The 57,671-nt window shown below is 70.6% G+C and carries 44 protein-coding genes (2 of these 44 running past the window's edge); 13 read left to right on the forward strand and 31 right to left on the reverse strand.

Features of this window, described 5'->3' with window-relative positions:
* Window positions 1–1,028 carry the 5' portion of a GTP-binding protein gene (locus tag K377_RS08420; protein ID WP_111662553.1) on the reverse strand. Its footprint begins 58 nt before the window's first position, so 1,028 of the gene's 1,086 nt are visible here — the first part of the coding sequence; it begins with the start codon at window positions 1,026–1,028; its stop codon lies beyond the left edge, outside the window.
* 321 nt (window positions 1,029–1,349) lie between these two features.
* Between K377_RS08420 and K377_RS08425 the strand changes: the two genes are divergently transcribed.
* Together K377_RS08425 and K377_RS08430 are read left to right on the forward strand one after the other, a co-directional pair.
* Window positions 1,350–1,925, forward strand: a complete 576-nt coding sequence (locus K377_RS08425; RefSeq protein WP_202455629.1) for a DUF6082 family protein — start codon at window positions 1,350–1,352, stop codon at window positions 1,923–1,925.
* 213 nt (window positions 1,926–2,138) lie between these two features.
* Window positions 2,139–2,378, forward strand: a complete 240-nt coding sequence (locus K377_RS08430; RefSeq protein ID WP_258394997.1) for a hypothetical protein — start codon at window positions 2,139–2,141, stop codon at window positions 2,376–2,378.
* 87 nt (window positions 2,379–2,465) lie between these two features.
* On the opposite strand, the gene K377_RS08435 is transcribed toward K377_RS08430, so the two are convergent.
* Window positions 2,466–3,632, reverse strand: a complete 1,167-nt coding sequence (locus K377_RS08435; protein ID WP_111662555.1) for a citrate synthase/methylcitrate synthase — start codon at window positions 3,630–3,632, stop codon at window positions 2,466–2,468.
* A 110-nt stretch (window positions 3,633–3,742) separates the two neighbouring features.
* Here K377_RS08435 and K377_RS08440 point away from each other — a divergent pair, with 110 nt between their 5' ends.
* The 4 genes from K377_RS08440 to K377_RS08455 all read left to right on the forward strand — a co-directional run bounded on the left by K377_RS08440 (window position 3,743) and on the right by K377_RS08455 (window position 8,472).
* Window positions 3,743–5,020 carry a citrate synthase gene (locus tag K377_RS08440; protein WP_111662556.1) on the forward strand — a complete coding sequence of 426 codons (1,278 nt, stop codon included), beginning with the start codon at window positions 3,743–3,745 and terminating at the stop codon, window positions 5,018–5,020.
* 27 nt (window positions 5,021–5,047) lie between these two features.
* Window positions 5,048–5,974 carry a sucrase ferredoxin gene (locus K377_RS08445; RefSeq protein ID WP_111662557.1) on the forward strand — a complete coding sequence of 309 codons (927 nt, stop codon included), beginning with the start codon at window positions 5,048–5,050 and terminating at the stop codon, window positions 5,972–5,974.
* Between the two features lie 99 nt (window positions 5,975–6,073).
* Window positions 6,074–7,741 (forward strand): sensor histidine kinase, encoded by a 1,668-nt coding sequence (locus K377_RS08450; protein ID WP_111662558.1) that lies wholly within the window; start codon window positions 6,074–6,076, stop codon window positions 7,739–7,741.
* A gap of 32 nt (window positions 7,742–7,773) precedes the next feature.
* Window positions 7,774–8,472, forward strand: a complete 699-nt coding sequence (locus K377_RS08455) for a response regulator (RefSeq protein WP_111662681.1) — start codon at window positions 7,774–7,776, stop codon at window positions 8,470–8,472.
* Window positions 8,473–8,547: 75 nt separating this feature from the next.
* On the opposite strand, the gene K377_RS08460 is transcribed toward K377_RS08455, so the two are convergent.
* From K377_RS08460 to K377_RS08485, 6 genes are all read right to left on the reverse strand, one after another.
* The gene (locus tag K377_RS08460; protein ID WP_111662682.1) at window positions 8,548–10,158 is read right to left on the reverse strand and encodes a cation acetate symporter; all 1,611 of its coding nucleotides are present in this window, start codon (window positions 10,156–10,158) and stop codon (window positions 8,548–8,550) included.
* A complete protein-coding gene (locus tag K377_RS08465; protein ID WP_111662559.1) occupies window positions 10,155–10,688 on the reverse strand; it encodes a DUF485 domain-containing protein in 534 nt (177 codons plus the stop codon). Before K377_RS08465 ends, K377_RS08460 begins: the two co-directional genes overlap by 4 nt.
* Window positions 10,689–10,762: 74 nt before the next feature.
* Window positions 10,763–11,503, reverse strand: a complete 741-nt coding sequence (locus K377_RS08470) for a response regulator transcription factor (RefSeq protein WP_181512504.1) — start codon at window positions 11,501–11,503, stop codon at window positions 10,763–10,765.
* Window positions 11,500–12,657: a sensor histidine kinase gene (locus tag K377_RS08475; RefSeq protein WP_111662560.1), complete on the reverse strand. Its 1,158-nt coding sequence runs from the start codon at window positions 12,655–12,657 to the stop codon at window positions 11,500–11,502. Before K377_RS08475 ends, K377_RS08470 begins: the two co-directional genes overlap by 4 nt.
* On the reverse strand, window positions 12,654–13,160 hold the full coding sequence (locus K377_RS08480) for a DUF1453 domain-containing protein (RefSeq protein ID WP_111662561.1): 507 nt from the start codon (window positions 13,158–13,160) through the stop codon (window positions 12,654–12,656). Before K377_RS08480 ends, K377_RS08475 begins: the two co-directional genes overlap by 4 nt.
* 192 nt (window positions 13,161–13,352) lie before the next feature.
* Window positions 13,353–15,476 (reverse strand): type IIA DNA topoisomerase subunit B, encoded by a 2,124-nt coding sequence (locus K377_RS08485; RefSeq protein ID WP_111662562.1) that lies wholly within the window; start codon window positions 15,474–15,476, stop codon window positions 13,353–13,355.
* A 442-nt stretch (window positions 15,477–15,918) separates the two neighbouring features.
* On the opposite strand from K377_RS08485, the gene K377_RS08490 reads away from it, so the two are divergent.
* Window positions 15,919–16,149, forward strand: coding sequence for a hypothetical protein (locus K377_RS08490; RefSeq protein ID WP_111662563.1), 231 nt, complete (start codon window positions 15,919–15,921; stop codon window positions 16,147–16,149).
* Between the two features lie 103 nt (window positions 16,150–16,252).
* On the opposite strand, the gene K377_RS08495 is transcribed toward K377_RS08490, so the two are convergent.
* The 7 genes from K377_RS08495 to K377_RS08525 all read right to left on the reverse strand — a co-directional run bounded on the left by K377_RS08495 (window position 16,253) and on the right by K377_RS08525 (window position 27,299).
* Window positions 16,253–17,083, reverse strand: a complete 831-nt coding sequence (locus K377_RS08495) for a trypsin-like serine protease (protein ID WP_111662564.1) — start codon at window positions 17,081–17,083, stop codon at window positions 16,253–16,255.
* Window positions 17,084–17,245: 162 nt separating this feature from the next.
* On the reverse strand, window positions 17,246–18,781 hold the full coding sequence (locus K377_RS08500) for an RNA polymerase sigma factor (protein ID WP_111662684.1): 1,536 nt from the start codon (window positions 18,779–18,781) through the stop codon (window positions 17,246–17,248).
* Between the two features lie 429 nt (window positions 18,782–19,210).
* Complete coding sequence (locus K377_RS08505) at window positions 19,211–20,095, reverse strand: FadR/GntR family transcriptional regulator (RefSeq protein ID WP_111662565.1); 885 nt, start codon at window positions 20,093–20,095, stop codon at window positions 19,211–19,213.
* Window positions 20,096–20,258: 163 nt separating this feature from the next.
* Window positions 20,259–22,274, reverse strand: coding sequence for an ATP-binding cassette domain-containing protein (locus K377_RS08510; RefSeq protein ID WP_111662566.1), 2,016 nt, complete (start codon window positions 22,272–22,274; stop codon window positions 20,259–20,261).
* Window positions 22,275–22,494: 220 nt separating this feature from the next.
* The gene (locus K377_RS08515; protein WP_111662567.1) at window positions 22,495–23,256 is read right to left on the reverse strand and encodes an NUDIX domain-containing protein; all 762 of its coding nucleotides are present in this window, start codon (window positions 23,254–23,256) and stop codon (window positions 22,495–22,497) included.
* A gap of 105 nt (window positions 23,257–23,361) precedes the next feature.
* Window positions 23,362–25,281, reverse strand: coding sequence for a glycogen debranching N-terminal domain-containing protein (locus K377_RS08520; protein WP_111662568.1), 1,920 nt, complete (start codon window positions 25,279–25,281; stop codon window positions 23,362–23,364).
* Window positions 25,282–25,844: 563 nt separating this feature from the next.
* Complete coding sequence (locus K377_RS08525) at window positions 25,845–27,299, reverse strand: DUF4192 domain-containing protein (protein WP_111662569.1); 1,455 nt, start codon at window positions 27,297–27,299, stop codon at window positions 25,845–25,847.
* Between the two features lie 134 nt (window positions 27,300–27,433).
* On the opposite strand from K377_RS08525, the gene K377_RS08530 reads away from it, so the two are divergent.
* Together K377_RS08530 and K377_RS08535 are read left to right on the forward strand one after the other, a co-directional pair.
* Window positions 27,434–29,596 carry a RecQ family ATP-dependent DNA helicase gene (locus K377_RS08530; protein ID WP_111662685.1) on the forward strand — a complete coding sequence of 721 codons (2,163 nt, stop codon included), beginning with the start codon at window positions 27,434–27,436 and terminating at the stop codon, window positions 29,594–29,596.
* A 224-nt stretch (window positions 29,597–29,820) separates the two neighbouring features.
* Window positions 29,821–30,459, forward strand: coding sequence for a hypothetical protein (locus tag K377_RS08535; protein WP_111662570.1), 639 nt, complete (start codon window positions 29,821–29,823; stop codon window positions 30,457–30,459).
* A gap of 149 nt (window positions 30,460–30,608) precedes the next feature.
* On the opposite strand, the gene K377_RS08540 is transcribed toward K377_RS08535, so the two are convergent.
* From K377_RS08540 to K377_RS08550, 3 genes are all read right to left on the reverse strand, one after another.
* On the reverse strand, window positions 30,609–31,244 hold the full coding sequence (locus K377_RS08540) for a hypothetical protein (protein WP_111662571.1): 636 nt from the start codon (window positions 31,242–31,244) through the stop codon (window positions 30,609–30,611).
* Window positions 31,245–31,312: 68 nt separating this feature from the next.
* The gene (locus tag K377_RS08545; protein WP_111662572.1) at window positions 31,313–32,014 is read right to left on the reverse strand and encodes a ribonuclease HII; all 702 of its coding nucleotides are present in this window, start codon (window positions 32,012–32,014) and stop codon (window positions 31,313–31,315) included.
* Window positions 32,015–32,065: 51 nt separating this feature from the next.
* Window positions 32,066–32,692: a TetR/AcrR family transcriptional regulator gene (locus K377_RS08550; protein ID WP_111662686.1), complete on the reverse strand. Its 627-nt coding sequence runs from the start codon at window positions 32,690–32,692 to the stop codon at window positions 32,066–32,068.
* A gap of 461 nt (window positions 32,693–33,153) precedes the next feature.
* Here K377_RS08550 and K377_RS08555 point away from each other — a divergent pair, with 461 nt between their 5' ends.
* Window positions 33,154–34,674 carry an MFS transporter gene (locus K377_RS08555; RefSeq protein ID WP_111662573.1) on the forward strand — a complete coding sequence of 507 codons (1,521 nt, stop codon included), beginning with the start codon at window positions 33,154–33,156 and terminating at the stop codon, window positions 34,672–34,674.
* A gap of 129 nt (window positions 34,675–34,803) precedes the next feature.
* Here K377_RS08555 and K377_RS08560 read toward each other — a convergent pair whose 3' ends face one another.
* The 3 genes from K377_RS08560 to K377_RS08570 all read right to left on the reverse strand — a co-directional run bounded on the left by K377_RS08560 (window position 34,804) and on the right by K377_RS08570 (window position 37,094).
* Complete coding sequence (locus K377_RS08560; RefSeq protein ID WP_111662574.1) at window positions 34,804–35,718, reverse strand: ADP-ribosylglycohydrolase family protein; 915 nt, start codon at window positions 35,716–35,718, stop codon at window positions 34,804–34,806.
* 12 nt (window positions 35,719–35,730) lie between these two features.
* Entirely contained in the window at window positions 35,731–36,390 is a 660-nt protein-coding gene (locus K377_RS08565; RefSeq protein WP_111662575.1) for a histidine phosphatase family protein, read from the reverse strand.
* A gap of 98 nt (window positions 36,391–36,488) precedes the next feature.
* Window positions 36,489–37,094 carry a YdbC family protein gene (locus K377_RS08570; RefSeq protein ID WP_111662687.1) on the reverse strand — a complete coding sequence of 202 codons (606 nt, stop codon included), beginning with the start codon at window positions 37,092–37,094 and terminating at the stop codon, window positions 36,489–36,491.
* A gap of 255 nt (window positions 37,095–37,349) precedes the next feature.
* Here K377_RS08570 and K377_RS08575 point away from each other — a divergent pair, with 255 nt between their 5' ends.
* Window positions 37,350–37,886, forward strand: coding sequence for a TerD family protein (locus K377_RS08575; protein WP_111662576.1), 537 nt, complete (start codon window positions 37,350–37,352; stop codon window positions 37,884–37,886).
* 105 nt (window positions 37,887–37,991) lie between these two features.
* On the opposite strand, the gene K377_RS08580 is transcribed toward K377_RS08575, so the two are convergent.
* Both K377_RS08580 and nrdR read right to left on the reverse strand, forming a co-directional pair.
* The gene (locus K377_RS08580) at window positions 37,992–40,886 is read right to left on the reverse strand and encodes a vitamin B12-dependent ribonucleotide reductase (protein WP_111662688.1); all 2,895 of its coding nucleotides are present in this window, start codon (window positions 40,884–40,886) and stop codon (window positions 37,992–37,994) included.
* Between the two features lie 135 nt (window positions 40,887–41,021).
* Window positions 41,022–41,579, reverse strand: a complete 558-nt coding sequence (nrdR, locus tag K377_RS08585) for a transcriptional regulator NrdR (protein ID WP_111662577.1) — start codon at window positions 41,577–41,579, stop codon at window positions 41,022–41,024.
* Window positions 41,580–42,093: 514 nt separating this feature from the next.
* Between nrdR and lexA the strand changes: the two genes are divergently transcribed.
* The gene (gene lexA, locus K377_RS08590; protein WP_111662578.1) at window positions 42,094–42,879 is read left to right on the forward strand and encodes a transcriptional repressor LexA; all 786 of its coding nucleotides are present in this window, start codon (window positions 42,094–42,096) and stop codon (window positions 42,877–42,879) included.
* Between the two features lie 82 nt (window positions 42,880–42,961).
* Here the strand turns inward: lexA and K377_RS08595 are convergent, their stop codons facing one another.
* From K377_RS08595 to K377_RS08615, 5 genes are all read right to left on the reverse strand, one after another.
* Window positions 42,962–44,935: an ATP-dependent DNA helicase gene (locus K377_RS08595; protein WP_111662579.1), complete on the reverse strand. Its 1,974-nt coding sequence runs from the start codon at window positions 44,933–44,935 to the stop codon at window positions 42,962–42,964.
* 40 nt (window positions 44,936–44,975) lie between these two features.
* On the reverse strand, window positions 44,976–46,895 hold the full coding sequence (locus K377_RS08600; RefSeq protein WP_111662580.1) for an IucA/IucC family siderophore biosynthesis protein: 1,920 nt from the start codon (window positions 46,893–46,895) through the stop codon (window positions 44,976–44,978).
* Between the two features lie 40 nt (window positions 46,896–46,935).
* Entirely contained in the window at window positions 46,936–47,841 is a 906-nt protein-coding gene (locus K377_RS08605) for a GNAT family N-acetyltransferase (protein ID WP_111662581.1), read from the reverse strand.
* A gap of 54 nt (window positions 47,842–47,895) precedes the next feature.
* Complete coding sequence (locus K377_RS08610) at window positions 47,896–49,944, reverse strand: IucA/IucC family siderophore biosynthesis protein (protein ID WP_111662582.1); 2,049 nt, start codon at window positions 49,942–49,944, stop codon at window positions 47,896–47,898.
* Between the two features lie 550 nt (window positions 49,945–50,494).
* Window positions 50,495–51,961: a diaminobutyrate--2-oxoglutarate transaminase family protein gene (locus K377_RS08615; protein ID WP_111662583.1), complete on the reverse strand. Its 1,467-nt coding sequence runs from the start codon at window positions 51,959–51,961 to the stop codon at window positions 50,495–50,497.
* A gap of 465 nt (window positions 51,962–52,426) precedes the next feature.
* On the opposite strand from K377_RS08615, the gene K377_RS08620 reads away from it, so the two are divergent.
* A complete protein-coding gene (locus K377_RS08620) occupies window positions 52,427–53,650 on the forward strand; it encodes a serine protease (RefSeq protein WP_111662584.1) in 1,224 nt (407 codons plus the stop codon).
* Window positions 53,651–53,737: 87 nt separating this feature from the next.
* On the opposite strand, the gene hflX is transcribed toward K377_RS08620, so the two are convergent.
* The 3 genes from hflX to K377_RS08635 all read right to left on the reverse strand — a co-directional run.
* On the reverse strand, window positions 53,738–55,234 hold the full coding sequence (hflX, locus tag K377_RS08625) for a GTPase HflX (RefSeq protein WP_111662585.1): 1,497 nt from the start codon (window positions 55,232–55,234) through the stop codon (window positions 53,738–53,740).
* Between the two features lie 198 nt (window positions 55,235–55,432).
* Window positions 55,433–56,911 (reverse strand): M1 family metallopeptidase, encoded by a 1,479-nt coding sequence (locus K377_RS08630; protein ID WP_111662586.1) that lies wholly within the window; start codon window positions 56,909–56,911, stop codon window positions 55,433–55,435.
* A 71-nt stretch (window positions 56,912–56,982) separates the two neighbouring features.
* Window positions 56,983–57,671 carry the final stretch of a bifunctional (p)ppGpp synthetase/guanosine-3',5'-bis(diphosphate) 3'-pyrophosphohydrolase gene (locus K377_RS08635; RefSeq protein WP_111662587.1) on the reverse strand. It continues 1,435 nt past the right edge of the window, so the window shows 689 of its 2,124 coding nt (coding positions 1,436–2,124); the start codon falls outside the window, past its right edge; the stop codon is at window positions 56,983–56,985.

The raw sequence follows: 57,671 nt of genomic DNA on the forward strand, positions 1-57,671 counted from the left end.
CACATGCTGTGCTCGTCGGCAGTGTGCGGGGCGTCGCTCGTGCAGGCGGCGAGTGCGCGCTCCAGCGCCTCCGTGTCGGCACCCGCGCCGATGAGGACGAGCTGGGTCAGCGGCGGGGCGCCGCCGCCCGGCCACGGTTCCGGATAGAAGCGCAGGAACCGGCCGACGGCGTGGACCGCGTACCTGTTGCGCGGATCGGCGGCGCCGAAGTCGACGTACCCCTTGATGCGGTAGAGCCCCTCGGGCCGGCTGTCCAGGAAGCCCATCAGCCGGCGTGGGTCCATGGGCACGTCGGAGGTGAAGGCGACGCTCTCGTAGGCGTCGTGCAGATGCCCTTCGTGCGACCCGTCCTCGCCGTGACCGTGCCGGTGCAGATCGTCGAACGACAGCTGTCCGATGCGCTCCTCGCTCGGCCGGCAGTCGAAGAGCATCTCCGGGTCGACACGCCCGTACGACGCGGTGACCACGGCCGCGCTCTGCGCCGCCGCCCTCACAGCACCGAGCACCCGCTCCCGCTCGGCGGCGTCCACCCGGTCGCCCTTGTTCACGACGACGAGATCCGCGAGGCCCAGGTGCCGGTTCACCTCGGGGTGCTTCTCGCAGGTCGCGTCGAACTCGGCGGCGTCGACGACCTCGACCAGACCGCCGTAGACGATCCGCGGATTCTCACTGGCGAGCACCATGCGCACCAGCTCCTGCGGTTCCGCGATCCCGCTGGCCTCGATCACGATGACGTCGATGGCGTGCACGTCATTGACGGGACGAGTCAACTTGTCCAGATAGACGTCAAGTTCACTCGCGTCCACGGCGCAGCACAGACATCCGTTGCCCAGCGACACCGTCGAGTCGCCGAGCTGCCCGGCGACGGCCATCGCGTCGATCTCGATGGACCCGAAGTCGTTGACGATCGCGCCGATACGAGTCCCTCCGCTGCGGTGGAGCAGATGGTTCAGCAGCGTGGTCTTCCCCGACCCCAGGAAGCCCGCCAGGACGACGACAGGGATCTGCGACGGGTTCGCCTTGCTCAACGCGCGACCTCTCTCACACCGGGGCGCGACCGGGTCGGTGGCGGCCGGGTCTCGTACGAAGGATGAATGCCGCTCCAAGGATACGAGCGCGTAGAAAGGTGGCGGTGTGAACGATTGCTAACGCCGCTCCCGGGGCAGATGTCTGGACATGGCGCCGGTTTGCCCAAGTACCCTTCCGCGCGCCTCCTCTCCGCCTCCCTGCCGATCAGAGCCGCTCGGCATCCTGGGAGGGGCAAGCGCACCGCCTACTGCTCGCCGGTTCTCCACTACGTCGACCACCACCCGACGACCGGCGGACGGTCGCCTGAATCGGGGGTTGACATGGCCACACTCGCAAGCGGTAGGCGCTGGTGGGAGCGCGCCACCGAAGTGAGCGTCACGGCGGTGGCGGCGGGAGCCTGCGCCGCCCTCCTGGCACGACGCCACCGACCGGGCCCATGTCACGCACATGCCGACCGGCTGCGGCAGAGCGACATGACACGGCATCACCTCAATCTGGCCCACCAGCAGCGCCTGCACTGGGAGTTGCTGAAGAAGGCGATCGACGACCCCGACCTCGCCCAGGTCCTGGATGTCTTCGATCCGCCGCCGCCCGCGGACAAGCTCCGCCAGTACCTCTTCGCCAACGCCCTGTACACCAACGCGCTGTTCTACCACCGCATCGGCAACATCAGCCGCAGCGAACTGTTCGGGTACATGCGCGGGCTCCTCCAGAACCAGACGGTCAGGGAGTACTGGATCGCGACCCGGGGACAGCGGGCCACGCTGCGGCACGGATCGGACGAGGCCGAGATCGGGCACATGATCGACGACTTGCTGCAGGAGTTGGAGGACGCCGACAGCGATGAATGGTGGGTGGTCGGGACACCGCCGGAAAGCGGCGAATCACCCGAGTGATCACCCGACTGACTCGTTCTGGCGGGCCCTGACCCATTACGGATCCGGTACTCTCCGCGTTATCCAGGCGCCGAAGGCGCCGACCTGCAAGCCACCAGCTTCGGGCGGTTCCAAGGTCTACCACTGTTGCCGCCGGTTGCCGAGCGCGCTCACAAAGCCTCACGCTCGCCTTGACGCCACGGTGCTCCGTCCTAGAAATCAAGGGAAACAAGAGTGAGCCAGATCATCCGCCGGATCGGGGTGCCTCCCCACGCCCGAGGCAGCGTGGGAGGCGGGAACTGTCCGGACATCTTCGAACTGTCCGACGGGAACTTCGCCGTCATCGGCACCGAGGCCACAGCGGCTCTCCGCGGCGACCTTCCCGCCGATGCCGGGGTCGCCGACTACGAGCGGATCGTCATCGTCAGCCGCGAGACCCTCGTCAAGGCGAAGAAGGACATTCCGAACCTCTGACTCCGGGCGGCGGTGCACCAAAGAGACCTTGCCCGGCAGCATCGCCCAAGGCCGACCGTCACCGGGCAAGGTTCAGCAAGTACGTCGTCACACGACCGGCACCGCCACCGGCGGCTCCACCCCCACATAGCGCGCCGCAGGCCTGATGATCTTCGAGTCCTGAGCCTGCTCCAGGATGTTGGCGCTCCAGCCGACGACCCGCGCCGCGGCGAACGTCGGCGTGAACATCGCGCGCGGCAAGCCGCACAGCTCCATGACCACGCCCGCGTAGAACTCCACGTTCGTGTGCAGTTCCCGGCCCGGCTTCAGTTCGGCGAGGATCGCCTCGACATGGCGTTCGACCTCGACCGCGAACTCCACCAGCGGCCCGCCGAACCCCTCCGCGATCCCGCGCAGCATCCGTGAACGCGGGTCCTCCGTGCGGTAGACGGGGTGCCCGAAGCCCATGATCCGGTCACCGGCCAGCACCCGTTCCCGGATCCAGGGATCGATACGGTCCGGGGTGCCGATCGCGTCCAGGGTGTCGAGCGCACGGCTGGGCGCGCCGCCGTGCAGCGGCCCGGACAGCGCCCCGATCGCGCCGACCAGACAGGCTGCGACATCCGCGCCGGTCGACGTGATGACACGCGCCGTGAATGTTGACGCATTGAAACCGTGGTCAATGGTGGAGATGAGGTACTTCTCCACGGCTCGCGCGTGCGCGGGGTCCGGCTCCGAACCCGTCAGCATGTAGAGGTAGTTGGCCGCGTAGGAGAGATCCGCGCGCGGCTCCACCGGCTCGAGCCCCTCGCCGAGCCGGTGCAGAGCGGTGAGCATCGTGGGGACCACGGCGGCCGCGGCGAGGGTGTCCTCACGGCGCCGGTCGGCGTCGATGTCGTAGACGGGCCGGAGGCCGCGGGAGGCCCCGAAGAGCGACAGGGCCGTACGGAGCCCGGCCAGCGGCCCCGACAGCGCGCCGGCCCGGGCGATGGCGGGCAGCGCCGCGCGCACCTCGTCGGGAAGGGTGCGCAGCGCGGCGGTCTCACGGGCGAAGGCGGCCGACCGCTCGGCGTCGGGCAGCTCGCCGTGGATCATCAGGTGCCAGACGTCCTCGAAGCTGCGGCTCTGCGCGAGTTCGACGGCGGAGTACTGGCGGTAGTGGTAGAAGCCCTCGCGCCCTCTGACGTCCCCGAGCGCGGTGTCGGTGACGACGACACCGGCGAGCCCGCGCGGTACGTCGACGACAGAGGTGGCCGTGGTCCCGTTGATCAGCATGTTTCCTCCCTTTACTTGATTCGACTGTCCATGCTTGACTTATCTTCTGTCAATATTGACTGAATCAACCTAAGCAATCAATCTGTCGTCCTCCGGATACGGTGACGCACATGAGGGATCAAGAACCGGGGCCACCGGCCGCCGCCCGTCAGGCTCGTCGACTGAGCACCCGGGAGACCGCGGAGCTGCTCGGCGTGAAGCCCGAGACCGTGTACGCGTACGTGAGCCGGGGCCAGCTCACGAGCCGACGGGGCGAGGGCAGGCGCGGCAGCACCTTCGACGCCACCGAGGTCGAGGCCCTGGCCCGGCGCAACAAGCGCGAGAGCACGACGAGTTCGACGGCGAACGAGCTGACGGTGCGCACCCGGCTCACCCTCATCGACGCGGACCGTTACTTCTTCCGGGGGGTCGATGCCGTGGAGCTGGCGAAGCGCCACTCCTACGAGGAAGTGGCGGAGTGGCTGTGGACCGGGACCCTGCGCCCCGGTGCCCGGTTCACCGCGCCGCAGGAGTCACGCGCGGCGGCCGCGCGCGCGGTCGCGGCGCTGCCCGAATTCACCAGCCCCGTGGACCGGTTGCGGGTCGCGGCCGTCGCCGCCGCCACCGCCGACCCGCTGCGCTACGACCTGTCCGAGGAGTCCGTCCTCGGCGCCGCGCGCTCCCTCATCCCGACGCTCGCGACCGCTCTGCCCCTGGTGAGGTCCACGTACGCGGACGGCGAACCGATCGCTCGACGGCTGTGGGGCCGGCTGTCCCACAAGATGCCCGACGAGGCGTCCCTGCGCGTTCTCGACATGGCCCTCGCGCTGCTCGCCGACCACGACCTCGCCGCCTCGACGCTCGCCGTCCGTGTGGCGGCGTCGGCCCGCGCGCACGCGTACGCGGCCGTCTCCGCGGGTCTGGGCGTCCTGGAGGGTCCGCTGCACGGCGCGGCGAGCGGCCTGGCCCACCGGATGCTCCTGGACGTCCTGGACCGCGGTGGCGCGGGACCGGTCGTCTCCGACGAACTGCGCGCGGGGCGCCGCGTCCCCGGGCTCGGGCACCGCCTCTACCAGGGCGAGGACCCGCGCGCGCAGGCGCTGTTCGCGGCGCTGGAGGAGTTGCCCGAGGCGCGGCCCGCGCTGGCCGCGGCCCGTGACGTGGTGGCGACGACGGCCCGCCACACCGACCTGCACGCCAATGTGGACCTCGCGCTCGCCGTGTTCACCGCCTCCTTCGGGATGCCGGCCGAGGCGGGCGAGACGGTGTTCGCCGTCGCGCGTACGGCGGGCTGGATCGCCCACGCTCTGGAGGAGTACGGGGAACGGCCCCTGCGGATGCGGCCCTCGGGCCACTACGTAGGCGCGCGTCCGCCGCAGCCACTGCCGGTACCACCAGGGCAGGAATGATCGCCGGAGCGGATTAGGCTGCCCTGTGTGAGTACGTGCACGACCGCATCGCGGGATCTCGACGAGCCCCTCGCCGGGACCGCGGCCACCGCCCGGACCTGGCTGCTGATTGAGCAGTCGGGTCCCTGGGGCGCCAAGGCCCTGACCTCCAGCCATCTGGACCCCGCCGTGGGCCGCGCCCTGGAGAGGGCCGCCGAAGGCACCGGCGTGCGCGTCGCACTGGTGCGCCGGCCGGGTCGGCACGCGGACCGTCACGGACAGCCCAGGCGCCAGGTGTACGTGGCCCATACCGCTCCCGGTGACGCCTGGCTGCGCAGCGCCACGATCACGGCTCCCGAGGAACTGCTCACGCTCGATTTCGCCGCTCTGGGGGCGGGCGCTCACGGCGGCTTCGGCACACCTCACGAGGGCGCTCCGCTCGCGCTCGTCTGCACGAACGGAAAGCGGGACCACTGCTGCGCCGTCCTGGGCCGGCCGCTCGCCTCCGAACTCGCGCTCTCCGGCGAGGAGGGCGTGTGGGAGGTCACCCACCTCGGCGGCCACCGCTTCTCCCCCACCCTCCTGGTGCTGCCGTACGGCTACGCCTACGGACGGTCCACGGCCGCGGAGGTGAAGGAGATCCTTGAGGCGGTCCGTACGGGCCGCGTCGTCACCGATGGGTGCCGTGGCAGCTCTGCCTGGGACCGCCCGGGCCAGGCGGCTGAGCTCGCGGTGCGCCGGGCCGCCCGCGAGGACGCCGCCGATGCCCTGACGGTCGTACGTACGCAGGCCGTCGAGGGCGAATCCCCGTGCTGGGAGGTGACGCTCGCGCACGTCGACGGGCGCCGGTGGCAGGTCGCGGTGGCTCAGGGGACGTCCGCGCCGCCGCGCCCCGAGAGCTGCGGTGCCGCCCTCGGATCACCGGCCCGCATGGATGTCGTGGGGCTGCGGGAGATGCCCGCGCCTCTCGGCTGACGGGAGTATCTGCCTCTACGGGGCGCGGTTCCGGCCTCGTACGAGATCCGCGCCACAAGGTCTTCGACGGGGACGCACGGGCCCGTACCGTTCGTCATCATGAGCACGACTCCCCCTGCCCGCCGCCTGCGTCTCGGCCTGCCCAGGCGCATGTTCGCGCAGGTGCTGGTCATGCAGCTGGCGATCGCGGCCGGTGTCGCCGTGCTCGCGACCGGGCTGTTCCTGGCGCCCCTGAGCGACCAGTTGGACGACCAGGCGATGCGGCGGGCCCTGGCCATCGCGCAGACCACGGCGGCCCAGCCGCGGATCGCCGACGATCTGCGGTCCACCCGGCCCACGGTCGGCGGGCCCGTGCAGGCCGCGGCGGAGCGGATCCGGCGGGCCAGCGGCGCCGAGTACGTCGTGATCATGAACAAGAAGGGTGTGCGCTGGTCGCACACCGACGTCGCACAGATCGGCAAGGTCGTCTCGACGGACCCCAGCGAGGCGCTGGAGGGCCACGACGTGATGCAGATCGACGACGGGACCCTGGGCCGCTCCGCGCGCGGCAAAGTGCCCCTCAGGGGCCGTGACGGCACCATCGTGGGCGCGGTGTCGGTCGGGATCGAGTACGACAGCGTCCGGGCCCGCCTTGTCCACGCGATCCCCGGCCTGTTCGCGTACGCGGGCGGGGCGCTGGCCGTCGGGGCGCTGGCCGCCTATCTGATCTCCCGCCGGGTGCAGCGGCAGACGCGCGACCTGGCCTTCTCGGACATCGCCGCGCTCCTCGCCGAGCGCGAGGCGATGCTGCACGGCATCCGGGAGGGCGTCGTCGCCCTGGACAGCGGCGGCCGCATCCGGCTGCTGAACGACGAGGCGCAGCGACTGCTCGGCCTCGACGCGGCGTCGATCGGACAGCCGTTGGAGGCCGCGCTCGGCCCCGGGCGGACGACCGACGTGCTCGGCGGGCGGGTCGCCGGCACCGATCTGCTGACCGTGCGCGGGCAGCGCGTGCTCGTCGCCAACCGGATGCCCACCCACGACGGGGGCGCCGTCGCCACCCTGCGCGACCGGACCGAGCTGGAGCAGCTCGGCCGCGAACTCGACTCCACGCGCGGCCTGATCGACGCCCTGCGCGCCCAGGACCACGAGCACGCCAACCGGATGCACACCCTGCTGGGGCTGCTGGACCTCGAGATGTACGAGGACGCCGCGGAGTTCGTGGGCGAGGTGGTCGGTGACCACAGGGCGACGTCGGAGCAGGTCACCGAGAGGATCCATGATCCGCTGCTGGCCGCGCTGCTCGTCGGCAAGGCGTCCGTGGCGGCGGAACGGGGCGTGGCCCTGGTGCTGTCCGACCGCACGCTGCTGCCCGACCGGCTGATCGATCCGCGCGGTCTGGTGACCGCGGTGGGCAATCTGGTCGACAACGCGCTGGACGCCGTCGCGGGCACTGCGCACGCGCGCGTGGAGGTCGAATTGCGGGCGGAAGGGACGACGGCGGTCGTGCGCGTGCGGGACACCGGGCCCGGAATCCCGCGGGACAAGCGGGAGTTGGTCTTCACCGAGGGCTGGTCCACGAAGAAGCCTCCCGTGCACGGCAAGCGCGGGATCGGTCTGGCCCTGGTGCGCCGGCTCGCGGAGCGGCAGGGCGGCCGCGCCACGGTCACGGAGGCCGACGGCGGCGGAGCCCTGTTCACGATCGTGCTGCCCGACGCCCTCACCGAACCAGCCTCCGGTGCCGCGCACGACGGCGCGGGCGCCCTGGCGACGGAGGAGTCGCGATGAACCACGTATCGGCCGACGCACCGACCGACGCACTGATCGACGTCCTGGTCGTGGACGACGACACCCGAGTGGCGCGGGTCAATGCCGCGTACGTGGCGAAGGTCGCGGGATTCCGGGTCGCGGGCGAGGCGCACAACGCGGCCGACGCGCTCCGGATGGTGGAGGAGCGGCCCGGGCCCGATCTGGTGCTCCTGGACCACTATCTGCCCGACGGGACGGGGCTCGATCTGGTGCGCGAGATGCGCCGGCGCGGCCACCAGACCGATGTGATCATGGTGACCGCGGCCCGTGACGTGGCCACGGTGCAGGCGGCGATGCGTCAGGGTGCGCTGCAGTACCTGGTCAAGCCGTTCGCGTTCGCCGGTCTGCGCGCCAAGCTGGAGGCGTACGCGGCACTGCGGCACACCTTCGCGGGCGGCGGTGAGGCCGAACAGGCCCAGGTGGACCGGATCTTCGGCGCACTCTCCGCGACCGGGGCGCAGCCCGAGCTGCCCAAGGGGCACTCGTCGAGCACGGCGGAGCTGGTCCGCAGGACGCTGGTCGACGCCGAACGGGCGCTGTCCGCCCAGGAGATCGCCGATCTGACGGGCTTGAGCCGGCAGACCGCGCAGCGCTACCTGAAGCTGCTGGAGCGCACCGGCAGCGCGAAACTCACTCTGAAATACGGCGACGCGGGCCGCCCGGAGCATCTCTACGTCTGGGCGAACCCGCGCCGGGTGTCCGGAGCCTGACCCGGCCCCCACGGTCACCCGAGAACGGCCCCGACGGTCCACCTGCGGCTGGCGCGGTCCGTCGGGGCCGTGGGCTCACACGGCGCCCGCGCCGGTGAGCGCCCGCACCTCGGTCTCGGCGTGCTTGGCGTCGTCCGGCGGCTCGTGGGAGGTCACGGTGCCCAGCCAGCCCGCGAGGAAGCCCAGCGGGATGGAGACGAGGCCGGGGTTCTCCAGCGGGAAGTACTGGAAGTCGACGCCCGGGAACAGCGAGGTCGGGCTGCCCGAGACCACCGGCGACAGCACGACGAGCAGCAGCGCGGGCACCAGCCCGCCGTACACCGACCACACCGCGCCGCGGGTCGTGAAGTTCCGCCAGAACAGCGAGTACAGGAGCACCGGAAGGTTGGCCGACGCGGCCACGGCGAAGGCCAGACCGACCAGGAACGCCACGTTCAGATCGCGTGCGAGCAGGCCGAGAGCGATGGCGAGCACACCGATGCCGGCCGCGGCGACCCGTGCCACCGCGACCTCGCTGCGCTGCTTGCCCACCGGCTTCCCGGTCCGGTCACGGCGCCGCAGGGAGGCGTACAGGTCGTGCGCGACGGAGGCGGAGGACGCCAGCGTGATCCCGGCGACGACGGCGAGGATCGTGGCGAAGGCGACCGCCGCGACGACCGCGAACAGCACAGTGCCACCCGTGGAGTTGGCACCGCCGCCGAGGTCGAGGGCGAGCAGCGGAACCGCCGTGTTCCCCGCCGGGTTCGACTCCCGGACCGCGCTCGATCCCACGATGGCGGCCGCGCCGAACCCGAGCACGATCGTCATCAGGTAGAAGCTGCCGATGAGCCCGATGGACCAGACGACGGAACGGCGTGCGGCCCGTGCGGTCGGCACCGTGTAGAAGCGCGAAAGGATGTGCGGAAGACCGGCCGTGCCGAGCACCAGCGCGAGTCCCAGGCTGATGAAGTCGAAGCGCGCGGTCCAGCTTCCGCCGTACTTCAGACCGGGCACGAGGAAGTCGGAACCGTGCCCGCTGCGTGCCGCGGCGGTGTGGAGCAGCTGATTGAAGTCTCCGTGGAATCGCGCCAGGACGAGCACCGTCAGGGCGATCGTGCCGCCCATGAGCAGCACGGCCTTCACGATCTGGATCCAGGTGGTGGCCCGCATCCCTCCCATCGACACATAGATCACCATGAGCGCGCCGACACCGACGACGGTCCAGGCCTGCGCGCCCCCGCTCTCCCCGCCGAGCAACAGGGCGACGAGGCTGCCCGCACCCACCATCTGTGCCACCAGATAGAGAACGGACACGGTGACCGAGGAAGTTCCCGCGGCGATGCGCACCGGGCGCTCCCGCATCCGCGCCGCGACCACGTCGGCGAGGGTGAACCGGCCGCAGTTGCGGACCAGTTCGGCCACCAGGAAGAGGACGACGAGCCAGGCCACGAGGAAGCCCACGGAATAGAGCAGCCCGTCGTACCCGAAGAGCGCGATCACTCCCGAGATGCCGAGGAACGACGCCGCCGACATGTAGTCACCGGCAATGGCGAAGCCGTTCTCCATGGGAGAGAAGAGCCGGCCGCCGGCGTAGAACTCCTCCGCCGACCCGTGGCGGTTGCGACTCACCCATGTCGTGATCCCCAGCGTCACCGCCACGAAGGCGCTGAACAGCACCAATGCCAGGGTCTGATGCGTCCCGGTCACCACTGACCACCCTCGTCGTGAGCCGAACCGTTCTTCCTCGCGGAGTTCGCGATGCCGCGTGTCATCTCCTGTGTGTCCCAGCGCAGTTCGAGCGCGGGACGGTCACGGCGCAGCCGCGCGTGACGCACGTACAGCCACGTCAGCAGGAACGTGCTGGCGAACTGACCGAGTCCCGCCACCATCGCGACGTTCACCGCGCCCGTGACCTGCTGGGCCATCAGGCCCGGCGCGGTCGTGGCAGCCACCACGTACGCCACGTACCAGATGAAGAAAACAACGCACGCGGGGACGACGAACCTCCGATAGCGCCTGCGTACTTCTTGGAAGGCGTCGCTGCGCTGCACTTCCAGATAGATGCCCGCCGCACTCCGCTGCCCCGGCACGGGCTGGGCGGGAACGGCGGGCGCCGGCGCGCCCGTGGCGTCCACATCGCCCCACCCCGAGGCCAGCGCGTCGTACCAGGGATCGCTCACTCCACCGCGATCACCGGCCCGGGGCTGCGCCGTCTCGCACCCGTCTTGCTTCTCCACCGAACTCTCCTTGTCCGCGGCCCACTGCGGCCGCGTGCCAAGGATGGACAGATCGGGAAGATCCTGGACTCAGCTCACAAGTCTGTCACCCCATTAGGTGATGGCAAAGTACGGTTAGTTTCCGGTGGGTTCGCAAGCCCGTGCCGATATGCGTAACGCACCGCCTGCGCACGGTCCTTGAGGCCGGTTTTCGCGAACAAATTATTAATGTGCGTTTTCACCGTCGCGGTGGAGACATGGAGCGCCCGGGCGATCTCCTGGTTCGTCAGTCCGTCGGCGATGAGGCCGATGACTTCCGCTTCCCGCGCCGTGAGCCCGTCCGGCGGCTCCGTCGGCCCGGGCACCGCCACGGGCTCGGGACGCGCCAGCCTCTCCAGGAGCCTCCGCTGGATTCCCGGGGAGAGTCCGGCGTCACCGGACAGCACATTCTCGACGGCCTTGACGATCTCGTCGCCCCCGGCGTCCTTGGTGAGATATCCCCGTGCTCCGGCCGTGAGCGCGGGGAACAGCGAATCGTCGTCGGCGTAGGTGGTCAGAATGACGACCTGGGTCCCCGGATATCCGGCCCTGATCCGCCGGGTCGCCTCCACTCCGTCGCAGCGGGGCATGCGCAGATCCATCAGGACGACGTCCGGCGCCAACTCGGCCACCAGCGCCAGCGCCTCCTCGCCGTCGCCCCCGGAGCCGACCACCTCGATCCCGGGCAGCAGCCCGAGGAGCATCACAATGCCTTCGCGCACCACCGTCTGATCGTCGATCACCAGCACGCGGGCCGACGGCCTGCCCACGCGCTCCCCCGCATTCGCCCCGCTCACAGGGGCACCCTCAACGTGACCACGAAACCCTCCCCGTACGGCCCTGCCTCCAGCGTCCCGCCCAGCAGCTCGGCACGCTCCCTCATCCCCAACAGACCGTAACCGGCACCACTGACAGTGAGCTCCTCGCTCGGCCGACTCGCCCCCGAGTCCCTGACTTCCAGGGCTACTTCGCGCGCCTCGTACGTCAGCCGCATCGCCGCCTTGGCCCCAGGAGCGTGCTTGCGTACGTTCGTCAGGGCTTCCTGGGCGACTCTGCGTACCGCCTGCGAGGACTCGGCGGGGAGCTTGGGGCGCTCACCCTCCACCACGAGCGTGACGCCGTCCTCCGCGGCGACCAGTCCTTCGAGGAACTCCTCCAGCGGTGTCATCTCGCCGCGCAGCGCCGACAGCGCCTGCCGGGTCTCGGTGAGACCGTCGCGGGCCATGCCCCGTGCCGCCACGACCCGGTCCAGGATCTGCTCCCGGTCGGCGCCGCGCTCGATGAGGAGGCGCGCCGCCTCCAGGTGGACGAGCTGCGCGGAGAGGCTGTGCGCGAGCACGTCGTGGATCTCCCGGGCGATCCGTGCCCGCTCGGCGAGGGCCGCCGATTCGGCCTCGGCGGCCCGGGCCGCCCGCTCCTGCACCAGGAGGCGCTGTGCGCTGCCTCTGGCCTCGGCGTCCAAGCGCACGACGTAACCGGACAGGCACAGCCCCGCCATGATCGCCGCGGTGGTCAGCCACGGGTCCCGATTGACGACGGCGAAGCCGGCGAGCGAGGCGCCGGTGGCCGGGATCGCGGCCAGCAGTGGCATGCGCTGCAGAGCGTAGACAGCACAGCCGCACCACAGGAGGGTGGACGGCCCGAGGAAGCCGATGCGGTGCGCCGCCATCGCCGCGAGGAGAAGCAGCGCGAGCAGGCCGAGCGAGGGCCACAGCCGGTGAGCCAGCGTCGTCCAGTAGAAGCCCCAGGTGGCCGCCGCACAGGCAATCAGCCCCACGGGAGCGGCGGCGACCGCCCACGGGCCGACGTCGCGCTGGGCCACCGCGGTCCACAGCAGAGTGCCCACCAGGGCGATCCGCACCGCCCAGGAGAGCCAGCGCCGGGAGCGCGTCCGCCCCACGCGGGAGAGCGCCTCCCGCGTGGGCCACGTCGTCCAGAGACCGGGATTCACCTGCGGACCTCCCCCACCGGCTGCGGGACTGCACCAACGTACGCCGCCTGCTCATGACCGGCCCGCCACATCAGGACACCGGTACGGGCCAGGAGCGAGAGGGCGAAGCCCAGCATGAACGAAGAGCTGCCCAGGTGGACGCCCATCGCGAGGCCGACCCCGACGACGGCCGCCCGGGCGGCTATGCCCCCGACCCAGGTGCCGGCGGTGGCCGCCGTGCCCCTGGTCCAGACGTCCCCCTCCTCATCGGCCCAGATCCGGGTGGTGAACGCCCAGCCGATCCCGATGCCGATGCTGACCACCACCTCGACAGCGAGCAGGACCACCGACGCGGCGGTGTGCCGCGGGTCCATCAGGGAACCGTCCCTGACCGCCACGAATCCGAGGATCAGAGGCAGCAGCCACCACTTGCGGCCCATCGCCAGGCGCTCGGTCCTGAACTGGCGCACGACGACGAACGCGACGACGGCGACGATCACGAGAACTTCGGTCGGCCCGGACATGACTGCCTCCGTGGAGCGGTCGGAGCGGAGTGGTTCAACACCGTCGACGCTACGGAAGAGTGCAGGTCAGGAGATCGGAGCCGGGGTGGATCGTGGGTGGATCCTGCGCCTCCACCCACGGGTGGAGGCGCAGGACACGCGAAAGGGGCGCGCCGTTCGGCGCGCCCCCGGTGTCGCTCGGTGCCGCTCTGGTCAGGCGTCGATGCGCGAGCGGTCGAGGGTCGCGGCGGAGCTGCTGATGAACTCCTTGCGCGGCGCCACGTCGTTGCCCATCAACAGATCGAAGACCTGCTCCGCGGCCTCCAGCTCGCCGATGTTGATCCGGCGGAGCGTGCGGTGGCGCGGGTCCATCGTGGTCTCGGCCAGCTGGTCGGCGTCCATCTCACCCAGGCCCTTGTAGCGCTGGATGGAGTCCTTGTACCGGACGCCCTTGCGCTGGTACTCGAGCAGCGTCTCGCGCAGCTCGCGGTCCGAGTACGTGTAGACGTACTTGTCCTGGCCCTTCTTCGGCTGGACCAGTTCGATGCGGTGCAGCGGCGGCACGGCGGCGAAGACGCGGCCGGCCTCGATCATGGGCCGCATGTAGCGCTGGAACAGCGTCAGGAGCAGCGTACGGATGTGGGCGCCGTCGACGTCGGCGTCGACGAGCAGGATGATCTTTCCGTACCGCGCCGCGTCGATGTCGAAGGTCCGGCCCGACCCGGCTCCTATGACCTGGATGATCGCGCCGCACTCGACGTTCTTCAGCATGTCCGAGACGGACGACTTCTGAACGTTGAGGATCTTGCCGCGGATCGGCAGCAGCGCCTGGAACTCGGAGTTCCGCGCCAGCTTGGCGGTGCCGAGCGCCGAGTCGCCCTCGACGATGAACAGCTCGCTGCGCTCCACGTCGTCACTGCGGCAGTCCGCGAGCTTCGCGGGCAGCGACGACGACTCCAGGGCCGTCTTGCGACGCTGCGCGTCCTTGTGCTGACGGGCGGCGATACGCGTCCGGGCGGCAGCGACGGCCTTCTCCATGACGGAGCGGGCCTGGGCCTTGGCGTCACGCTTGGTGGACGTCAGGAACGCCTTGAGTTCCTTGGCGATCACATTGGCGACGATCCGGTTCGCCGCCGAGGTACCGAGGACCTCCTTGGTCTGCCCCTCGAACTGCGGCTCCGCGAGGCGCACCGTGACGACCGCCGTCAGACCTTCCAGGGCGTCGTCCTTGACGATGTCGTCCTCGGCGACACGCAGCAGCTTCTGGGCGCGCAGCACCTCGTTCATCGTCTTGGTGAGCGAGCGCTCGAAGCCGCTGACGTGGGTGCCGCCCTTGGGGGTGGCGATGATGTTCACGAACGACCTGATGGTCGTGTCGTAGCCGGTGCCCCAGCGCAGCGCCACGTCGACGGCGAGATCGCGCTGGACCTCGGTCGGCGTCATCTGGCCGTGCTCGTCAAGCACGGGGACGGTCTCCTTGAAGGTGCCCTGCCCGGTCAAGCGGAGGACGTCGCACACCGGCTTGTCCTGGGCCAGGTACTCGCAGAACTCGCTGATGCCGCCGTCGAAGCGGAAGGATTCCTCGCCCTTGCTGCCGCCCTCGCCGAGACCGAACTCGTCCCGTACGACGATGGTGAGTCCCGGCACCAGGAAGGCGGTCTGACGGGCGCGCTGGTGCAGGTTCTCCAGGGAGAGCTTGGCGTCCTTCAGGAAGATCTGGCGGTCCGCCCAGTAACGGATGCGCGTGCCCTGGCGGGCCTTGGGGACTCTCTTGGTCTTGCTCAGCCGCGCCGCAGGGTCGAACGGAGCTTCGGGGCCGGTCTTGGAGAAGGCACCGGGGACGCCGCGCCGGAAGCTGATGGCGTGCGTGTTCCCGCCGCGGTCGACCTCGACGTCGAGACGCGCCGACAGTGCGTTCACCACCGAGGCGCCCACGCCGTGCAGACCGCCGGAGGCGGCGTAGGAGCCACCGCCGAACTTGCCGCCCGCGTGGAGCTTGGTCATGACGACCTCGACTCCGGAAAGGCCGGTCTTGGGCTCCACGTCCACGGGGATGCCGCGGCCGTTGTCCCGCACCTCGACGGAGCCGTCGTCGTGCAGGATCACGTCGATGCGGTCGCAGTAGCCACCGAGAGCCTCGTCGACGGAGTTGTCGATGATCTCCCAGAGGCAGTGCATGAGACCGCGGCTGTCGGTCGAGCCGATGTACATGCCCGGACGCTTGCGTACGGCCTCGAGCCCCTCGAGGACGAGGAGGTGCCGCGCGGTGTAGTTGGAACCGTCCCGGTCTGCTCCGGTCAGCAGCGCTGTGGACGGCACGGACGTTTCGGCGGTCACGCGGTTCGCTCCTCGCTGAATTTCAGATGGGGCCCTTGTGGGTACAGGGCCGGCGTCGGTCGACGCTCAGAGGGTACCGAGGCCTGGTAGAGCCGTTGTCACGCCACCCTCACCTCCCGCCCAGACTAATCCAATGTCGCATGCATGTTCGATCCCTCGATGGAGTGAAGCACACATCACGTTCCCTTCCAGGCATGAACCATTTAGGCTCCGGGCACGTCCTCATGAACAACCGGCAAGCCGGCCGGGGAGGACCGACCTGACAGAACGCGCGAACCCGTAAGACTCGTAAGAGACGCAATACGGCACATTCGCCGCCACCCGGCAGCACCTGGCCGGCCTCGGAGAAAATTTTCGAGGAAAAGCCGCGAGCGGGAACGTTTTCGGCCTGGTTGGATGTTGACCCTGGTACGACAGCTCGTCGAGCTAGAGAAGAGGCGACGTGACTACTGTTCTGACCCCCGCGAGCCCGCTGACGGCCGCTGACCGCTGTGACCGTTGCGGCGCCCAGGCATATCTGCGCGTCGTTCTCATCAGCGGTGGTGAACTGCTCTTCTGCGCCCACCACGGTCGCAAGTTCGAGCCGGAACTCAAGAAGATCGCCGCTGAGATACAGGACGAGACGGAGCGACTCACCGCCGCTCCGGCAAGCGCCGACACCGAGGAACGCTGACGCCTCGCATCCACGACGAGCCAGCTACGGCACCAGGCCGGTAAACGGGCGGCCACCCCTGCACCCAGGGGTGGCCGCCCGTCCTCATGTCCGCGCGAGGGCGTCAGGAGTGCTTCCGCAGCACGCGCAGCACGTCCGAGACCCGCGTGTAGACACCAGGGCTCCCAGCGCGCCCACAGCCGCTGCCCCAGGACACGAGGCCGATCAGCTTCCCCCGGGCGACCAGCGGGCCCCCGCTGTCCCCCTGACAGGCGTCCTTGCCGCCGCGCGACTCGCCCGCGCACAGCATCGAGGCGGGCAGGTAGGTGCCGTCCGCGTTGCCCGGGTACGCCTCCTGGCACACCGAGTCCGGCAGCACGTGGACACGCGCCGCGTGCAGGGTGCGCGCGTAGTCGCCCGCGCCCGTCGTGTCACCCCACCCGTAGACCTCGGCCGCCGTGCCGGGCTCGTAGGCGGGGTCGCCCTCGTCCGCCATCGGGAGCACATATCCCTCGGGCAGCGGAGTGGCCAGTGTGAGGACCGCCACGTCTCCGGAGTTGGTGGAGCCGTCGTAGTCCGGGTTGACCCACGCCTCCCGGACGGGGATCTCCGCGCCCTCGTCGGCGCGCAGGTCGTCGCGCCCGGCGATCGCCTTCAGATCGCGCACCTCGCTGCGCGCCACCCCGAGCACGCTCCGGCTCATGCAGTGCGCCGCGGTGAGGACCGTGGTCCGTGCGACGACCACGCCCCCGCAGAACTGTCCCGCGCGCGTACCCCCGAACCGGTCACGACTGGAGAGGGCCACCACCCACGGGCTGTCGGACACCTGAACCTGGCGGCCGCCGATGATCCCGCCGTCGGCGACCGCGGGCGCCGCCGAGGACACGGGCAGCACGGCCGCGGCGGCCAGCACGGTCAGCGACGCGGTCAGCGCTCTCGCGAAGGGACGACTCATACGGTCTCCTCACTCTGAGTTGCAGTGGAACACCCAGAGTGATTCACCGGAGGGTCGCACGCATCGCGAGGATCGACCCACAGCCGCGCACGCAGAAGGCCCGGCACTCTCCCCTCGCGAGGGGAGCGCCGGGCCTTCTGATGGCCGTACAGGAGCTTGTGACTAGTCGAGGTAGTCGCGCAGGACCTGCGAACGCGACGGGTGACGCAGCTTCGACATCGTCTTGGACTCGATCTGACGGATGCGCTCACGCGTGACGCCGTACACCTTGCCGATCTCGTCGAGGGTCTTCGGCTGACCGTCGGTGAGACCGAAGCGCATCGAGACGACGCCCGCCTCGCGCTCGGAGAGGGTGTCGAGCACGGAGTGCAGCTGCTCCTGGAGGAGCGTGAAGCTGACCGCGTCGGCCGGGACCACGGCCTCGGAGTCCTCGATGAGGTCACCGAACTCGCTGTCGCCGTCCTCACCCAGGGGGGTGTGGAGGGAGATCGGCTCACGGCCGTACTTCTGGACCTCGATGACCTTCTCGGGGGTCATGTCGAGTTCCTTGGCCAGCTCCTCCGGGGTGGGCTCGCGGCCCAGGTCCTGGAGCATCTGGCGCTGCACACGCGCGAGCTTGTTGATGACCTCGACCATGTGCACCGGGATACGGATGGTGCGGGCCTGGTCGGCCATGGCGCGGGTGATCGCCTGACGGATCCACCAGGTGGCGTACGTGGAGAACTTGTAGCCCTTGGTGTAGTCGAACTTCTCGACCGCGCGGATCAGACCGAGGTTGCCCTCCTGGATGAGGTCCAGGAAGAGCATGCCGCGGCCGGTGTAGCGCTTGGCCAGGGAGACCACCAGACGGAGGTTGGCCTCCAGGAGGTGGTTCTTGGCGCGGCGGCCGTCCTCGGCGATGATCTCCAGCTCGCGCTTGAGCTTCGGGGCGAGCTTGTCGGCATTGGCCAGCTTGTCCTCGGCGAACAGGCCGGCCTCGATGCGCTTGGCGAGCTCGACCTCCTGCTCGGCGTTGAGCAGCGGGACCTTACCGATCTGCTTCAGGTAGTCCTTGACGGGGTCGGCGGTGGCGCCGGCGGCGGCGACCTGCTGGGCAGGCGCGTCGTCCTCGTCCTCGTCCGACAGGACGAAGCCCTGGCCCTCGGGGGTCTCCTCGCCCTCGCCCTTGGCGGCCGCGGGGGTCTCCTCGGTCGCCTCGTCCTCGAGAAGCTCGTCGTCCTTCTTGCCGCCCGTCTTCTTGGCGGCGGTCTTCTTGGCGACCGTCTTCTTGGCGGTGGCCTTCTTCGCCGTGGTCTTCTTCGCCACGGCCTTCTTCGCGGGGGCGGCTTCCTCGGCAGCGGCCTCGGTGGCCGTCGACTCGGGAGCGGTGGTCGCGGCGACCCTCTTGGCGGTGACCGTCTTCGCCGCGACAGTCTTGGTGGCGGTGCGCTTGACCGGACTCTTGGCTGCGACGCTCTTTCGGGGACGCTTGGGCTCAGCGGCACTGACCATCAGCGTCACACCCTCTTCCTCGAGGATCTGGTTGAGGCTGCGCAGAACGTTCTTCCACTGAGTGGCCGGAATCTGGTCGGCTTCGAACGCACGGCGCACGTCGTCGCCGGCGATCTGGCCATCAGCCTTTCCCCGCTCAATGAGCGCCATGACAGAGACGGACTCGGCGATCTCCGGCGGGAGCGTACGGGATGTGCTGGCCGACACGAACAACCTCTCGGAACGTTGGAAAACGGCTTCCGGCCCCGTCCTGTGTGGACCGGAGCCGACGACCGCCGGCTTGGGGATGGGCCGACGGCGTGGGCGGGGACCGGGGAGATAGTCAGCGCCGCAAGCGGCTGCCGTATTCCCTCCTCGGCTGTCACCTCTTAGGTCATCGCGCTGCCCCGAGGAGCGTTACGCCCAATCTGCGTGGCCCGAGTCACACCCCGTAAGCGGTCAAAAACTGACGGATACGGGCAGATGCGGTCACCCCTGCGAGCTCCCGCAGTCACTCGACGAACCCGGCACCAAGGCCCGGCGAATCCCTCAACGACCGAGTCGCCGGATCGCGCCCGCCTGCACATGCTCGGGGCACGTGGTGGGCCGTCCGGCGACACCTGGTCGCGACTTCTCTTCTTGAGGCGCTCCGCGCGCTCAGTGCTCGCGCGGGGCCGGGACCACGCGCTCCCCCTCGGGGTGAACGGTGAGCAGGTGGCGCATCGCGGCCTCGGCACCGGTGCCGTCCCCGGCGGCGAGCGCGTCGACGATGCGCGCGTGGTGGCCGATCGCCGTCTCGTTCGGGCGGTCGCAGCCGGTGACGGGGCCGCCGGAGACATGGAGAGCCGCCGAGACGATGCCGGAGAGGTGCTCCAGCATCCGGTTGCCGGCGAGCTGGATCAGCAGCGAGTGGAACTCGGCATCGGCCCGGGAGAACGTGATCGCGTCCCCCTGCCCCAGGGCGTGCCCCATGATCTCGACCATGTCGGCAAGGCGCTGCTGCACGTCCTCACGGCCGTGACCGGCGGCGAGTCGCGCGGCGAGCGGCTCGATCGTCCAGCGCAGCTCGTTCAGCTCGCGGCGCTGATCGTCGCGCTGCGGACCGAAGGCACGCCACTCGATGATGTCCGGGTCCAGCAGGTTCCAGTCGCTGACCGGACGCACGCGCGTGCCGACGTTCGGCCGGGCGCTGACCAGGCCCTTGGCCTCGAGGACGCGAAGGGACTCGCGGACGACGGTACGGGACACCTCAAAACGCTGGCCGATCTCCTCGGGCACCAGCGGGCGGTCGGCGCCCAGGTCGCCGGAGACGATCATCTGCCCCAGCTGCTGGACGAGTTGACCGTGCAGACCGCGGCCCCGGTTGCCCGTGGCACGCCGGCCGACGCGGCCCAGTTCATGGTCCGTGCTGTCCCAGGCGGAGGCGCCGACTCTGTCGGCGGCCGACTCCGGGAAGGGGTAGCGGTCGAGTTCGCCCGGTCCGGCGAGGCCGGAGTCGGCGGAGCGGGCGGCGGTCATCATGGTGTGCGCAAGGGTACTCACGGAATCTGTTGTCGGCGCTGTTCCCAACTCCCTTGAGGTCTTTGGTGAAAAGCACACGAAAGGGTGATCGCCGTCCTCGCTGCAATTGACGCCTTATCGGAAAGAAATGGGCGTTCCAGAAGGAGTTGCGAACAGAGGACCGCCGGAAGGCTCCGGACGGTCGTCATCGCACCTTGGGGCGCAGCACGGTGAGCAGATAAGCGCAGAGCAGCGCGGTCAGCGACAACGTCAGCGCGCCGCCCACAGGTTGGGCGACCATGCGCACCCCGGCCGCGACGAATCGCTCCGCGCCGAAGGGCCAGTGCAGCAATGCGAGTTCCTGAAGCCGCCCCGGCAGCCCTGCCGCCGTTCGCACGGATGGACCCTCAAGCGCCTTTTGTACGAGTGGCACGATGACGATCGGAACGGCCACCACGGCGGCGAGACCGGCGGCGGTCGAGCGGAAGACTCCGGACGCCAGAACCCCCGCCCACGCGCACGCCACGACCAGGGCGATCCAACTCGCACTCAGCGACAGCCAGTCGGCGGGAACCTGGGTGAGCTCCTGTCCGTATACGAGGTGGAGCAGCGCGGCGTCGCAGCCGATGACGAGGACGGCCATGAGGACGGCTGTCGCCGCGCCGATGATCAGTTTGGCCGCGAGAAGCCCCAGGCGGTGCGGGACGGTGCCACGGTCGGCGGCGAGGGCGGGGTGGCGGAACTCGTCGCCGAAGGCGAAGGCGCCGAGGAGTCCCGCTCCCACGGCGGCCGGCGGCAGGGGCAGCGCCTGGGGCCATGCGGCCAGGAGCAGCGGCTGCGGAGTGTGTCCCGCGCGGGCGAGCAGGACGGCGATGAGCCCGGAGACGGCGACGACGAGCGCCACGGTGACATAGCCGGTGGCGATGCCGGTGGCTCGGCGCAGCTCGTAGCGCAGCGGGCGCAAGGGACCGCGTGCGGGACGGATCGTGATGGGGGGCGGCAGCGAGGGCAGCGCCGCGGCGGACATTCGCGGGCTGCCTGCGGCTTCTTCCCCGGGTTCGCTGGCGGTCTCGGTGCTCGGGGACGACGATGTCGTGCCGACGAGCGGCACGAAGGTGCTGCCGGCTCCTGAGGCGTCGAGAGACGGCTCGGTCGCGGGAGAGAGGGGACGGGCGTGGGCGGGGGTGCGGGCCGGGGCGTTGCCCTCGGTCTCGGCCTCCTGGCCGAAGGAGGTGGTCAAGGTCCGGTGCGCCGGGCCGCCGACGGCAGGGCCGGACCCGGCTTCGGCTTCGGCTTCGGCTTCGGCTTCGGCTTCGGCTTCGGCAAGGGGAGACAGCGCCACCAGGGGGCCCGCGTCGCCGGTCTCGTCGGCGAGTTGATGTACGAGGATGTTGTGCCGGAACGCGGTCTCGCCCACGTCCGCGCAGCTGCTGCCGTAGACCGACAGCCGGTTGCCGTCCTCGGTGACGACCTCGACGGAGCGTTTCGCGGTGCGGGCCTCCTTCGCCAGCAGGACGCCGAGCCGCGCGGCGTGCGGGCTGCGGACGGCGACCCGGGGGCGAAGTCTGGTGCGGGCGAAGGCCGCGACGTCCTGGTCCGCGATCACTCGGCCGCCGTCGAGAGTCACGACTCGGTCGGCGGTCCGCGCCGCCTCCTTGGCGTCGTCGGTGGTGAACAGCACCGTGCCGCCGACGGTCGCGTGCGCCCGCAGGATCCCGTGCAGCCATTTGCCCTCGCGGATCGACAGACCGTCCGCCGGGCCGTCGAGGACCAATGTGTGCGGATCGGCGAGGAGCGCGCAGGCCAGGCCGAGACGTCGGTCCATGCCGCGCGACAAGGTGCCGAGCCGTAGATCGCGCAGGCTGACGAGCCCCACGACCTCCAGCACCTCGTCCGCGCGCTGGACCGGAACACCGGCCGCCGAGCAGAGCATGCGCAGTTGACCGCGGACAGTACGGGCCGGATGCCCCGGCACATCGCCGAGAAGTACACCCACTTCGCGTGCCGGATGGGTGATGCGATGCAGGGGGCGGCCTCTGAAGTAGGTGATGCCACGGCCGTGTTGGAGTTCGAGCATCAGCCGCACCACGGTCGTCTTGCCCGCCCCTCGGGCCCCGAGCAGAGCTGTCACACGGCCCGTGACGGCCTCGAAGGACACGTCGTCGACCGTGGGCGGACTTTCCTTGCGGGCGGTACTGGTCAGTCCGATGGCCTGGATCATCGCTTCTCTCGCAGGATGGGCGACCGCTCGGCGGCCGGGGCCCGTCCGCCGGTTCCCTGGCAGGCGAACCCCGTGGGTACCACAGCAAGATAACGCGACATTTCTGTCATTTAGGGCAGGGTGACGGCTCGGATGCCCGAAAAAACACGGCCCGAAATCCCGCTCCCACCCTCAGGGCGGGAAGCCTGCGTCGAACGAGGTTGCCGCGTCCGCGAGTTGGTCAGACCTCGGGTCGCAGCATCGGCGGATTGAGCAGCGTGGCCCCGCCCGCGCGGAAGAGCTGGGCGGGGCGACCGCCCTGGCGCGTCGTCGTACCGCCGGTGGGCACCAGGAACCCGGGCGTCCCGGTCACCTTGCGGTGGAAGTTGCGCGGGTCGAGCGCGACTCCCCATACCGCTTCATAGACCCGCCGCAGCTCACCGACGGTGAACTCCGGCGGGCAGAAGGCCGTGGCGAGCGAGGAGTACTCGATCTTCGACCGGGCCCGCTCCACCCCATCGGCCAGGATCCGAGCGTGGTCGAAGGCGAGCGGCTCGGTCTGCTCGCCCTCGCGCCCGTAGCCACTCTGGTTCAACAGCGCCTCGACCGGCGCCCAACGGGCGCTGTGCGCGTCTCCGCCGGCCCGCGGCGCCGGCAGGTCGGGCGCGAGCGCCAGGTGAGCGACGCTGACCACACGCATCCGCGGGTCCCGCTTCGGATCGCCGTAGGTGGCCAGTTGCTCAAGGTGCGCGCCATTGTCCTGCGCGGGCGCGTCCGGGTCGTGGGCGCACAGGCCCGTCTCCTCGGCCAGCTCGCGCGCGGCCGCCGAGGTCAGATCCTCGTCGTCCCTGACGAACCCGCCCGGCAGGGCCCAGCGCCCCTGAAACGGCGGCTCCCCACGCCGCACCGCCAGCGCGCACAGGGCGTGGCGGCGCACGGTCAGCACGACCAGGTCGACGGTGACTGCGAAAGGCGGGAAGGCCGACGGGTCGTAGGGCGACATGGAACGATCATAGTCGTCTGCCTGACGATAAACACTCCCTTCGCTTGTGGTTCCCCACCAAGTCGACGCCCGGCGCCGGGGGTGCCCAAGCCTCCGCCGGAGCCGTCACACCCCCAGTTGCAGACTGTCCGCCGCCTCCTCGACCATCCCGAGCCCCAGCCGGCTGACCCGCGCGGAGAACGCGTGTCCACCGACGCTCAGCCCCGTCAGGCCCAGTTCTCCGAGCGGGGCCCCGCGGACGGGCGACAGCGCCACGGTGCCGGCGGGCACGTCTGGGCGGATACCGACGAGGGTGACCAGCAGATGCACGCCCGCCGCCGCGGCGACTGCGGCCGGTCTGCATGCCGCGGGATGCGCCAGCGGGGCACCGCCCTCGACCCGCTGCTCCCCCGCGTACATCTCGGGTAGCCGGAGGGCGAACGCCTCCGCCGCGGCCAGGGTGCCGCGCAGCAGGGACGCGGCCTCCTTCTCGTATCCGGCCGCGGACAGTCCCGCGACCGCGACGGCGGTCTCGTGCACGCGTACCGCGCCGGTCCGGTGCCCGAAGGGGTTGTACAGCGGCTCCTTGACCTCAAGGGTGCGCAGTCCCCATCCCGAGTCGAGCCCGGGGCTGCCGAACAACCGCGCGACCTGCTCGGTCTGTACCTTGTCCAGGAGACCCGGTGCGTAGGTGCCCGCGCCGAGCAGTCCGGTGTCCAGCAGATGCGCGGCGCCGCTGCCCAGGTACGGGACCGGGCGGCCGGAGGCGGTTCGGGCCGCCGCCGGTCGGCCGCCGCCCCGGTCGTCCACCCAGAAGTCCTCTCTGAATCGCCGTCTCAGCTCCTCCGCCCACTGCCGCAGTTCACCGGCTCCGGGTCTGCCGTACGCGTCGAGCAGGTCCGCGCCGACCAGCGCGGCTCGGTGCGCGTGCGCCTGCGTCTCACAGCGCACCGGTCCGTCCGGGCCCGGGTCCGGCACATACGGCCCTTCGCGGGCGCTGGTGCGCAGCCACTGCAGACACCGCTCGGCGGCGGGCAGCAGCTCGGCGGTCTCCTGCTCGGCGAGGCCCCAGCGTCTGGCCTCGGCGAGGAGCACCGGAAACAGCAGGGTGGCCTCGACACCGGTGCAGCTGGGTGGGATCCCGGGCCCCGCGTGCCTGAGCGGGCCGGGAAGGCGGCCGAATTCCGGTCCCGGCCGGGTCCGCTGCGTGCGGGCCAGCGCGCGCAGCGTGCCGGCGGCCAGCTTGGTCCCCAGAGGGAGCACCATTCTGGCGGCGGCCAGCGACTCCGCCGGAGCCGGGCCGCATCGCCAGGGCGCACCCGCGGCGAGGTGGACGTCCGACGGATGTCCGGGGTCGCGCACGAGCAGTGCTTGAAGGTCGTCGACACAGGTACGCAGCAGCGGCTCCACCCGTGGGTCGTCGCCGTGCGCCTGGGCTCCGGCGAACGGCCGGACCGTGCTGTGGCCCGCGCTCCTGCCGCTGCCCGTGCCGTCCGCGCGAATCCGTAGCTCCACGGTGCGGGAACCGCCCGGCGGCAGTTCGAACTCCCAGCGGAGCAGTCCTGCGGAGGCGAGTGCATCCGTGGGCGCAGGTGCCGCGGTGACCACCACGTGGCCGGTGGGCGAGGACCAGCGCAGCCCGGCGTCGTGGACCATCGCGGGCAGTTCGCGCCCGGGCTGCCCTACGGCCACCGCCCCGAGTTCCGCCAGGTCCGTACCGAGCGACACTTCCAAGGGGACCCGCAGGGGCCGCAGCGCCGAGCTGCTCAGCGTGATCCGCTCGGTGCCGTCGGCGTGCCGGATCCGCTGCACAACGATGTCCGGGTCGGGGCCGGCGTCGGGGGACGCCCGCACCACGGCCACGAAGCGGGCGCGGTCGGCGGAGACCATGCGGGCCTGCACGGCGATCGGCTCACGACCGCAGACGCGGATCTGGCAGCGGGACAGGAGTCGTCGTCCCGCGCGGTAGAAGCCCTCCAGTCCCTGTGCGGTCAGCTGGCCCTGGTCCGAGGAGATCGCGAGACCGGGCAGGGACACACAGATCAACGACCGGTGCGTGGGTGGCAGTTCGCCGCTGCGGCGCGGGGTGTGTGTGGAAGCGGGCGCCGGAGACGGCGGCCGTGCAGGTCTGTTCGCTGCCGCGTCCGACCTGGCAGGGGCCAGGTGCTGGGGCACTGCGCGCGCTTCGGCGAGGCGGTCCAGTCGGTGATCGTCGTCCGGTGCCGAGCCGGTGAGCGGCCATGTCGCGTCGGACGTCACGGCCTCTCTCCCCCTGCTTTCGGCTCCCCGAATGCCGACCCTCCGCCGTCCGAGGGATGTGCCGCAGCACGCACGGGGCCGGGAACGTCCCCGTACGGGGCTCGGAGCACGGCTCGGAGTATGGGACTGCCGCCGGGGGTGATGAGCCAAGGCTTCGACTCCCGCATGGGGCGCCTCCTTTCGCGCGCGGTCGCGCGAGGCGCCGGCATGCTGCCGGGCGACTGAACCTGAGGAGGGAAGCGGTGCGGCCCGGCCGTCGCTTCCGCTCCTCAGGTGAACGGAGCGCCCCCGCCCCAAGTAACGCCACAGCGCCAGGAACCATCGCCGCCCACCCGCGGCCGAGGCCCGCGTCATCCGTGCCCCCTGGACTGCGGGCGTCCCGTGCGTCGCCCCGAGGGGCGCCGCGGCGCCCGCGTCCCCGCCCGGGCGGGTCGGCTGCCCGCTCCCGAACGTCGCTCGCCCCTGCGGCGCAACGCCGCCGCCAGACCACGGGCCGCCCGGGAGATCCCCGGGTCCGCCGGGCCGACCGGCACCGCGGCGGCCGGGTCCCCTGCCTCCTCTTCCGCGCCTTCCGGAACCGGACACGGGACCAGCTCTTCATCGGTCCCGGCCTCCGCGGACGCGAGGCCGTCGGCAGCGTCACCGACGGTCGCGTCGGCCGCCGCGGGCTCGGCCTCCCGATCAGCCCGCACCCGGCGCAACGACTGCCGCACCGGTTCCGGGTCGACGCCCTCGGAGCGGGCCTGGTTGAGCAGACGGGCGAACTTGTACTGCGGATCGACGCTGAGCGCCATCTCCAGCGCATGGTCCGCCTCGACGGTGTCGCCGAGCGACCAGGCCACCCAGCCGGCCAGGGTCAGTGGGGCCGCCGCGTGCTCGCCGTACCCTCCGACGCACCGCCTGGCCAGGGCCCGCCACAGGCGCAGCGCCGCGGGAGCCTCCTCGCCCTCCATCCACTCGGCCGCACGGTCCCTGGTCAGCCTGTCCTGGAGGCCGAGGATCAGAACGGCGGCCTCGTCATGCGCCAGCAGTTCGTCGTCCCTCAGGTCCGCGTCCAGCGTGTCGTCGACGCACGGGGCCTCGGCGAGGCGACGCAGTACGAGCCGGGCCAGGCCCAAGGTCTGCGTCTCCACCTCCTCACGCGGGGCACCCGCGAGGATCCGGGGTACGAGATCCATCGCCGCCGCGTCCAGGGCTCGGGTCTGGTCCGGGACGAGGGCCGTGTCCAGGGGCGCCAGTCGCGCCGTCAGCTCGGCCACGGACTGCCGCACGTGGATGCCCGCGTAGGCGGCCGTCGCCGCCATCACCGATGTGCCCTCGGCCGCGATGGCGTTGCCCTCGGGCGGACAGCAGTCGGGGCGTGGGCAGCAGTAGGACCAGTACCGCCCGTCGGAGAGGCACAGCGCCTCGGTCACCGGTACGTCCAGCACACCGCACTCGGTCCGCAGAAGCTGGGCGAGCGGGCGCAGGCGCTCCACGACCGGCGGTCCGGACGCGCCGCTGCGGGCCGACGCGTCCTGGCAGAGGAACGCGACGACGCTGTCCGGCCGCCCGTCCCTGCGCTCGCATCCGCCGACCAGACACCGGGCCAGCTGCTGGGCGACAGAGGGCCAGTCCTCGGAGCGCTCGGGAATTCCCAGTCGCACCCGGCCGCCGAATCGCCCCTTGTAGAGGGCGACGAGCACGATGCTGTCGTCGGGCCGGAACCCGAGCAGATAGGGCAGCGCCTCCGCCAGTTCGCCGGCAGTGCGCAGAGTGATCTTGGCCGCGCCGGACGTTCCGACGGGCTCGATGTGATTCGTCATGCGACGACCATGCACCGGATCGCAAGATTCCGTTTTGGCCTGTGGATAACCTCGATCAGGGACACGACACAAGTTGTCCACAGCTCGCCGGACGCATTCGCGCGATGTCAGTGCCATCGGGTTGCATGGGGGGCATGAGCAACGAAGATCTGCGGACGGCCGCCGACACCGTGCTGGCCCGCCTCGTCGGAGACCCGAGCGGCACGGCCCGGCTGCGCGAGGACCAGTGGCGGGCGATCGAGGCGCTGGTCGCCGACCACAGACGTGCTCTGGTCGTGCAGCGCACCGGCTGGGGCAAGTCCGCGGTGTACTTCGTCGCTACGGCCCTGCTGCGCGAGCGCGGCAGCGGCCCGACGGTGATCGTCTCTCCCCTGCTCGCCCTGATGCGCAACCAGGTGGAGGCGGCGGAGCGGGCCGGCATCCGCGCCCGGACGATCAACTCGTCGAACACGGAGGAATGGGACTCCGTACGGACCGAGGTCGCGGCGGGCGAGGTGGACGTGCTTCTCGTCAGCCCGGAGCGGTTGAACAACCCCGACTTCCGGGACAACGTGCTGCCTCAGCTGGCCGCGGCCACCGGCCTGCTGGTCGTCGACGAGGCGCATTGCATCTCCGACTGGGGGCACGACTTCCGCCCCGACTACCGACGACTGCGCACGATGCTCGCCGACCTGCCGCAGGACGTGCCCGTGCTGGCGACGACCGCGACGGCGAACGCGCGGGTGACGGCCGACGTCGCCGACCAGCTCGGCACCGGCGGCGGCTCGGACGCGCTCGTGCTGCGCGGTCCGCTCGACCGCGAGAGCCTCAGCCTCGGAGTGCTGCAACTGCCCGACGCCGCGCACCGACTGGCCTGGCTCGCCGACCATCTGAACGAGCTGCCGGGGTCCGGGATCATCTACACCCTCACGGTCGCGGCCGCCGAGGAGGTCACCGCCTATCTGCGTCAGTGCGGGCACGTCGTGACCTCGTACACGGGAAAGACCGAGAACGCGGACCGGCAGCAGGCGGAGGAGGACCTGCTCGCGAACAGGGTGAAGGCCCTGGTCGCGACCTCCGCGCTCGGCATGGGATTCGACAAGCCGGACCTCGGCTTCGTCGTCCACCTCGGCTCCCCTTCATCGCCCATCGCGTACTACCAGCAGGTGGGACGCGCCGGGCGCGGAGTCGAACACGCCGAGGTGCTGCTGCTGCCCGGCAAGGAGGACGAGGCGATCTGGCGCTACTTCGCCTCCCTCGCCTTCCCGCCGGAGGAGCAGGTGCGCCGCACGCTGGACGTGCTGGCCCAGTCCGACCGGCCGCTGTCGCTGCCGGCTCTCGAACCTCTGGTGGAACTGCGCCGCTCGCGCCTGGAGACCATGCTCAAGGTCCTGGACGTGGACGGGGCCGTGCACCGTGTGAAGGGCGGCTGGATCGCCACGGGACAACCCTGGGTGTACGACACCGAGCGCTACGCGTGGGTCGCCAAGCAGCGGGAGGCCGAGCAGCAGGCGATGCGCGAGTACGTGACGGCGACCGGCTGCCGGATGGAGTTCCTGCGCCGGCAGTTGGACGACGAGGAGGCGACTCCCTGCGGCCGCTGCGACAACTGCGCGGGGGCCCGGTTCACGGCCTCGGTCTCGTCGGCGGCGTTGGACTCGGCACGCGGTGAACTCGGTCGCCCAGGCGTGGAGGTGGAGCCCCGCAAGATGTGGCCCACAGGACTCGCCGCGGTCGGCATCGACCTCAAGGGACGGATCCCCGCGAGCGAGCAGGCGGGGCCCGGCCGGGCCCTCGGCCGCCTCTCCGACATCGGCTGGGGCAATCGGTTGCGCCCCATGCTCACACCACAGGCCCCGGACGGGCCGGTCCCCGACGACGTGGCGCGAGCCGTCGTGGAGGTGCTGGCCGACTGGGCCAAGGGACCCGGCGGCTGGGCATCCGACGCCGCGGACGCGCCACCGCGCCCGGTGGGCGTCGTCACCATGGCCTCGCACACCCGCCCACAGCTCATCGACTCCCTCGGCGCGGGGATCGCCCAGGTCGGCCGGATGCCGCTGCTGGGGCGGATCGAGTACGCGCCGGACAGCGACACCGCGCACATCCCCCGGAGCAACAGCGCACAGCGGCTGCGCGCTCTCGACGGCACCCTGACGCTCTCGCCCGAGCTTTCCGAAGCGCTGGCACGCGCGGGCGGCCCCGTGCTTCTCGTGGACGATTTCATGGAGACCGGCTGGACGCTGGCGATGGCCGCGCGGCTGCTGCGCCGGGCCGGTGCGGGGGGAGTGTTGCCGCTGGTCCTCGCGGTACAGGGCTGACGTAGGCATCCATGGCGCAACCTTTGGGCAGGGATATTGGCGACGCATCGCCAAATACCGGTCCCGAGCCCTAATTGCTCGTTGCCGTGCGCCAGTACGACGGGAAGAATTGGAGCTGCTCCCCGCGCGGCTCCCCCGTGGCCCGGATAGAGCTCTGCCGCGGTGCGCTCCCGCAGTCCGACCCCGCCTGCCCTCACGGGTGGCGAGTAGCCGAAGGGAGGATCGTGACCTTCGGATTCGCTCCGTCCTCGGCGACATCGATGCCCGCGTCCTCGATGCGCGCCGAGAGGTCCGCAGACTCAATCGACCGACCGACCAGGCTGCTGGAACCCGCGGAGTGGGCGGCGGCCGGAATCCCGTTGCTGCGCAATCCCCGCGAGGTTGTCAGCGGTCTGCACGCCCGCCACCGACCGATTCCGCGCACCGCCGTCGTGGCGGTGCTCGACCCGGAGGAACGGCTGCGCGCCAGCGCGTCGTTCACCCGCCGTGAGAACGGCACCGACGGCTGGACGTTCCGCAACTCCCTGCTGTCACAGCTGCGCCGGGTGATCCCGCACGATCTGCGCCGCCGCACTCCGGTCCGTACCGCCGTCCTGCTCTACTGCCGCGACGGCGACATCCAGTGGACGGAGGAGGACGGTGCGTGGATGTGGGGGCTGCGCGACGCCTGCACGCTGCACGGCCTGCGCTGTGGCGCGTACATCACGATGACGCGTGACGGCTGGCAGGTGCTCGGTGAGGGCCGCGGCGGCCGACGCCCCAGCATCGGGTCCGTCGCCGAGGTGCTCGGTGACGGCGAGCAGTCCGCGCCACGCACCGGCGGCGCCGCGACGGAGATGCTCCGCCGCGCCGCGGCACGCTAGGGCGTGTTTCGACAGTCCCGTCCGCCTCGCGGGCGAACGGGACTGTCGAAACACGCTCTGGAACCGTGCGGCCTCCGACGAGTCCGCACGTCGGCCTGCCGGGCTCCCCGGTCGCCGTCGACCGGTGCGGGCAGCCGGCAAGCCGCGCGTCAGACCCCGGCGCCGAGCAGCGAGTTGATGCGCTGCGGGTCGCCGCAGACGACCAGCAGGGCACCGGCCCGGCCGAGCGCGAGCGGCAGCGCCGTCGCCGCCGTCTCGTCGACGCCACCGTTCAGCGCGACGACGACCACGGGGCGCGCGGTGGCACGGCCCAGGGCGGCGGCATCGGCGTAGAAGACGTCGTCGCCCGCGTCGTGCTGGGCCCAGTAGGCGGCCTCGCCGAACGACAGCTCGTGCGCGGCCCACGGGTGCGGGTCACCTGTGGTGATCACTAGCACCTCGCCCGGCGCGCGACCGGTGTCGAGCAGCAGGTCCACGGCTTCCTCGGCGGCGTCCAGCGCACCCTCGACCGAGGCCGGAATGAGCTGGATCTGCGGCTGGGCGGCCGAAGTCGAAGGGATGGCAGGGGCGTTCGGCCCCGGCGTGGGGGACCCGGCCGACTCACGCGACGTGCGCTGCGCGGGCGGTGCGGGCCTTGCGGGACCCGGACGACCGGGTCGCGACGGCGCCGCGGGACGCGGGCCGGGAACAGGACGGGGGGTCGGCGCGGTGCGGCTGCTGGCCGGCATGGCGCGGGGACCCTGGGCGCTCTCGTGAATCTGAGGCTCCTCGGGAATGAGAGGCATGGGTTGATATCTATCAAACGGGGGTGTGGTTCGCGCCAGCGGGTGGCACATCAGTGCGAACGCAAGGGTCAGAAGTCGAAGCCGAGCTGACCTTCGATCTCCGGAGCGCTTGCTTCCGCCCAACTGCGGGCCTTCTTGAGGTGCCGCCACTGGGGCAGCGCATCAAGATACGCCCACGAAAGCCGGTGGTACGGGGTGGGGCCCCGCTCCTCCAGCGCGGCGCGATGCACGGGCGACGGGTAGCCGGCGTTGGCCGCAAACCCGAAGTCTGCATGGTCGAGACCCAGTTCGGCCATCATTTTGTCGCGACGAACCTTGGCGATCACCGAAGCCGCGGCGACGGAGATGCAGGAACGGTCACCCTTGATCACCGTACGGACCTGCCAGGGAGCACCCAGGTAGTCGTGCTTCCCGTCGAGGATGACGGCGTCGGGCCGCACCGGCAGGCTTTCAAGAGCACGCACGGCGGCGAGGCGGAGAGCCGCCGTCATCCCGAGGTCGTCGATCTCGTCGTGGGACGCGTGCCCCAGGGCGTGCGCGGTCACCCAGCCTTCAAGCTCGTCCGCGAGCGTCTCGCGGCGCTTGGGACTGATCAACTTGGAGTCGGTGAGACCCTCGGGCGGGCGACGCAGCCCCGTGACGGCGGCGCAGACGGTGACCGGTCCGGCCCAGGCACCGCGGCCGACCTCGTCGACACCGGCAATGATCTTGGCACCGGTGGTGGCGCGCAATGAGCGCTCGACGGTGTGGGTGGGGGCTTCGTACGGCATGGCGCCAGACAGCGTACGCCGCCGAGCCTGCGGCGCGACACCCGGCTCGCCTCAGTCCGCGTGCCGCAGCAGCAGAGGGACCATGACCTGGTCGATCAGTTCCACCAGGTCCTCGTCCCGCCATTCGCTTCCGCACACCTTGGAGCGGTACATCATCATCGCCGGGATGACGTCGCACACGGAGGCGTCGGTGGCGTCCTGACGCACATCTCCGCGCTTGATTCCGCGGCTGACGACCTCCTTGATCAGCTCTACGCCAGGCTGGACCACCCCTTGGACGATCACGCTGTGGAAGCGTTCCGCAGTGATGGTGTCGCATTCGTGAATGACGGAACGGAGCGCCGAGCCGGGGCGCGAGAACATGGCGTCGCGCAGTTGCCGACACAGCTCCAGCAGATCCTCACGCACGCTGCCGAGATCCGGCACGGAGTCCACCTGCGGGAGTCCGGCCTGCAGCGCGTCGACCACGAGGTCCTCCTTGGAGGGCCAGCGCCGGTACACCGCGGCCTTGCCGGTCTGCGCGCCGGCGGCGACACCCTCCATGGTGAGGCCGTTCCAGCCGACCGTGCTGAGCTGCTCGAGCGTGGCTTCGAGAATGGCCCGTTCCAGCACGGGGCCACGCCTGCGCAGGGAAACGGCCGACCGAGCGGGATCGGCCGTCCAGCGCGAAGTATCCATCGTCTTCTCTCCGTTGAGCGGGTCGGGAGCGGTCCGGACGCAGGTGGCGAGTTCGACGAACGATCGCGTCCGGCGAAGGGGACCCACCACCGTCGAGGCGAAACGGACGGGCACGTTCAGCAGCACTCCCCTGGGGGATCCATCGTGACAACCTCTCCGTCGGCGCAAGATCGCCGGGCCCGACAGGCCCCGCCCCACCATCAGGATGTCAGGCGAGACAGGTTCTTTCGACGGCCCGAACGCGGAAATCACCAGGCCGCACACAGGGCCGAGCCATGCCTGCCGCAAGCATCCAGCGGAACCCTCAACCCCGGACCACCCTTTGGAGTCAACTCCGTTAGAGAACGCTTGTGTTCACCAAGGGCGGCTCGCTATGGTCTGGATTAGTGAACGCTTACGTTCACTACTTCGCTTCTGGGGGACATCCTGTGACGCACGATCAAATCCAGACGCACGACCCCATGCCCACCGCACCGAAACCGGCGGCCGCACGCTCACCGCGCCCCGGTATCGCCCTCGCCGTGATCGCCGCCTGCCAGCTGATGGTCGTGCTCGACGCGACCATCGTGAACATCGCCCTGCCGCACATCCAGACCGCGCTCAACTTCTCGACCACCGACCTGACATGGGTGGTCAGCGCCTACACCCTCACCTTCGGTGGAATGCTGCTGCTGGGCGGCCGCGCCGGGGACATTCTGGGGCGCCGCCGGGTCTTCATCACCGGCATCCTGATCTTCACCTTCGCCTCACTGCTCGGCGGACTGGCCCAGGAACCCTGGCAGTTGCTCGCCGCGCGTGTGCTCCAGGGCGTCGGCGGCGCGATCGCCTCGCCGACCTCGCTCGCCCTCATCACCACGACGTTCCCCGAAGGCCCCGAGCGAAACAGAGCGTTCGGTATCTTCGCCGCCGTCTCAGCGGGCGGCGGTGCGGTGGGGCTGCTGGCCGGCGGTGTCCTCACCGACTGGCTCGACTGGCGCTGGGTCCTGTTCGTGAACGTGCCGATCGGCATACTGATCGCCGCTCTCGCCCCGCGCTACATCAAGGAGTCCGAGCGTCATCCCGGCCGCTTCGACGTCACGGGCGCGCTCACCTCGACCCTCGGCATGGTCGCGCTCGTCTACGGGTTCATCAGGGCCGCGTCCGACGGCTGGCGCGACGGGCTCACCCTGGGCGCGTTCGGCGCGGCCGTGGTGCTCCTCGCCGCCTTCGTCCTCGTCGAGTCCCGCGCCAAGGAACCGATCACCCCGTTGCGGATGTTCGCCGACCGCAATCGTTCCGGCACATACGTGATCATGATCAGCCTCGCCGCCGCGATGTTCGGCATGTTCTTCTACATCGTCCTCTTCGTACAGAACGTGCTGGGGTACTCCCCCATCCGCGCCGGCCTGGCCTTCCTGCCGGTCACCGTCGTGATCGCCCTGGGCGCGGGGATATCCCAGCGGCTGCTGCCGACTCTGGGCCCGAAGCCGTTCCTGATCACCGGTGCCACCCTGGTCACCATCGGTCTGGCGTGGCAGTCGATGGTCGACTCGGGCAGTTCTTACGTGGGTGGTGTGCTCGGGCCGATGCTGATCTTCGGGTTCGGCATGGGGCTCAACTTCGTCACCGTCACGGTCACGGCCGTATCCGGAGTGGCGCCGCACGAGGCGGGCGCGGCCTCCGCCCTGCTCAACACGACGCAGCAGGTCGGCGGCTCTCTCGGGCTGTCCATCCTGACCACGGTCTTCGGCACCGCCAGCCGCGACGAGGCGACCAAGCAGGTCACGTCGTTCATGTCGGAGGCGAGCCCGGAGCAGAAGGCCGCGTTCGCCAGGACGCATCAGTTGCCGGCTCCGTGGAGCCACGAAGTGCTCTCCCACGGGATATCGACGGCGTTCATCCCAGCGGCCGCCATGGCTGTGCTCGCCCTCTTCGTCGCCGCGGTCGTCATCCGCGTACGCAAGAGCGACATGGAGTCGCTCAGCGGCGCTCCGGCCCTGTAGCCGACGGCGGCACGTCCCCCGATCACGGCCGCGCTGTCCGTCCCGCTCCTGTCACCGGGGGCGGGACGGGCACGGCACGTCCTCACCGCGACGCAGGTCGCCGCATGTGCGTGAGAGGACCTGGTCCGCTCAGAGGGACGACGCGGCGGGAGTCCACTCCGGCAGCGGCTCCGTGCGCCCGACCCACTCGGGCGAGGGCTCACCACCCGGGCCGGAGGCGACGACTCCGCCGACGATCGCGCAGGTCGTGTCCAGGTCTCCGCCGACCTGGGCGGTGCTCCAGAAGGCGGTCTCGAAGTCTCCGAGACCGCGCGCCGCGGACCAGAGGGCGAACGGCACGGTGTCGTGCGCCGTCGTCCGCCGCCCGCAGCCCAGTACCGCGGCGACCGTGCCCGGATCGCCGTAGTCGAGCATGTCCCTGGCACGTCGCAGACCGGCCTGCACCGCGCTGCGCGGGACCAGCGCGATCACGCCGTCGAGCAGCTCGTGCGGGTTCGGTGGCGGCCCCTGCGGGGCGGCGACCAGCGCCGCGGCGGCGGCTACGGCCATCGCGCCGACCACGGCCTCACGATGCTGGTGCGTCGGATACGCCGAGATCTCGGCCTGGTGGGTGGCCTGCTCGGGGTCGTCGGCGTAGTAGGCGCCGAGCGGGGCGATCCGCATCGACGCGCCGTTCCCCCACGACCCCATTCCGTTGAACAGTGCGGACGCGAGCGCGCGCCAGTCGCCGCCTTCGCGGACCTGTCGCAGCAGCCTGTTCACCGCCGGGCCGTAGCCGCGGTCGAAGTCATGGTGCTCCGCGAAGGAGCGCGCCAGGTCGTCCTGGTCGATCCGGCCGTGGGCGGCGAGGACGGCGACCACGGAGCACGCCATCTCGGTGTCGTCGGTCCACTGCCAGTCACCGTCCGGCAGCGCGCGGCGCTTGAGCAGCGGATAGTTCGCCGGGACAAAGAACTGTGACCCCAGCGCGTCTCCCACGGAGAGTCCACGCAGGCTGGCCAGGGCGCGGTCCATGCGCCGGTCGGGAGAGGAGTCAGCGATCATCGCTCCGCCACTCTATCCGGTGACTCCGTAGGGCCGCGGTTCACACCAGCGTTCGAATTCTCTGTCGAGTGCATATTTGCCGTTCTCCCCGAGAACGAGCGACCGCGTCTCGGCGTTCCCCGGATTCGACAGCGACTCGAAGTCCTGGACGGTCCAGTGGAACCACCGCATGCAGAACAGTCGCATGGTCAGACCGTGCGTCACGAGGAGCACGTTCGGCGGATGGTCGGGGTCCTCGAAACTGCGGTAGAGGCTCTCCAGGAAGGCGCCGACCCGGTCGTACACGTCCGCTCCGGACTCGCCCTGTGCGAAGCGGTAGAAGAAGTGCCCGTAGGCGTCGCGGTACACCTTCTGGAGCCGTACGTCGTCGCGGTCCTGCCAGTTTCCCCAGTCCTGCTCCCGCAGGCGCGGCTCTTCCCGCACCCGCACCAGGTCGGGGTCGAGGCGGAAGGCGCGGAACGTCTCGTGCGTACGCCGGTAGGGCGAGACGTAGACGCTCACCCGTTCACGGCCGAACAGGTCCCGGAGCTCCTTTCCGGTCTCCTCGGCCTGCCGCCACCCGGTCTCGGTGAGCGCCAGAGCATGGTCCGGCTCGCGCTCGTAGACGGTGTCGTCGGCGTTCCCCTCGGATTCGCCGTGCCGGACAAGAACGATGCGCCGCGGTCGTGCCATACCTCGACCCTAGATCGGATCGGTCCGGTTCGAGCACTCGTACGGCCCGACCGGCGTAGAGCGGGCGGACCGTACGGCACGCGCGCGTGGCGGCACGTTCAGACCGTCCAGGTCGGCTCCAGCCGCACGATGTCGCCAGAGACCGCGGAGACGTCGGCGTCCGTCTCGGCCCGCAGGGACAACCGCTCCACCCCGCCCACCTGGTACTTGCCGCGCTCGGCCGCCGACCGCCACATGGACAGGACCAGGAACTCCTCGTCGGACGCCGCACCGAAGAGACCCCGCACCATGCCGGGCGAGCCGGCCATCGCCGGGTTCCACACCTTCTGCTGCATCAAGGTGTAGTGCTCGGCCCGCTCGGCGTGCACTCGGCAGTGCGCCACCCGCACCACGTCCGCGTCCGTGAAGCGCGGTTCGAAACCGGTCTTCACATCGAAGCGGTAGTCGAAGAGCCTCACCTGCATGTCCTTGTACGTGCCGGACTGACCGGCCGCGAGCCGGTCATGCGCGCGCGCCATGAAGGAGTCGTAGAAGGCGCGGCTCTCCCAGAAGCCGAAGACATGGGCCACATCCGGCCGCTGCCTGCTCCATCCGCCGCCCTGCCCCCGGAACCCCGGCTCCCCGAGGAGCCCCGCCCATTTCCGCTGCCCCCGTTCGAACCCCCGACGGTCCACCACAGTGCAGCGAATCCACTTGACCAGCACCGCGCCATCGTACGGCGCGGTACGTGACATGGGGTCACTCTCCGCTGCAGTGCTTTCCGTTGACCCGGGGGTGGGCGGTATCCCTCGATGCGAACTCGAACTCACGACCGACCACAGGGCGCAACTCGCTCGCGTGAGCGTCTTGTTCGTGTTGGTCGCGGCGAACCCCGCCGTCGGGAGACGGACTCACCGTTGTCGGTGGGACGACGTAGCGTGTGAGCAGCACTCAATGTCGCACCGCGAAGGGGGAGTTCGGTGAGCAGTCTCCGCAAGGGGATCGAGAAGGTCGAGGTCGGGCTGAAGTGGGACCCGAGCCCGGTCGGCTCGCCACCCGACGACCTGGACCTGGTCGCGGCCACGTACACCCGTGAGGACCCGCGCGGCACACCGGCCTACGTGGTCCACTTCGACAGCCGCTCGCCCGACGGGACGATCGTCCTGAACAGGGACAGCCGGAACGGTCAGGGGTTCGGGTTCGACGAGGTCATGACGCTCGAACTGGACCGCCTGAGCGCGCAGTACACGCGCGTGGTGGTGGGCGTCGCTCTCCAGCAGAACGAGCAGCCGTCCGGCAGGCCGAAGACCTTCTGGAACGTGGCGAGCACAGCCGTACGGATACGCGAGGGGTACACCGACCTGTCGGAGCACGACTTCTCCGCGGTGGCGGCCCACTCGGCGGCCACCGTCGCCGAGTTCACCCGGGACGCCGACGGCGCGTGGACGTTCCAGGAGGTCGTCCGCGGTTTCGACGGCGACCTGAACGCCTTCACGTCGGCGATGGGCGCTCTGTAACGCTGTCGCAGATCGGCCATGCCGAAGGGCGGCGGAACCACAGGGGTTCCACCGCCCTCAGGTCAGGCGACCGGTCCGACCGGCTGGTCGGACCGAGCCGTCAGATCAGCTGCAACCGCTGGTCGAGCCGCAGCCCTCGCAGATGTAGCAGGAGCCGGCACGCTGCATCTTCGTACCGCAGGAGAAGCAGAGCGGGGCGTCGGCCTGGATGCCCAGCTGCATCTCCACGAGCTCGGCGCTGGTGTGCGCCTGCTGCGGAGCGGGGACCACGGCGGCGGCCTCGGCCTTCGGCGTCTCGACGGCCTTCAGCTCCTGGGCGAGCGGCGCCGACTGGGCCAGGCCCTCGACGTCGAGCTCCTCCTCGGAGGGCTCGTACGAGCCCGTCTCCAGGTGGCGCTGACGCTCGTCGGCCGAGTGGATGCCGAGCGCGGAGCGCGTCTCGAAGGGCAGGAAGTCGAGCGCCAGGCGGCGGAAGATGTAGTCGACGATCGACTGCGCCATCCGCACGTCCGGGTCGTCCGTCATACCGGCCGGCTCGAAGCGCATGTTGGTGAACTTCGAGACGTAGGTCTCCAGCGGCACGCCGTACTGGAGGCCGACCGAGACGGCGATGGAGAAGGCGTCCATCATGCCCGCGAGGGTGGAGCCCTGCTTGGACATCTTCAGGAAGACCTCGCCCAGACCGTCGTCCGGGTAGGAGTTGGCGGTCATGTAGCCCTCGGCGCCGCCGACCGTGAAGGAGGTGGTGATGCCGGGACGGCCCTTGGGGAGGCGCTTGCGGACCGGGCGGTACTCGACGACCTTCTCGACGGCCTCGCGGATCGTCGCCTCGGTCTTCTCGGTCACCTCGGCCTTCTCCTGCTCCTTCTTCTTCGCGGAGAGGGGCTGGCCGACCTTGCAGTTGTCGCGGTAGATGGCGAGCGCCTTGACGCCCATCTTCCAGGCCTCGAAGTAGACCTCCTCGACGTCCTCGACCGTCGCCGTCTCCGGCAGGTTGACGGTCTTGGAGAGGGCGCCGGAGATCCAGGGCTGGATGGCGGCCATCATGCGGACGTGGCCCATCGCGGAGATGGAGCGCTCGCCCATCGCGCAGTCGAAGACCTCGTAGTGCTCGGGCTTGAGGCCGGGGGCGTCGATGACGTTCCCGTTCTCGGCGATGTGCGCGACGACCGCCTCGATCTGCTCCTCCTGGTAGCCCAGGCGGCGCAGGGCCTGCGGGACGGTGCCGTTGACGATCTGCATCGAGCCGCCGCCGACCAGCTTCTTGAACTTGACCAGGGCGAGGTCGGGCTCGAGGCCGGTGGTGTCGCAGGACATCGCGAGACCGATGGTGCCGGTCGGCGCGATGACGGACGCCTGGGCGTTACGGAAACCGTTCTTCTCACCGAGGCGGACGACGTCCTGCCAGGCCTCCGTGGCGGCGGCCCAGATCGGGCTGTCCAGGTCGTCCATGCGGACGGCCGTGGTGTTGGCGTCGGCGTGCTGCTTCATGACGCGCTGGTGCGGGGTGGCGTTCTTGGCGTAGCCGTCGTACGGGCCGACGACCGCGGCCAGCTCGGCGGAGCGCTTGTACGAGGTACCCGTCATCAGCGAGGTGATGGCGCCGGCGAGGGCGCGGCCGCCGTCGGAGTCGTAGGCGTGGCCGGTCGCCATGAGCAGGGCGCCCAGGTTCGCGTAGCCGATGCCGAGCTGACGGAAGGCGCGGGTGTTCTCGCCGATCTTCTCGGTGGGGAAGTCCGCGAAGCAGATGGAGATGTCCATCGCGGTGATGACCAGCTCGACGACCTTGGCGAAGCGGTCGACGTCGAAGGACTGGTTGCCCTTGCCGTCGTCCTTGAGGAACTTCATCAGGTTCAGCGAGGCGAGGTTGCAGGACGTGTTGTCCAGGTGCATGTACTCGCTGCACGGGTTCGAGCCGTTGATGCGGCCGGACTCCGGGCACGTGTGCCAGTGGTTGATGGTGTCGTCGTACTGGATGCCGGGGTCGGCACAGGCCCAGGCCGCCTCGGCCATCTTGCGGAAGAGCGACTTGGCGTCGACCTCCTCGATGGTCTCGCCGGTCATGCGCGAGGTGAGGCCGAACTTGCCGCCCTCCTCGACCGCCTTCATGAACGCGTCGTTCACGCGGACCGAGTTGTTGGCGTTCTGGTACTGGACGGACGTGATGTCGTCGCCGCCCAGGTCCATGTCGAAGCCCGCGTCGCGCAGGGCGCGGATCTTCTCCTCTTCCTTCACCTTGGTCTCGATGAAGTCCTCGATGTCGGGGTGGTCGACATCCAGGATGACCATCTTGGCCGCGCGACGCGTGGCGCCACCCGACTTGATCGTTCCTGCAGAGGCGTCGGCACCGCGCATGAAGGAGACCGGGCCCGAGGCGTTGCCGCCCGAGGACAGCAGTTCCTTGGAGGAGCGGATACGGGAGAGGTTCAGGCCGGCGCCGGAGCCGCCCTTGAAGATCATGCCCTCTTCCTTGTACCAGTCGAGGATCGACTCCATGGAGTCGTCGACGGCAAGGATGAAGCAGGCGGAGACCTGCTGGGGCTGCGGCGTGCCGACGTTGAACCACACCGGGGAGTTGAAGCTGAAGATCTGGTGCAGGAGGGCGTACGCCAGCTCGTGCTCGAAGATCTCGGCGTCGGCGGGCGACGCGAAGTACTTGTAGTCCTCGCCGGCCTTCCGATACGTCTTCACGATGCGGTCGATGAGCTGCTTGAGGCTCACCTCACGCTGCGGAGTGCCCACAGCACCGCGGAAGTACTTGCTGGTGACGATGTTGACCGCGTTCACCGACCAGAACTCGGGGAACTCGACGCCACGCTGCTCGAAATTGACCGAGCCGTCGCGCCAATTGGTCATGACGACGTCGCGATGCGCCCACTCCACCTCGTCGTACGGGTGCACGCCGGGGGTGGTGTGGATGCGCTCGATCCGCAGACCCTTGGTCGCCTTGGAACCCTTGGTGCGGGAACCTCGTGCCGGGCCGCTCGCCGTCTCTGTCATGCCGCCTCCCATATCAGGCTAAAACGCCTTAAAGTGCCTCGATCTTCCCGTGGCACTGTGTGTGTCTTGTGTCGCGGACGCCGCTCTTGCCGCCCGCAACAGGTCTGTGGTTCGCCGCCGCCCGGCCCCTGCCGGTCAGTCGGCGGCGTGCGCGGGCACAGGGACCACGGGGACACCGCCGGTCCCTCCGGGCCCGCTGTCGCCCTCTGCGCACGCTCCGCCCGGGCCGTCCGCTCCCGCGCCGGGCGGCGCATGTTCCCTCAGTTCCGCGATCGCCGCCTCGAAGTCCTCCAGCGAGTCGAACGTCCGGTACACGGACGCGAAACGCAGATAGGCCACGAGGTCGAGCTCCTGAAGCGGGCCCAGTATGGCCAGGCCCACATCATGAGTGGTCAGTTCGGCGCTGCCGGTGGCCCGCACCGCTTCCTCGACCCGCTGGCCGAGCAGGGCGAGGGCATCCTCGGTCACCGGCCGGCCCTGGCACGCCTTGCGTACGCCGTTGATGACCTTGGTGCGGCTGAAGGGTTCGGTCACGCCACTCCGCTTGACCACCATCAGTGAACAGGTCTCCACCGTCGTGAAACGACGGGAGCAGTCCGGGCACTGACGGCGCCGGCGGATCGATGTGCCGTCGTCGGTGGTACGGCTGTCGACGACACGGCTGTCGGGATGCCTACAGAAGGGGCAGTGCATAACTCCCAACCCTCCTTCACGGCACGACGCGATAGCCCCGAGAGGCTGATCCCGCCTCTCGCAGCAGCCCCCAGCATAGGTGATGACCACGGCCCCGGAAGACCGGGGACCACAACTTCTGGGCTGCTGATGCAATCCAACCACTACATCTGGGGTTTGGCTGCTTTTCCGACCCTAGCGCGTGTCGCGGACCCGGCGGCTCTTGGCGCCTCGCACGCAGGCCCCCAGAACACGGCCCCGGCGGTGCGACGCACGCGAGAACAGGGGCGGTGCGGGATCAGTGGGGCGGCGAGTGGCAGACTGGGCGGGCCCGCACGGCAGGTCTCGGTCCCGGCGGTGAATCGTACCGGATTAAACCGAATTGCCGTTCTTTCGCGAGGGCAGCCATACACCTAGGCGCATGATCACAACAAGTAATCTGCGATTTTTCACTCGAACGTGTGTTTGGCGCAACCTTTCGAAAGGAACTACCGTTGGCTAGCTAGGGAGACATTCTCGAGAGGGGCCGACCGACGTGACCACGACCGCAGACAGTGCCGCCATCACTGCCCAGGGCCGCGCCCAGGGCCGACTCGAGCCGGTGCATGCCATGAATGACGCAGCCATGAGCCAGGAGGGGCCCAAGCCAGGGCGCTCTCTGCCCGGCCGACCTCCAGGAATCCGGGCGGACAGTTCCGGGCTCACGGACCGCCAGCGCCGCGTGATCGAGGTCATCCGGGACTCGGTTCAGCGCAGGGGGTACCCGCCGTCCATGCGCGAGATCGGCCAGGCGGTGGGCCTGTCCAGCACGTCGTCGGTCGCCCACCAGCTGATGGCACTCGAGCGCAAGGGCTTCCTGCGCCGCGACCCGCACCGCCCCCGGGCGTACGAGGTCCGCGGCTCGGACCAGCCCAGCGCGCAGCCGACGGACACGACCGGTAAGCCGGCCGCTTCGTACGTGCCTCTGGTCGGCCGGATCGCCGCCGGTGGGCCGATCCTCGCCGAGGAGTCGGTCGAGGACGTCTTCCCGCTCCCCCGGCAGCTGGTCGGCGACGGCGAGCTGTTCGTGCTGAAGGTCGTCGGCGACTCGATGATCGAGGCCGCGATCTGCGACGGCGACTGGGTCACGGTCCGCCGCCAGCCGGTCGCGGAGAACGGCGACATCGTCGCGGCGATGCTCGACGGTGAGGCCACCGTCAAGCGCTTCAAGCGCGAGGACGGCCATGTGTGGCTGCTCCCGCACAACTCCGCGTACCAGCCGATTCCCGGTGACGAGGCGACCATCCTGGGCAAGGTGGTGGCCGTTCTGCGGCGCGTCTGACGCACCTCCCTGACCGGGCCCCGGAACCAACTGCGCCGGTTCCGGGGCCCAACGCTGTCCGCGTCCGGTCCCGGAAGGCGGGTCACTCCTCTTCGGCCTTGGCCTTCGCGTCGATCGCCGCCAGGGAGCGACGCACCTGATTGCGATCCGTCGTGTACCAGAAGTTCGGCATGGAGGCCCGCAGATAGCTGCCGTAGCGGGCCGTCTCCAGTCGGGGGTCGAGGACCGCGACGACACCCCTGTCACCCGTCGCACGAACGAGACGGCCCGCGCCCTGGGCCATCAGCAGGGCCGAGTGGGTCGCCGCCACCGCCATGAAGCCATTGCCGCCGGCGTCCTCCACGGCCTTCTGCCGGGCGCTCATCAGCGGGTCGTCGGGGCGGGGGAACGGGATCTTGTCCATGACCACCAGCTGACAGCTGGCGCCCGGCACGTCCACGCCCTGCCACAGGGAGAGCGTGCCGAACAGGCAGGTCTTCGGATCGGCCGCGAAGGCCTTGATCAGCTCTCCGAGGGTGTCCTCGCCCTGGAGCAGGATCGGGAATTCCGGGATCCTGCCGCGCAGTTCCTCAGCGGCGGCCTGAGCGCCCCGCATGGAGGAGAAAAGTCCGAGGGTGCGGCCGCCGGCGGCCTGCATCAGCTCGGTCAGCTCGTCCATCATGTCGGTGCGGGTGCCCTCGCGCGCGGGGCGGGCCAGGTGCTTGGCCACGTAGAGGATGCCCTGCTTCGGGTAGTCGAACGGCGAGCCGACGTCGACGCCCTTCCATACGGGCAGATCGTCACCGGTGGTTCCTTCGGGAGCGAGGCCGAGGGAGGCCCCCACCCCGTTGAAGTCCCCGCCGAGTTTCAGGGTCGCCGAGGTCAGGACCACCGAGCGGTCCGTGAAGAGCTTCTCGCGGAGCAGTCCCGAGACGGACATGGGGGCCACGCGCAGCGAGGCGCCGAAGCGGTCGTGGCGCTCGTACCAGACGACGTCCCACTCCGACCCGTTCGTCACCCGCTCCGAGACGTCGTGGATCGTCTCGACCGACGCGAGGGCCTGCTTGCGCACCGCATCCTCGTCCTGGACGGACTTGTCCCGGGTCGAGCCGAGGGCGGTGATCACGGTGCGGGCCGCGTCGCGCAGCGCCATCAGCGCGTATCCCAGGTCCTCGGGGATCTCTTCGAGACGGCCCGGCAGAGCCAGCTCCATGATCCGCTCGAAGCCCTCGGCTGCGGTCTGCAGCTGGTCGGCCGCCTTCTCGTTCACGAGCTTGGCCGCGCGGCGCACCGCGCGGTTGACCTGCCCGGGGGTCAGCTCGCCCGTGGCGACACCGGTGACCCGGGAGACCAGCTCGTGGGCCTCGTCGACGATCAGCACCTCGTGCTGGGGCAGCACCGGGGCGCCCTCGATCGCGTCGATCGCGAGCAGCGCGTGGTTGGTGACGATGACGTCGGCGAGCTTGGCGCGCTCGCGGGCCATCTCAGCGAAGCACTCCTGCCCGTAAGCGCATTTCGAGGCCCCGAGACACTCGCGCGAGGAGACGGACACCTGGGACCACGCCTTGTCGGAGACGCCGGGGGTGACGTTGTCCCGGTCACCCGTCTCCGTCTCGTCCGCCCAGTCCCGCATCCGCAGCAGGTCCTGACCCAGCTTGCTGGTCGGAGCGGCCGCCTCGAACTGGTCGAACAGGCCCTCCTCCTCTTCCTGAGGCGCACCCTCGTGGAGCCGGTGCAGGCACAGATAGTTCGACCGGCCCTTGAGCATGGCGAAGTCGGGGCGGCGCCGCAGCAGGGGATGCAGGGACTCGACCGTGCGCGGCAGGTCCCGCTCCACGAGCTGGCGCTGCAGCGCCAGGGTGGCGGTCGCCACCACGACGCGCTCCCCGTGAGCCAGGGCCGGCACCAGATAGCCGAGCGACTTTCCGGTGCCGGTGCCCGCCTGGACGAGCAGATGGGAACCGTCGTCGATCGCCTCGGCGACGGTCTCGGCCATGGTGACCTGGCCAGGCCGCTCGGTGCCGCCGACAGCGGTCACGGCGGCGTGCAGGAGATCGGGGAGTGAGGGCTTCGTCATAGCTCGACCACCCTAAGGGGCCCCACTGACAATCCTGCGATCACAGCTGATGCAGGGGATTGTCGACGGTGCCCTCCACGGCGGCATGCGGGCGGTGGGCACGGTCGCGGTATCCGTCGAGGTGCAGCCGGTTGCGGTTGAGGCACAGGCGCTCGATCTGCGGGGTGAGCAGGTCGAACAATTCGTAGCGGTCCTTGAGCTCGGGGAAGCGGGCGTGGTGGTGCAGGATCTCGGCACGCAACAGCGACCAGAACTCGTGCTCCGGCACGCCGAGTTGTTCCTCGTACAGCGGAGCCAGGTAGCGGAAGACCCCCACGAACAGACCGGAATGGATGAACTGCGTGAGGAAGTCGGGACGCTCCGTGAGCAGCACGTCGCGGACTTCTTGCGGCATGGCGTCGTGCTCGGGGAGGGGAACCGCACTGATGTTCACGTCGTCCACGAAGTCCTTGACAGCGAGCCGTACGGGGACGTCCTGGTCGTCGAAGACGACGATGGCGTTCTCCCCGTGGGGCGAGAACACCGTTCCGTAGCGGTAGAGGAAGCGCAGCAGAGGAGGCAGCAGAGCCGCGAAGAGCCTGCGCAGCCAGGTCCTCGGGGCGAGGCCGGAGCGGGCGACCAGCTCTGCCGTGAAGGCGCGTCCTTCGGGGTCGGTGTGCAACAAGGAGGCGAGCGTACGCGCGCGTTCTCCCGGGGCGAGCTGTCGGGACACCGGCTCGCGCCAGATCGCGCCCAGCAATTCCTTGTACTGGTAGGGAACTTCGTCGAGTCCGTCGTACAGGGGGTGGCTGACGGCCACCGAGGCCACTTCTCCGAGCAGGACGACCCGGCATTCGTCCCGCAGGAAGGGGTCCGCGTCGCGCAGTGCATGCATCCATGTGGTGACGGCGGGTGCCGCGAGGGTGCGCTCGGTGGGGAGCCCGCGCCAGACAAGGGTGTTGAGAATGGACAGGGGCAGCTTCACGGTGAGCCGCTCGGGGCGCGTGGTGTTGAGGAACGTGCGGATCGACTGCTGCGGCAGACGCACGTCGCTGTCGGCGGGCAGCGGGACGATCGCGCCGGCCGCGACGGCGGGCGCGAACAGCGGCAGCACGACGTCGTCCCACTGCCAGGGGTGCACGGGGAGATAGAGGTACGCCGACGGGTCCAGGCCCCGGTCGCGCAGTGTCGCGGCGAACAGCTCCCGCGTCTCCGCGTCCAGTTCACGGGAGTAGAGGGTCTCCGCGGACTCCAGGCCCGCGCCCGTCGCGCCCCGGTAGGCGGCCAGGTCGGTGTGGACGGCGATCCAGGGAAGCCGGGTGGGGCGTCGGCCCTCGGGGGCCCAGAGCGCGGTGTCGGTCGCCGAGAAGCCGAGGCGCCCCTTGTTCAGGACGAGCCAGGGGTGGCCGGTCTGGTGTCCTTCGAGTTCCGCGTAGCCGAGGTCGGCGAGCTGGGCCGAGGTCAGGGCGGTGTGATCGAGCCGGGCGTCCGCGGCGAGTGTGACCGTGAGTTCGCGGATGATGTGGCCGAGGGTGATGCCGTCGAGGCCGAGGACGTGCTTGGCGCGGACGAGGAACGCGAGGGGGTCGGTGAAGGGCCGGGCTTCCGGCGCGGGGCCCGGGTCCGTTCCGGGCTCCGGTGTCCAGGTGATGCTCGCCGGGTCGACCTGCCAACTGCCGTACGCGCCACGGCGGGCCCGGAACCGGAGTATTCCGCCGGCCGCGGTTCGGGCTCCGGGCCCTTCGTCTCGGGGCTGTCCGTCGGCGCCGGGCACGGCCAGGGTGTAGCCGGAGCGCGCGGGCTCCGGCGACTGCTCTATGTCGTCGGCCACCGGGCGGAGGATGTCCTCGTAGGCGAACTCACCGATCAGCTTGGCCAGCAGCCGTCCGCCTGCCCGGGTCCAGGCGTCAGGAGTGAGTTCGGGCGGGGCGTAGAGGACGGGCGGCTCTCCGGAACTCGGGACGACGGACGGATTCGGCACGGGATCTCCTCGGGCGGGAACCGGATGAGGTCGAGTATCGTTACTGAGAGTGACTGGGTCGGAGCACGGCGCGCAAGGCTCGGTCTCGGACCATGAGCGCGGCCCGTTTGTCGGGGAGGTCCACCTCGGCGGAGAAGCGGAATCCTGCGCTCAAGAAAGCGGAGACGGAGGGGGTGTTGCGAAGGTCGGGTTCTGCTACGACGCGTGCGCATTGCGGGCGATGGTCGAGTACGAGGTCGGACACGGCCGTGAGCAGTGTGGTGCCGAGTCCTCGGCCGCGATGGGCGACGCCACCGATGAGGAGGTGGATCCCGGTGTCGTGCGGGCGGGCGGGGTAGTGGCGGGCCAGCGGATCGAGGTCCGCGCGATAGATCTCCCAGTAACTCATGGGCCTGCCGTCCAGGACGCCGAGGCAGGGCACGCTGCGTCCGTCGCCCTCGACCTGGGGTCGCAGATGACGCTCGGTGACCTCGGCGGGACCGGCCAGTTCCCAGAACGCGGCGACGGCCGGGTCGTTCATCCAGCGGCTGATGAGCACCAGGTCCCGGTCGATACGGGCGGGGACGAGCTGGAACACGCCCGCGCCGGTGGTGACGGGGCCCCACTCCCCCACGTCGTCGAGGAGATCGTGCTCGGCATAGGCCGTTGTGTCGGAGGTCTTGGTCAAGGACGCCTTGGCCACCGAGGCCGAGTCCAGGGCCGAAGCCTCGGGGGTGGTGGCCCCGGAGGCTTCGCGGTGGGCTTCGTCCGGGCCGGTGCGGGCGGGGCGGGACGTGTCCTGCTCGGCGATGAGCGCGATCAGTTCGTCGGGCAGGCGCAGGTCGAGGGTGTCCTGGCAGTCGCTGTTCTCCGTGCGGTGTACGGGGTCGGGTGTGTCCGCGGAGATGCCGCCGGGGTCGGCGACAGGAGTGGTGCCGGCGTCGGTGCTCGCATCGGTCGGGGGCACAGCGACGCTCCTCTCAGGATGTCGTGTCGGGCATGGTCCTCAGGTACATGGGGTTCAGGAGTGAAGGGGGTTGGCGATGGTGACGTAGACGGACTGGGTGTCGACCGGGCCGACGAGTTCGTCGAGGCCGTGCAGCCGGGTGAGCAGGTTCGCCTTGCAGCGCAGTGTCGGCGCGTCGAGGAGTCGGCTCGGCAGCGGGCTGCGCAGCCGGGTGGGGCCGGTGGCGGCCTCGGTGAGGAAGCGCCGGAATGCGGCAAGCAACACCCGCTCGTCGGCGAGCTGTTGGGATCCGAAGGCGCCGATCAGGCCGAGGACGTTGTTGATGGCGAGGTAGTAGGCGAACCGCTCGTCGGTGACCTCGTCGGAGACGAAGGTGTCGCTCTGCGTGCCGATGCCGGGCAGTTGTCGGTCGAGTTCGGCGCGGTGGGACTCACGGAAGTAGTAGCCCTGGTTGTCGCGGTAGCGACCGCCGGTGGGCCAGCCGTCGGGGTCGAGCAGCAGCAGCGTGTTCTGCTGGTGGGCTTCGAGGGCGATGCCGGCTTCGCTGTCGAGCCAGAGCACGGGGCGCACGACGTGTTCGAGATAGCGCAGGAACCACTCGGCGGAGACGGCGCCGCAGGGGCGTCCGGTGCGGGCCGCGAGGCGGGTGATGACGGCTTCCAGACGTGAGGCCACCGGTGTGCGGCCGAGCGGACCGGCGGCGTCGATGTCGTCCGGCGGCCGGGGCGAGACGAACCCGGCGATGCAGGAGGCGTCGTCGGCCGGACCGAAGGGGTTGTTGCGGATCATCACGTCGAGGCCGGGGGCCGCGCTGCCGTCCGGGAGGTCCACGGCGAGCCAGGCCGGGTCGCGGACGATGTCGAAGCCCGGGTGGGCCGCGCGCCACCGCTCGGAGATTCCGCTGCGCAGCAGTCGGTGGACCTCGACACCGCGGTGGAGTTCCTTGCGGAGGTTCTCGCGACGGGAGTTGGTGATGCGCAGGCCGAGCGACAGCTTCAGCATGGCGGGCGCGCCGGACCGGTACAGGGTGCGGACGGAGGAGGTGGGGAACCAGGGCTCGCCGTGGGGGCCGAGGTCGATCAGCAGACCGGCGTCGAGGAGTTCGGCGACGGCGGGGCGGTGCTTGAGTTCGCGGATCTGCCAGGGGTGCACCGGCAGGGCGGCGTGGCCGGCGGGTACGGCGAGGCCGGGGCCGGCGAGCCGGGCGGTCAGGTCGGCGGCGGGGACCGTGCGGCCCCGTTCGGTCCAGGCGGAGTCCTGGGCGAGGGCGTCGGGTGCGACAGCGAGCCAGTGCAGAGGGAAGGAGCCGCGCAACTCGGGTGAGTAGAGGCGTGCTTCGGCCTCGGAGAGTCCCTCGCGGCTCTTCGGTGTCGGATGCAGCGGGTGGCCCAGGAGGAGGGACTGCTCCGCGGCGAGGAAGGTGTCGGCGGAGTCGGTCGGGCTGCGTCGGCGGTCGGCGATGAACTCGGCGGTGCGGCGCACCGAGTCGGCGACCCGGCCGACCAGGTCGCCGCTGTCGCCGGACGGTCCCGGGTCGGCGTCGAGGGAGGCGTGGCCGGGTTCCGGGGCTTCGGCCTCGGCCGCCGTCGGAGGCGGGTCCATATCGGGGGCCGGGTCCGCGGCGAGCCGGTGGTTGTCCTGGGGGTCGGTCGGCGCCTCGGTCTCGCCGGTGCGCGCCGACTCGCGGCTGAGCAGCGCGGCGAGCGTGACGGCGTCGACGCACGGAGCGCCACGGGGGCCATTCTCGAGGCGGGGCAGGCCGAACCGGTGCCATCCGGTGGGCGACCAGTAGTGGACGGGGACCAGGAGAGCGGTGCCGCTGGCGGGCAGCGGGATCCGCAGGAGATCGAGGGAGGGAGGAGCCATGTCGTTCTCGCGCACCCAGCAGCGCAGGAGATTCTCGATGGCCGCCACCTGGGCGGCGGTGTCGGCGTCCGGATGGTCCAGGAGGTCGACGGTGGACCTGCGCGGACGCTCGGCCTCTTGGCCGCTGCCCTTCTGCCGGGGAACCGTTTCGCGTTCCTGCGCCTCCGGGGTCTGCGTGTCGCAGCTTCCGCCGGCAGTGGGACGGGGACGGCCGTCGGATGCGGGAGTGGCGTTCAAGAGTGCTTCCTTGCTCGGTGTGGTGGGCTCCGTACGGCGGTGGTCCGGGTCTGGCCCGGTGAGCCACCGCGTGCGCCGGTGGTGCCTGGGGTGGGGCGTGGTCTGGGGCGGGGTGAGCGGCGCGCCGGTGGCTCCGGTGCGGCTGTCGGCGTCGGGCTCACCTCGCGACGGCACCGGCCGTGACCGGGGTGCGGGGGCGCGGAAGGCCGGGCGTCGCCGGTCCCCCGGTCTGCGCTCCGTACGGGACGGGCGACGGCGTGGGCACCGGTTCGCTCGCAGGCACAGCTGTTGGTCCTCCCGCTGGGACGAAGGGTCGGCAGCGCTCGCCGACTCACCTATAGGCGGGACGAGCGGGCAGGCACAACCCCGAGAAACCGTCCGGGCGCGCACCAGGACAGGCCGAGCGCTGAGCGCCGACTGCAGATCCCCCGTAGGTTCACAACGATGCCGCGCCCCGAAAGACACGGGTACGAGGAGGACTTGCCGGACGCATGGCGGAACCTTTGTCGCCGCCCGGCCGGCGACGGGGCCCCCGCGAGGGCCCGCGGGTCTACGGACAGTGCGCCGCCCGGGACACGGCGGCGAGGGCGTCCGTGAGGCGGTCGACGACGGCCGCGGCCTGTTCGTCGGTGAGGGTGAGCGGCGGAAGGAGCCGGACGACGCTGGAGTGGCGGCCGCCCAGTTCGACGATCAGACCCCGGTCCAGACAGGCGTCGCGCACTGCGGCGGCGAAGGCGGGGGCCGCGGGAAGCGGCGATGGGGAAGGGCCGCCGAGGAGGGGGTCGCCTGCCATGCCTTCCGCGTCCTCCGCGTCTGCGGCGGCAGGACCGGATGCCTCGCCCTCCGGGTCGACGATCTCGACGCCGATCATCAGGCCGCGTCCGCGGACGTCGCCGACGATGGCGAACTCCTGGGCGGCCTGTTCCAGTTGGCCGAGGATGCGGGCGCCGAGGTCGGCGGCGCGCTGGTCGAGCCGGTTCTCGCGGACGTGGGCGAGGGTCGCGGCGCCGGCCGCCATGGCGAGCTGGTTGCCGCGGAAGGTTCCGGCGTGGGCGCCGGGGCTCCAGACGTCGAGGTCTTCGTGGTAGACGACCACGGCCAGCGGCAGGCTGCCCCCGACCGCCTTGGACAGGACCATGACGTCGGGCACGACGCCGCTGTGGTCGACGGCCCAGAAGGCGCCGGTGCGGCCGACGCCGGTCTGCACCTCGTCGGCGATCAGCGGGATGGAGCGCTTCTCGGTGATGGCCCGCATCCGGCGCAGCCAGGTGTCGGGCGCGGGGTTCACGCCGCCCTCGCCCTGGACGGGTTCGAGGATCATGCCCGCGGGCCGCGGCACCCCGGACTTGGTGTCGTCGAGCAGCGACTCGGTCCAGCGGGCGGCGAGTTCGGCACCGCGTGCGCCGCCGATGCCGAAGGGGCAGCGGTAGTCCTGCGGGTAGGGCAGGCGCGCGACCCGGACGTCCTGCGCGCCGCCGGACGCTTCGAGCGCCCCCGCCGTCATGCCGTGATAGGCACCGGTGAAGGCGAGGAGGCCGGAGCGGCCGGTGGCGGTGCGGACCAGTTTGAGGGCGGCTTCGACAGCGTCGGTCCCGGCCGGGCCGCAGAACTGGATGCGGGCCCGGTCCGCGAGCCCGGGCGGCAGGGTGCGGAACAACTCGGTGGTGAACGTGTCCTTCACCGGGGTGGCCAGGTCGAGGACGTGCAGCGGGGCGCCCGAGTCGAGGACCTTGCGGATGGCTTCGAGCACGACGGGATGGTTGTGGCCGAGCGCGAGGGTGCCGGCGCCGGAGAGGCAGTCCAGATAGCGGCGGCCGTCCGCGCCCTCGATGGTGAGTCCGCGGGCCCGCACGGGCACGATCGGCAGCGAGCGCGCATAGGTGCGGGCCGCCGACTCCCGCGCGGACTGGCGGCGCAGGATCCCTTCGTGCACGGCGCTGTCGCATGCGGATGCCTCGCGGGCCGCCCCGTCGAGCGGAGCGGGCAGCGCCACGGGCGCAGGATCGGTGACGGCCACGGCTGTTGGTCCTCCCGCTGGGATGTACGGCCGGCAGCGGCTGCCGACTCACCTGAGGGCGGGGCGATGTCACGCGGGCGCGACCGTGGCCCGCCCTGACACCGAGCCAGGACGGGTCGAGGACTGAACGCCTGTTGCGGATCCCCCGTACGTACCCAACGACGACAGGACCGGAGGGCCACGGGTGAAGCGGATACTCGTGCGACACATGACGAGACCTTTGCCCGGAGGCGGGCCCCGGCGGTCCGGAGGCGCGTCTCGACGGCCCTGAAGCCAGTACCAACGAACGGCGTCGCGTCCAAGATCCCTCCGTGACGGAACCGTTGCTGTTCCGTCGGTCGTCCCCGACGGCATCGGCATAGTGTGGGATGCCGTTCGGACGCGGAGGGTACGGCGGAGCACGCCGCTCGCCCGGCGCACCCGTACAGCGGCACAACCACCAAGAAGCCCAGGGGGATTCACGACATGCGACCCATACGCCCGTTGTTCGCCGCTCGCCGCGCCCGGAGCGCGCGCGGCAGGACGTACCCGGTGGCGGCGGCGGTCGCGCTCGGTGCGGCGCTCGCCCTGACCGCCACGGCCTGTGGGCCGAGCGACGACAACGCGGACGAGAAGCCGACCGCCTCCGCGACCGCGGGCGGGGACAAGATCCAGATCCCGGACGACATCAAGCAGCGGCTCAAGGAGCACGGGTTCGATCTGGACAAGTGGAAGAACGGCGAGTGGAAGAACTGGGACAGGGACAAGTGGCTGCGTGAGGCGCAGGACTTCGTCAATCCCATCATCGCCGGACTGTGGGACTCGGACCGGATGCGGGACGCCGACAAGAACCCGGGCGGCCAGGTCGACGAGAGTGATCTCTCCGGCGACCAGGGGGTGACCGACCCGGAGCCGCCGCCGGTGAGGGCGGCGGCCGTCCCGGCCACCTACCACCAGAACGTGCCGTATGCGGGCAAGCTGGTCTTCGACACTCCTGAGGGTCAGGCGCAGTGCTCGGCGACCGTGGTCACCGACCCCGCGCACCCCGGCAAGTCCGACATGGTCTGGACGGCCGGCCACTGTGTGCACGCGGGCAAGAGCGGCGGCTGGTACCGCAACCTCGCGTTCGTCCCCTCCTACAACGACAGCGCCAGGTCCTCGGCTCAACTGGACGGAGCCACGCGCGAGGAGATCGCTCCGCTCGGCGTCTGGTGGGCCGACGCGGCGCAGACCTCCGAGCAGTGGATCGCACAGGGCGGTCCGACGGGTGGCGCCGGCGCCTCGTACGACTTCGCGGTGCTGCACGTGAAGCCGGAGAAGGGCACGACCGACAAGTCCCTGGAGGAAACGGTCGGTTCGGCGCTGCCGGTGGACTTCAACGCGCCGGCCGTGCCGAAGATCTCCCGGCTGACGGCGAAGGGCTACCCGGCGGCGGCGCCGTTCGACGGGCAGAAGCTCTTCCAGTGCGCGGACAAGCCCGGGAGGCTGTCACTGGCCGAGACCGACCCGACGATGTACCGCATCGGCTGCACCATGACCGGCGGTTCCTCGGGCGGCGGTTGGGTCGGGCAGGGTTCCGACGGCAAGCCGGCCCTGGTGTCGAACACCTCGATCGGTCCGGTGACGGCGGGGTGGCTCGCCGGTCCGCGTCTCGGCAAAGAGGCCAAGGCGGTCTACGACTCCGTGAGCGAGAAGTTCGCCGGGCAGTAGGCGAGCAGGAGACCCGTCGTACGTGAGTGGGCCCGCCCCGGAAGTCCGGGGCGGGACCACTCACGTACTGCTGACTGCGGCCGGATGTCAGCCGGCGGTCGCCGTCGGAACGTACGGCGCGAGTTCCGCCGCCAGTTCCTCGTGCACGCGTGCCTTGAGCAGGGTGCCCTCCGGGGTGTGCTCCTCGGAGATCACCTCGCCGTCGCTGTGCGCCCGCGCGACCAGCTGGCCGTGCGTGTACGGCACGAGCGCCTCGATCTCGACCTCGGGCCGCGGCAGTTCGGCGTCGATGAGCGCGAGCAGCTCCTCGATTCCGGCGCCGGTGCGGGCCGAGACGGCGATCGCGTGCTTCTCGTTGCGCAGCAGGCGCTGGAGGACCAGGGGGTCCGCCGCGTCCGCCTTGTTGATCACCACGACCTCCGGTACGTCGGTGGCGCCGACGTCCCGGATCACCTCGCGCACGGCGGCGAGCTGCTCCTCCGGCACGGGGTGCGAGCCGTCGACCACGTGCAGGATCAGGTCGGAGTCGCCGACCTCCTCCATGGTCGAGCGGAAGGCCTCGACGAGGTGGTGCGGCAGGTGCCGGACGAATCCGACGGTGTCGGCCAGCGTGTACAGGCGGCCGCTCGGCGTCTCGGCTCGGCGCACGGTCGGGTCGAGGGTGGCGAACAGCGCGTTCTCCACCAGGACGCCCGCGCCCGTGAGGCGGTTGAGCAGCGAGGACTTGCCCGCGTTCGTGTATCCGGCGATGGCGACCGAGGGCACCTTGTTGCGCTTGCGCTCCTGGCGCTTGATGTCGCGGCCCGTCTTCATCTCCGCGATCTCACGGCGCATCTTCGCCATCTTCTCGCGGATCCGTCGCCGGTCCGTCTCGATCTTGGTCTCACCGGGACCACGGGTGGCCATGCCGCCACCGCCGCCGCCACCCATCTGCCGGGAGAGCGACTGACCCCAGCCGCGCAGGCGCGGCAGCATGTACTGCATCTGCGCGAGCGCGACCTGCGCCTTGCCCTCTCGGGACTTGGCGTGCTGGGCGAAGATGTCGAGGATCAGTGCGGTCCGGTCGACCACCTTGACCTTGACGACGTCTTCGAGGTGGATGAGCTGGCCGGGGCTGAGCTCACCGTCGCAGACGACGGTGTCGGCTCCGGTCTCGAGGACGATGTCGCGCAGCTCCAGGGCCTTGCCGGAACCGATGTACGTCGCCGCGTCGGGCTTGTCCCGGCGCTGGGTGACGCCGTCGAGGACCAGCGCGCCCGCCGTCTCGGCGAGGGCGGCCAGCTCCGCGAGGGAGTTGTCCGCGTCCTCGACCGTGCCGGACGTCCACACGCCGACGAGCACCACACGCTCCAGGCGGAGCTGTCGGTACTCGACCTCGGTGACGTCCTCCAGCTCGGTGGACAGACCGGCGACACGGCGCAGCGCCGCGCGCTCGGAACGGTCGTACTGATCACCGTCCCGGTCCGAGTCGATCTCGTGGCTCCAGGCGACGTCCTCTTCCATCAGGGCATCGGCCCGAAGACCTTCGGTGTGGTTCTGCGCGAAGCTCTGCGCGTCCTGGGAAGGGGAAGAAGAGGAGGTCATTGGATCCTTTGGGTCGCTGGGATTCGAAAGGTGGCCGGGCTCGCACCCGGTCCCCTGGCACCTGTGACAACGCTCGGGGCCGCCCCGGGATTCCCGGAGGCGCCCGCGCCGTCGGCCTGAAGATGGTCGCACGGTACGGGCCGTCTCGTCACCCGGGTTATTTCCAGCGCGGCACAGGTCCACGCCCGCTCGCAGGTACTACTTGCGGGCCTTGCTCTTCTGCACCGGGGCGGACTTCCAGTCCGGGTGTCCGGGCATCGGCGGCGTCTTCTTCGCGTACAGCCACTGCTGGAAGAAACCGCTCAGGTCGCGTCCGGCCACCCGGGAGGCGAGGGACGTGAAGTCCGCGGTCGTGGCGGTGCCGTCACGGTGCGTGGCCACCCACCGCCGCTCCAGGCGCTCGAACTTCCCGGTGCCGATCTCCTGGCGCAGCGCGTACAGGACGAGCGCGCTGCCGTCGTAGACGACCGGGCGGAAGATGCTGATCTTCTCGCCGTGCGTGGGGTTCTTGGGGGCGGCCGGCGCTCCGCCGGAGGCGCGCCAGCCGTCGGACTCGCGGTAGGCGTTGCGCATCCGGGTCTCCATGGGCCGGTCGGCCTTCTCCTGCGCGTACAGGGACTCGTACCAGGTGGCGTGCCCCTCGTTGAGCCAGAGGTCGGACCAGGTGCGGGGGCTGACGCTGTCGCCGAACCACTGGTGGGCCAGTTCGTGCACCATGACCGACTCGACGTACCAGGCCGGGTACTCGGTGCGTACGAAGAGGTCCCGCTCGAAGAGGGAGAGGGTCTGCGTCTCCAGTTCGAAGCCGGTGCTGGCCTCGGCGATCAGCACCCCGTAGTTCTCGAAGGGGTAGCGGCCGACCTTGTTCTCCATCCAGGCGAGCTGCGCGGGTGTCTTGTCGACCCACGGGCGCAGCGCCTTGACGTCCTTGGTCGGCACGACGTCGCGTACCGGGAGGCCGTGCGGGCCCTTCTGATGCAGCACGGTGGAGCGCCCGATGGAGACCTGGGCCAGTTCGGTGGCCATGGGGTGGGCGGTCCGGTACGTCCAGTCGGTGGTGTCGCCGGCGCCGGGGGTGAGGGAGGTCGGCAGGCCGTTGGCGACGGCCGTGTACTTCTGCGGCGTGTTCACGCGGAAGGTGAACATGGCCTTGTCGGACGGGTGGTCGTTGCAGGGGAACACGCGGTGCGCGGCGTCGGCCTGGTTCGCCATGGCGAGCCCGTCCTTGGTGCGGACCCAGCCCACTTCCTCCTTGCCCGGCCTGGGGTCGCTGGTGTGCCGCACGGTGATGTGCATCGGCTGGCCGGCCACGAGGGGCCGGGCGGGTGTGACGACCAGGTCCTCGCCGCCGGTGGCGAAGTCCGCCGGAGCGCCGTTGACCTCGACGGACCGTACGGTGCCGTGCGAGAAGTCGAGATTGACCCGGTCGAGCCGGGCGGTGGCGCGCGCGTCGATGCGGGTGACGGCGTCGAGCGGCTTGTCGTTGTCGCCCTTGTACGTGAACGAGATGTCGTACGAGCGGACGTCGTAGCCGGGGTTGCCGAGGGTCGGGAAGAGCCGGTCGCCGACGCCGAGCGGTGTGGCGGGCCGGGGCGGCGCGGCCGCGGCGAGCAGCGCGACGGAGGCACCGGCGGCGAGCAGCGCGACGGTGCGGGGGGTTCGGGAGCTGAGCAGCATGAACTACGGCTATCAGCGCCGCCCCCGGTGGGTCCGGCGGCACGCGCCGCACCCACCCGAACGAGGTCTCCCTAGAGCGCTCCGGCCGCCGCGTGCTGGGCGCGTCCCACGTCGTACACGCCCGGGACGTTGCGCATGGCCCGCATCAGGCCCTGGAGGTGGGCGGAGCCGGGGAGTTGGAGGGTGTAGGTGTGCCGGACCCTGCCCTGGACGGGAGGTTCGACGGTCGCCGAGACGATGGCGACGCCCTCTAGCGCTATGGCTTCGGTCAGGTCGGCGAGCAGGTGCGGGCGGCTGAAGGACTCGGCGATCAGGGTGACCCGGTACTCGGCGGTCTCGGCGTCGGCCCAGCGCACGCCGACCTCGGGGCGTCCCGCGCCGGTCATCCGGGCCACCGCGGGGCACTCCACGCGGTGCACGGTGACGGCGCCGCCGCGGACGGCGAAGGCGGTCACCTTGTCGGGCGGTACGGGCGTACAACAGCCCGCGAGGCGGACGGCGGCACCCGGCTGGTCGACGACGACGTTCGCCGCCGAGGGGCGCGCGGAGGGGCCGCTGTAGGGGGCTCGGGGCGCGGACTCCGGTGCGCTCGGCCCTTCCGGGTGGGCGGCCAGCCAGCGGCGGATGGCGATGCGCGCGGCGGGCGTACGGGCGTGGTCGAGCCAGTCGCGGGACGGCTCGGAGGCGGCGGCGCCCTCCATGCGGTCCATGAGCGGCTGGACCGTGTCGCCGTCCTTGAGGACCGTGCTGAGCGTCGCCA

Source organism: Streptomyces sp. PsTaAH-137 (assembly GCF_003259365.1).
Classification (GTDB): domain Bacteria; phylum Actinomycetota; class Actinomycetes; order Streptomycetales; family Streptomycetaceae; genus Streptomyces.

Coding starts and splice junctions, on each gene's coding strand:
- hflX (WP_111662585.1), bottom strand. CDS start 55,234: ATGACCTCCTCTTCTTCCCCTTCCCAGGACGCGCAGAGCTTCGCGCAG.
- K377_RS08620 (WP_111662584.1), top strand. CDS start 52,427: ATGCGACCCATACGCCCGTTGTTCGCCGCTCGCCGCGCCCGGAGCGCG.
- K377_RS08540 (WP_111662571.1), bottom strand. CDS start 31,244: ATGCCTCTCATTCCCGAGGAGCCTCAGATTCACGAGAGCGCCCAGGGT.
- nrdR (WP_111662577.1), bottom strand. CDS start 41,579: ATGCACTGCCCCTTCTGTAGGCATCCCGACAGCCGTGTCGTCGACAGC.
- K377_RS08510 (WP_111662566.1), bottom strand. CDS start 22,274: ATGATCCAGGCCATCGGACTGACCAGTACCGCCCGCAAGGAAAGTCCG.
- K377_RS08595 (WP_111662579.1), bottom strand. CDS start 44,935: ATGACGAAGCCCTCACTCCCCGATCTCCTGCACGCCGCCGTGACCGCT.
- K377_RS08545 (WP_111662572.1), bottom strand. CDS start 32,014: ATGCCGTACGAAGCCCCCACCCACACCGTCGAGCGCTCATTGCGCGCC.
- K377_RS08425 (WP_202455629.1), top strand. CDS start 1,350: ATGGCCACACTCGCAAGCGGTAGGCGCTGGTGGGAGCGCGCCACCGAA.
- K377_RS08495 (WP_111662564.1), bottom strand. CDS start 17,083: ATGAGTCGTCCCTTCGCGAGAGCGCTGACCGCGTCGCTGACCGTGCTG.
- K377_RS08515 (WP_111662567.1), bottom strand. CDS start 23,256: ATGTCGCCCTACGACCCGTCGGCCTTCCCGCCTTTCGCAGTCACCGTC.
- K377_RS08435 (WP_111662555.1), bottom strand. CDS start 3,632: ATGCTGATCAACGGGACCACGGCCACCTCTGTCGTCGACGTACCGCGC.
- K377_RS08450 (WP_111662558.1), top strand. CDS start 6,074: ATGAGCACGACTCCCCCTGCCCGCCGCCTGCGTCTCGGCCTGCCCAGG.
- K377_RS08440 (WP_111662556.1), top strand. CDS start 3,743: ATGAGGGATCAAGAACCGGGGCCACCGGCCGCCGCCCGTCAGGCTCGT.
- K377_RS08530 (WP_111662685.1), top strand. CDS start 27,434: ATGAGCAACGAAGATCTGCGGACGGCCGCCGACACCGTGCTGGCCCGC.
- K377_RS08560 (WP_111662574.1), bottom strand. CDS start 35,718: ATGATCGCTGACTCCTCTCCCGACCGGCGCATGGACCGCGCCCTGGCC.
- K377_RS08630 (WP_111662586.1), bottom strand. CDS start 56,911: ATGCTGCTCAGCTCCCGAACCCCCCGCACCGTCGCGCTGCTCGCCGCC.
- K377_RS08550 (WP_111662686.1), bottom strand. CDS start 32,692: ATGGATACTTCGCGCTGGACGGCCGATCCCGCTCGGTCGGCCGTTTCC.
- K377_RS08565 (WP_111662575.1), bottom strand. CDS start 36,390: ATGGCACGACCGCGGCGCATCGTTCTTGTCCGGCACGGCGAATCCGAG.
- K377_RS08580 (WP_111662688.1), bottom strand. CDS start 40,886: ATGACAGAGACGGCGAGCGGCCCGGCACGAGGTTCCCGCACCAAGGGT.
- K377_RS08555 (WP_111662573.1), top strand. CDS start 33,154: ATGCCCACCGCACCGAAACCGGCGGCCGCACGCTCACCGCGCCCCGGT.
- K377_RS08480 (WP_111662561.1), bottom strand. CDS start 13,160: ATGTCCGGGCCGACCGAAGTTCTCGTGATCGTCGCCGTCGTCGCGTTC.
- K377_RS08525 (WP_111662569.1), bottom strand. CDS start 27,299: ATGACGAATCACATCGAGCCCGTCGGAACGTCCGGCGCGGCCAAGATC.